The organism is Nonomuraea antri, from assembly GCF_013283785.1.
Classification (GTDB): Bacteria; Actinomycetota; Actinomycetes; order Streptosporangiales; family Streptosporangiaceae; genus Nonomuraea; species Nonomuraea antri.
On the sequence record NZ_JABCPZ010000073.1, the window covers coordinates 1 to 43,744 of the forward strand.

Below are 43,744 nucleotides of genomic sequence, written 5' to 3' on the forward strand. Positions count from 1 at the left end.
GGCCAGCTGACGCCCCCGTCCCGATGTCGACCCGACCTGTTGGGACGTGTGTGGCAGGCCGAGAGGAAGCGCGAGCTGTTGCGGCTTGCTGCCGGTGGTGGCGGCGGGCGGCGTGGATGACGGGGTCGAAGGCATGGGCTTGGCTCCTCTTCTCGCCGCTGGTCCGCCCGTGGGCCGTGGGCCGTGCGGCCCACGCCGCGTACCCGCCCCAGGACCGGGCGGAGGGCCGGAACGGCGCGAACCGCGGGCACTGGGTGACTTGGCCTTGGTCAAGGCGGTTCTGGCCAGGCCGAAGGTCTTGTAGACGATCACCGCTGTGATCAGCCGTTTGAGCAGCTGAGGCTGGGCGTTGTGCCAGATGGAGCGCGCCACCCAACCGGGAATCTTGATCAGGATGAACAGCAGCCCGATCAGCACCAGAGCATCGATGGTGCGGCTCATGGTCGGCTTGACCGATGCGAGCGCCGGCTGGTCCGGGGGAACGGCGAAGGCATCGGTGGCGTCGGTGAAGTGAACCTTGAACGCCATGATCAGTACCAACGCCTGCAGCACCTGCATGAGCAGCAGCCCGGCGAAGGAACGCCACCACAGCCGGGCAATGTGCTCCGTCTGCGGCAACGCGTGACACAACAGGGCCAGCGGCGCCGCGATGATCAGGAACAGCAGCAGAGCCACTCGCAACACCGCGACAAACGCCAGGATCAGCCCCATCAGCACCGCGACGCCGATCATCAAGAGCAAGAAGATCGCCGCATCCACGAGTTCGGACGGATTGTGGAGCTTGTCGGCGAGCAGATCACCGGCTCGCCGCTTGTCCACGCCATCGCCGAGCAGTGCGGCTACCAGGCCGTTGGCCAGCTCGATTGCGTACTGGCAGACGGTCAGTGACAGGTTGAGCGCAAGCGCAGCCACCACCAGCCGGGGCACCACTTCCTTGACAGCGCTCGCGGTGCCGGCACCTCCACCTCCAGCCATCACGATGAGGCCGGCCGCCATCACGAACAGCACCAGCAGCGCGTTGGCCACCATCCGTACATGAGCCGACAGCTCCTGCACGCGGGCGAGCATCGACGGCGGCGGCGAGGACAGCAGCACGGTGCCGACCAGGACGAAGACCGGGGTGACGGCTTCGGTGATGATCGAGCCGAGCCACCGGTTCATTGCCTGGTTGATCTTGCAGCCGACATCCAGCCACTCACACCCCTCGGATTCTGAGGTGGAGGGCGGCGTGATCAAGCTGACCTGAGGAGAAGGTGTGGGAGTCGGCTCTGCAATCGGCACGGGTGTGGGCGAGGGAGTGGCAGCGAGCGTCGAGGCTGAGACAGGAGCCGCATGGGCGGTCGTGGCCAACAGGCAGGCAACCGCCAGCATCACCGCGATGAGCCGGTGCCCCGATCTGCCATCGCGCAGTGGTGGCGACGGGTGGCGGGCCACGGTCAGGTCCCCACGATGCCCTTGAGGATGCTCACCAGCAGCGGGGCCAGCGCCGCTATGCCGTAGCCGAGCCCGGCATAGCGAAGGGTCTTCTTGCCGGCCTCCACCTCGCCCGGGTCCCCGCCGGCCAGGATGTAACGGACCCCGCCGACGGTGAGGAACAAGGTGGCCAGCGCCACCAGCAGACCGACGATGACGTTGCGCAGGTTGTCGATCACCCGGTTGAGCGAGGCGGGCTCCTTCTCCTTTGGTGACGGTTTGGCCGCGCTCCACAACTCATCCGGGCTGATGGCGGCATTGGCGATGTGGGCCAGACCAAATTCGATGAGCGTCCCCATCGCCACGGTGGCCAGGACGAAGGCGGCGATGAGCAGGGCCTTGCGGGTGGTGAAGCGGGAGCGTGGGATCACGGCTGCCTCCAGGTGAACGTCCGAGGCGTGTCGGGCATGTAAGGCGGCGCGGAAGTCCCGAACCCGGCCGGAGCGGGCGGGCGTCCTCCTTCGATGCGGCGGGTGGCGTCCGGTGGTGACAGGAACCGGTGGCCGAGGTGCGCCTTGGCCGGGTCCGGGTGCCTGTCCGCGCTGCCTTACATCTCTTGAAAGACCAGGTCGAAGGGCCGAGTTCAGACATCGAGGCCGATGGATTTTGCTCGTTCCTGAACCAGGGCCTCGAAATGCGATTGCTCCTTGGGCCGCGCTTCTACTGGGGATCGCTGGACAGCTCCCCGGCGATCAGAGCTTGGCGAATACGGGCTTCGGCTCGCTGGCGGCGCTTGAGCTCGGTGCAGTAGAGCAGGCCCCGGCGGCGGCAGTAGGCGCTGAGTGGGATGTTCTCCAGGCGGGTGAACCCGATCAGCTCAGCCGCCTCGGCGCTGATGATGCCCAGCTCGACGGCCTGGGTCAGCAGCAGATCCGCATGACCGCAGGGGTAGGCGAGTGCCCGGCGGTCCAGGTCGCGTTCTGGATCGGAGAGCGGTTCGGGCTGGTCAGAGCAGTGGGCGCGTAGAACGGCGAACTGGGTCAGCCGAGACAGCCGTAGTACCGGATTCGACCAGGACAACTCCACCCGGCACAGCGCCTGCATGAAGCAGGCCAGTACCTCGGCCTCCAGGTCCTCCCGTTCGACGTTGATCGTCTCGGTCAGGGCCTTGAGCAGGCGGCGCAGCATGGGGAGGGCGAGAGCGGCGGCGGCCACCATCCACGCGTCCCGGTGGGTGCGTGCTTGCGCGATGAGGTGCCGCCACACCTCATCGCGGGTCGCTCGATTGCAGGACGGGTGCAGCAGGATGGTCCGCAGCTCGTCCAGCGGGATCGGACGGGCGGGCAATTCGGGCCCGAGAGCGGTGCCATCGACTGACAGCGGTTGCGGTCCCTGCATGAGCAGCGTGAAGGCGAGCTCGGCGGCCTTAAGAGCCGATGCGTCCGCGAGAACGGTTGGTGTCTCGCCGCCGTGGTTGTCTCCGTCGGCAGTGGTGGAGGGAGGGGTGGTGTTGAGCGCGGCGCGGGCTTGAGCGTGGAACATGACGACCCCCGAACGAGGTGAGCGGATTCGGACGCTGCTCATCCCGCCAGAGGCCTCGTACAGGAAGCGGACGAGAACCGGACAGAATCCGGCCCTGATAAAGATCAAACAAAGTCCCGTGGAGCGGTGGAAATCCCCGCCCGAACAAGGCAGCCCCCTCTTCGAGCGCTGTCTGCAACCGGGAGGAACGGCCGGTACGCCTTGTGTCCGCTTCATGGCCAGAAGCGCACTGACCTGCGGATACAGCACGAGTTGAACTTGAAGGGCAAAGAACGCGTCAACTGTGGCAGCGGGCTTCTGCTGCGCCCATCTCAGCGAAGTTGATCAGTCGGCGCAGCCGTGAGGAGACAAGAGAGACAGCCTGAGAAGCGGTCGAGGCCGTTTCCGTGATCTTCTGAGTAGGGGAGCATGGTGCCTCAGGCAAATGCCCGGCCTGTGGTCGTGCTCACGCCAGCGGAGGTGTGGGCACGACAAACGGTGGGCCGTCTCGTCCGCATCCGTGGTCCCGGGGGATGTCAACGTGATCTCGTAGGTGAGCATCCAGGGCAACACCGGCGTATTGCCGGAGACAGATGCCGCCGCGTTGCAGGGTGCCGGTTATCGCCGAGTGCCGGGGTGCTGGAGCTGCGTTTCTCCCGGCTGTATCGCCAGCCGTCGAAGCGAAGTGCGAGGTGCGCCAACGTCTTCGAATAGCCGGGGGCCTGTCCGGAGTTCCGGCACGCCTGCCGGACCGGGATGTCGACTGCTTGTTCCGTGGGTCGCTTCCGTTGTCCGAGCAGTGTCCGGAAACTGTACGGAAGTGCTCTGACCTGCGAGAACGGCTAGCGAGGTGAGTGCGCTGACCGTCGGATGGCGGTGGGCGCGGGCACCCTCGCTCGGGTGGCCCGCGCCCGGGAGCCGGGCCGGCCCCCTCCAAACCGAGCCCGTGCAGGTTGCTCATCATTCAGTAGCCGACCACTCGCAGGACGAATATGCAGATCAGCGGGGCTGCTGAGAGAAGTGGAAGGTGCACGCCTCCCGTGTCGTCACGGTGAGCGCATGCATGGCTGAATCCTTACCTTGCGCCGTGTCCTAACTCGGGCTTGAGCACAGGTATTTAGATAGATGACAGGGACCAGGTGGCCCTGGTGATCGGGCCACACCACCGTGACATCACCCACTCGTTCCCGGTACTTCGACCGCTTCATCGCCGATCCCACAACCACTACTTCCGCCCGGACCGCCCATGATGTCGTTCCAGGGCATCTGCCTTTGAGCGTTTGGCTGGCCGCGGCCGACACCGAGAGCGTGACGGCCTGCCGCAGCGGCTGCTGCATCCCGGTCAGCGCGCCGTTGGCCCGTCACCTGGTGACCGCGTGCACCCGGCTCGGTGGCCTCGTGATCGACCTGGATGCCGCCGACGACCATGTCGCCTCCACAGCCTTGGCGCTCGGCTGCCGTGCTGCCGCCACCATCACCGACCCGGCGCTGGCGGGAGTCATCGGCAAGGCCCTGGCCACCACCCATTCCGACCACGACCTGGAGGCGGCCGACCTGCGCCTGACCCATCCGGACACCAACTTCACGGCCCTGCGCGACCTGGCCAGGCAGGCGGCATTGGTGGTGCTCAAGCAGAACCGCCACCCGAGCGATACGAGGCAGGAGCCGGCGACGAAAACCGGCACGTACGAGCACGCGAGCACGAGCGAGGTGGCGCGAGCAGCGGAGTTGGTGAAGCCGGGCGGTCACCTGGTGGTGGTGACCGGTCTGCACAGGACCGAGCACGGGGTCACCGACCCGACGCCGCGCATCATCGTGCAGGCACGACATGCGGGCCTGGTGTATCTGCAGCACATCGTCGCACTCCGGGTGCGGGTGACGGGCGAGCCGATCGAGGCGCCCGCGGCCTGGTGCCCAGCAATGTCAGGGGAGTCGGCTCGTGCCGGTCTGCCCGCCAGCGTTCGTGTCCATTCCGATCTGCTGATCTTCACTAAGCCGTCAGGCAAGCCTCTCGGCATCCCCGAGGTCGACGGCCCCGTTCTGGGCGATCGAACCTGGCCGGAAGGAGTGCAGTGATGAGCGCAGTGACCACGTCCGTGTGGGCGACGGGTCAGCAGCAATCCCGTAACCAGCGGCGAGGTCGGTATCTGCCCGAATCGATGAGGCATCCGGGCAAGATGCTGCCTGCGATCGCGGCGAAGGTGATCTCCACCTACACCCGGCCCGGCGATCTCGTGATCGACCCGATGTGCGGCATCGGCACGACCCTGGTCGAGGCCGTCCACCTGGATCGTGACGCGGCGGGGGTGGAGTACGAGGAGGACTGGGCCAAGCTCGCGGTCGCCAACCTGGCCCACGCCCGCCGCCAGGGCGCGACTGGTTCCGGCACGGTGATCGCTGGCGATGCGCGGGGCATCGAACGGTTGCTGCCGGATCTGGCCGGGCGGGCTGCGCTGGTACTGACCTCGCCCCCGTACGGGGCGGCCACTCACGGCCACATCCGCTCCAGCCGGGACAGCGGGGAGCCCGGCATTCACAAGCGCAACCAGCGCTACTCGAAGGACCGGGCCAACCTCGCCCACCAAAGCCTGCCGGTGCTGCTGGACGGCTTCGGCCGAATCCTGTCCGGCTGCGCCGAGTTGCTGCGGCCGGGCGGGGTGGTGGCGGTGACCGTACGCCCCTATCGGCAGCGGGGCGAACTGATCGATCTGCCCGGCCAAGTACAGAAGATCGCGACGCGGGCCGGTCTGGTGCTCGCTGATCGGATCGTGTGCCTGCTGTGCGGGCTCGGTAAGGGCCGGTTGCTGAACCGGGCCTCGTTCTTCCAGATGCACGAGGCGCGCAAGGGCTGGGCGCGAGGCCTGCCCATCCACGCCATCGCTCACGAGGACCTGCTGATCTTCTCACTCAGCGACGCGTCGCACGGCTCGACTTCGGCAGTAGGCGGCCGCGAGGGGTGACCGGGGGCCAGGGCGGTTCGGGCGGGCGCAACCAGCGGAGTTCGCTTGACGCGCGCCATGAAGGTGGGCGTCGATACCACCGCCACCGGCCCGGAGCCTTCCGACGGGCGCCCCGCTGGGGGTGTGACACGGCTCGTCGCTGACGCAACGGCCATCACACCCCTGGGGTGCCGGACGGGTCCAGGCCGAGGCGCAGCGCCCGCTACACGTGCCGGGGTGCCGTCGCGCCCCATGCAGCGGCCCCGGGCGGGGGCCTGCCCTGTTACCCGCCCTGCTCTCCGCGCAACCGCAGAGCACATTGCCCCTTCTCCACGGAGGTGATTGATCATGACAGCCACGACACCGACGCCCATCCCATCCGCGCAGCAGCTCGAACGACTGCCACAGAGGGCAGAACGCGACGTGACGCCCGGCTTGGCGGCGGATCTCGGCCAGCCGGTGGTGATGGGCGTGGTCGCGGCCGGGCGGTTGCTGGGCATGGGCCGCACCAAGGCCTACCGGCTGGCCAGAACTGGGCAGTTTCCCTGCCGGGTGCTGCGCATCGGCGGCCGGTATGCGGTCCCGATCCACGAGGTGCGGGCGCTGCTGGGCTACCGCGACGGCGAGCGTCGCGGCCACGAGACGAAGGGATGATTCCTGGTGGCGAACGGATCCACCTACAAGACCTGCTCCTGCAAGGACGCACTCACCGGCAAACGGCTGGGCAAGTCCTGTCCGAAGCTGCGCCGCACCGCAGGAGGCGGCGCAGAGCGCTGGAACAGCAACCACGGCAAATGGGCCTACCAACTGGAGCTGCCCCCGCACGCCGACGGACGGCGGCGCAACCCGCTTCGCCGCAGCGGCTTCACCGGTATGGAGGAGGCCGAGGCCGAGCTGAAGCACGCTCGCGCGCTGCTGGAGCTGGATGAGGACCCGCACGTGCTCAGAAAGATCACCGAGCTGATGCTGTCCACGCTCAAAGACACCAGGGCACTGCCGCCGCTGGAAGAGGTACGGCGCAAAGTGCGCACCCGCCAGGACCTCAACCCCACCGTCACCGTCGGGGAGTGGATGATCGAGTTCCTGCGTCGCAAGCGGAAGATCGACGCCACCACCCGCCGTTCCTACGAGGCGCACATCCGCCTCTACTTCACCCCCTACCTCGGGGACATTCGCCTGGACCGGTTGCGGATCTCCGACATCGCGGGCATGTTCGACGCGATCGAGGAGTTCAACGACGTCATCACCAGCGCCCGTGCCAGTGGGGATGCGGAGCAGCGGGCCAAGGTGAAATACCGGCGCACGGTAGGCCCGGCCACGATGCACCGCATTCGCGCCACCCTCCGGCACGCTCTGAACGTGGCGATCAAACAGGACCGGCTGATCGATTTCAACCCGGCCGCTGTGGTCGAGTTGCCCGACGCCGAACGCCCCAAGGCCCTGGTGTGGACCGACGAACGGGTGGCCGACTGGAACCGGGAGCTGAATCGTCGCCTGGAGGCCGAACGGCGGCGGCGCGACGGCCGCGTCAACGCCATCGGCGTCTACATCTCCACGCCCCGGCCTTCACCGGTGATGGTGTGGACCCCCGCTCACACCTCCGCCTTCCTCACCCAAGCCCAGCAGCACCGGTTGCATGCCCTGTATCGGCTGATCGCCCTGCGCGGGCTCCGACGCGGCGAGGCGGTGGGGCTGCGCTGGAAGGACGTCGACCTGGAGGCCGGCACCGCAGGCGTCCACTGGCAGATCACCCAGCTGAGCTGGCAGCCCATCCAAGGCAGACCCAAGACCGAGGCCAGCGACCGCACCATCGCCCTCGATGCTGAGAGCGTCACCATCCTGCGAGCCCATCGCAAACGCCAAGCCGCCGAGCAACTCGCGGCAGGGCAGGCCTGGGCCGACAGCGGATTCGTCTTCACCGACGAACTCGGACGGCCGCTGCACCCGCAGCACGCCAGCGACCAGTTCTACCTGCTGGCCTATGAGGCAGGTCTACCGCCGGTGCGGCTGCACGACCTGCGCCACGGAGCCGCGTCGCTGATGCTCGCCGCCGGAGTCGACCTCAAGATCGTTCAGGAGACGCTCGGGCACGTCTCCAGCACCTTCACCCGCGACACTTACACCAGCGTCTTCCCGCAGGTGGCGCGGGCCGCCGCCGAATCCACCGCCGCCCTCATCACCACCGGGGCCCAGAGCGCGGGCACGGCCCGCCTGGTCAGTCTGCCGCCCAGAACGGACGCAACCGCCAACTGAAACCGCACACTCGTCGGGCAGGCCCGCTGGTTGCAGCGGGCCTGCCCTGCTTGTTCCCGCCGTATCGGGCCTGATGTTCTCCAGCGGATCAAAAGTACGCTGCCGGAGTCGTCGACCGAGAAGGGCGTCTGAGGGTGTGACCACCTGTCGATGCGGTTTGATCCGTGCTTGAGGCGGTGTTGGGCGTTCCAGAGAATGGCGAGCTCGGCGGCGCTTCTGGCTTGGTGTTCTCGTGTTCCTCTGTGGGGTCTGCGTTGGGATTGGCCGTTTGAACGATCTACCGTTGTGCCCGGTCCGTGCCCGCGAGCAGCCGGCGAGCAACCCATCATGATCAACAAGGCGCCACGAGGCGCTAGGAAACCGAGAAACCCCAGGTCGGATGGGGTGTGGGTGAGTAGGGCGGGTGGGACTTGAACCCACGACCCACGGATTATGAGTCCGGTGCTGCTGGTGCTTTTGTCGTGGTGCCAGAAGGAGCTTCGGCTTCGAGCTGATCAGATGCGCGATGGGATTGTTGCTCGCGCAGGAGTGCCTGTGCCACGGCGGCGGCTGTGACGGCCTCTTCGCGTTGCTGCTGTTCGGCGGTGAGCGCCTGGCGCAGCCGGTCGATCTCCTGGGCGTGCGCCGTGGCGGTGCCGCGGGCCTGGTCGGCTTGCCGGGCCCGGGCTTGTTGTTCCTTCAGCTGACGACGGAGGTCGGTGAGCTCGTGCTGCTGGTGGCTGGCTTGCTGGTCGAGTTCGGTGATGCGGGTGGTCGCGGTGGCCGGGGTTGAGGAACAGCGGTACAGCCGTTAGCGGTGAGAATGATCTTCATCGGCTTCGTCGTGTTCGCGGAGCATCCGCAGGACGGTCGCGGGTGAGGGATGTCGGCCCTTCTTCTTGCCCTTGGTGATGACGAGTTTGGCCGCGATCTCGCGCAGGTGGAGGGCCAGGGAGAGCATGGCGTCGTCGGTGACGGTGGCGCCGCCGATGGTCTGGCCGCGGGTACGGGCTGACTCGTGGCCTTCCAGGGTGCGGTCGCGGATGTGCTCGCGTTCCATGCCGGAAAGCGCGGCGAGCACGGTGAACACGATCCCGGACGGGTCGTGGTTGCCCTGAAGTTCGCCGGTGAGGAATTCCAGGGCGACGCCATAGGACTTGAGCTGCTCGGCGAGCTCAGCCAGGGCCAGGCCGCGTCCGAGGCGCTTGTGCTCGTGGACCACTAGCGTGACACCGAGGCCGGCGGCCCGCAGCTCCCGCGCGAACTCCACCGCACGGTCGAGCTCGGGACGACTGACGGCGCGGGTTGAGATCTTCTCGGAGAAGATCTTCGTCACGCCCGCGGCGGTGAGAGAGTCGAGCTGGGTGTCGAGCGACTGCCGGGCTGTGGACGCGCGAGCGTACCCGATCCGGACGTGCCCGCTCAGCTCGGCGCCGGAGCTTGCGGGGCGGGGCAGTTCGACCCACGGAGTGCCCGGCTTGCGGATCGGCGGGGTGACAACCGTCAGGGCCTTGGCGAGCGAGGGGACGGGCGGCCGTACCTCGTCCTGCGGCGCGAACTCGCGGAGGTACGGTTTGATATGTCCAGCACCGGCGTGCCATCCAGGGCGTCAAGATCGGCCACGTGAAGCACGCGCCCAGGGCCCGATAGTCCTACGACGCACATCAGAGTCTCCGGGGGATGTCCTACCCGGCGGGCAGGATGGGCGCGGGAGGTACAGATGAACGACATCGCGGACGTTCCACCCGCCGTTGTGGGCCGGTTCCGGGTGATCTGCGGGGAGCTGCCCGAGGCGTACGAGGAGCCGGCGTGGATCGGCCTGCGGTGGCGGATTCGCCGGCGGACGTTCCTGCACGTCTACACCACCGACGTGAGGGGGTCGGCGTACATCGATCTGGACGATCCGGCCATCCTGATGACCTTCCGGGCGCCGCCTGGGGAGTTGGCCGCGCTGGCGCAGGCCGGCCCTCCGTTCTTCCGGGCCGACTGGGGGGTGAATGTCGTGGGAATGGTGCTGGACGACGAGACGGACTGGGTCGAGGTTGCCGAGCTGGTGACGGACAGCTATCGCGTGCGGGCGCCCCGCCACCTCGCGTTCCGGCTGAAGGCAGGGGGATGAACCGCCGGCTACCTCCCCACGTTGCCGCATATCCAGGTTCGGTGCTGAGAAACATTCCTATTCACGGTGGGATAGGTCGGGTTGCCGCACTGGCCAGAGATATTTCAGGAGACGATTCCGATGACGACATCACCCAGTGCCGCATGCTCCGGCCGTCTGGCCGGATTTGCGGTGCAGTTCATTCCGGGCGTGATCGGCTTCACGAACTGGTGGATGCCTTCGCAGGTCCACCGCGGCGTGACATCGAGGAAGACCTCGCGTTGTTCGTTGGGGAAGCCCGCATTGCCAGCCTTTCCGTAGCAGGTCGTGACTACCTCGCCGGTCGGCACCGCGCCCTGGCTGGGCAGCGCGGGCGCGATGAGGGGCTCCGACAGCAAGATGGGCTGGTCAAGCGCAGGATCGTGAGATCGCCGTCCGTTGCCGGGACGCGCCTTCACTCGGTTCGGGCACCGGCCTCGAGCACGGTGAGGTCGCGGACCGCATACCGGTGATGCTCGGCCTCTTCCTTGCACACCACCGTGAGGCAGCGGCGCACGACGTACTCCCGGTCCGGATAGGGGTCCGCCGGCTTGCGACCACATACCCGGTCGAGCTCGGCCTCGGTGAGCTCGTCGACGACCCGGCGCATCGTGGCCATGCGGGCGAGCCGCGGCGCGAGTACCTCGTCGAGCGTCGGGGTGGCATCGAGGGTGAGCTTGAGCTTCGCCGATGCTTCGGCCGGCATCCCGCTGTATGGAAGGCCCAACGGGTGGTACGGCGCGTTTTCCTCGAGCACGGCGTTGCCGATCCAGGCATCGCTGGCCATCAGCAGATGCCGCTGCGTCTCGACGAACGACCACTCGCCGTCGACCTGCTCGTGCAGCTTCGCCTCGGGTAGGCGCCTGGCGCGGTCGAGCGTCTCCTCCCATTGCTTCTCGATGGCATCCCAAGCGGCCCGGTATTCGGCGACGGACGTGGCCTCACGGGCCAGCACCCGGTTGGGATGCAGCCGGTCGAGCTCGGCCTCGACGTAGGCGGTCACGTCGACGTCGTTGACAACGACACGCTCGAAGCCGCCACCGAGGGAGAGGCTGCCCCCATAGCAGTCCACGATCTTCAGGCCGGTGACGTCGCAATCGCGAATCTCGAGGCTGGAGAGGTCGCTCAGGTGGATGCGGGCACCATGGAACTGGTCACTTTGGGTGTACTCAGCTGGCATTGGGACAGTTTCCCGTATCCGTCCCGCCCGTGCCAGTGAATGGCACAACATGAGGGTTGCGTGTTGCGTCCGGTCTCAGGGACCTGCCCCTGATGGCCGCTCACCTGGACTTCTGTTGGCCGCGCAGCACGAACCCGATGACCTCACTGCTGTGGGGGCATCCGTACCGTCAGTGTGCCGGTGGAATGGCGTCCGAGGGTCCGCCGGTCTGTTCTCCGGATCGGACCGATCGGCGTTCCCAGGCCAGAGCCACGACCACGCCGATAGCATAGGCGACCAGGTCCCATGGGTCGGGGAACGCGCCGACCAGGACACCGCCGATGCCTGGCGGGTTTATGCCGACTATCTGGTAGAACTCGACGGCGGCGGCGATCACGGCCGTGGCTAGGGCGCGGCGTGCGGCGGTGGTGCGCCACAGCAGCCCCAAGAACGCGTAGACCAGCATGGTGGCGCCGACGTCACTCACGTAACCGCGGATGAACGGTTCTCCCGGGCCCCGGTAGCAGAGGGTGAATGCGCCGACGGTGAGGGCAACGCCACCCAGAAGGACCATGGCGCGGCGCATGAGATTGACATCTTCTCCGAACTCGGCGATCAGGACGAACCTGATCATAGAGCTCGTCCCTGATGGCGGCGTGCTGATTGCGTCAGGTCAGTGTGTCAGTTACATCGGGTAGGAGACCGGGAGAAACTGTGGGAGCGCGGAGAGCTGGTCGAAGACGCGGTTGACGACGGCGGCCTGCTCGGCTGTGCCGGCGCGGAAATACCGAGCCGAGGTGTCGAGGGAGGCGTGGCCGAGGAGGGCCTGAACCTGAGCGAAGTCGGCACCGCCTTCGCGTAGCCGGGTGGCGTAGGTATGGCGGAGCCGGTGGGGGCGCAGGCCGGGGAGCTTGGCGTCGACGCCGACGGCCAGGAGGACCTGGACGATCCCGGAGATCGTCAGGGCTCCGCGCTGGCCGGTCCACAGCAGGCCGGGTTGCCACATGGCTGATCAGCCTCTTAGTCGAGAGAAACTGATCAACAACGAGTGACACGCTGAACCGAGGGCGGTCGGGTCGTACAACTGACCACGGCCGCCCTCCCCTGTACGGGCCTCTCCTGCTCGTCGATTGGTGAAGATTCGCCGCCACTTACCAACAAAAGTCACACGTGATCTCGGAAGTCACACCTGGGAGTGTACTTCCGAGATGGCGTCGATCTCGGAAGTATGGTTGCGCAAGCTGCAGCACTCCCGTGAGCCAGACTTCGAGACCGCTCACGGCTGTTACGCCCGCCATAGGTCTGCTGGATCAATTGTGAAATAGGCTCCAGGCCTGCCGCATCCCGCAGGCGGCGTGATCTGCGCATAGAGGGGTGAGTCGAGGCGAATCCAGGAGCCGCCTCCGGTGAATGTGTCCCCTGCAAGGATCTGCTCCCCAGCAGGGGTGATGATCCCTCGTCTGCCGTCGGCGGTACGTACTGGCCTCGTGCCCTTCGGCCACAAGGGAACGGCGGCTCGCTCTGGGCGGTAGTTGGTTGCGGCGATAATCAAGCAGGATGTGCTGTCGTCCCACTGAAGCCGTGCGGTCAGCGGCATCATGTGACTGTCCTTGCGGTGGTGCACGAGGATGATCGGGTCGGTGCCTAGTGTTTCCTGACATAGGCCAGTCGGGCATGGTGATACGGAGTCGCCTGAAGCTTGCCCGCTGCCAGTGCACGCGGTCAAGCTGACGGCGGCCGCGAAGACGGCGGCGAGCGTCGCGTGCTTCATGGCCGTCATCACCTTCCTTCGAGTACATCAAGTGCCAGGTGGCCGATCACATGATCGCGATCACTTGATCGGCCACCTGGCTTCAGTCAACGGGTCCACACGTAGTAACGGGCCCCGTTGTAGTAACGGTTCACGGGGGTGAAAGCACACCACGGGTTGCCGCTGCTGTCCTCGACGTAGCCGCGGAGCACCCCATATGCTTCCCCGCCGTCCCGGTGGAACGGCCCACCGCTGTCGCCTCGATAGCACGTTGCGAGGCTCTCGGCTGGGATGTTGGTTCTCACGAGGCCTCCGGCTTCTCCGGACGGGCTGGTCTGGTTCAGTGCGGTGACAGTGCCGCAACTACGTCCCGTCCGGAAACCGAACTTGCATACGGAGTCGTTTACCTTGGGGCCCGCAGATCGGGCGATGGATGTATGACGCCGGAAAGCTAACATGATCGCTTGACGAGAGGTAAGCCTTGACTTCGAGGCAGCCGGAAGCGGTCAACGGCGTATCCGGAACACCACCGTCCGCGGCGGTCTCACTGGTTTCGGTTGCGCCGCCCTCCTATACAGTCACACCCTCCGTGATCGGATCGAGCTGAATGTCCATGTCATCCAGCGGCGCGTCCAGGTCGTAGACGAAACCGGTCGCACCAGGTTCTTGTGACTTCCGAGATTACGCAGGAAGCCTTGGCCGAATCCCGGCTTGTGAATCCCGGGCAGCATCACGCCCAGGTCACCGCGCCACCTAATCCGACCGACTTCCCTCATGAAGATCGACTCATGGCCGGTTTTGCTCGTATCTCGGCTGGACCCGAAGTACGGCCGTTACGACGGTCCGCCCTCCCGGGCCGAGATGGAGAAGATCTTCTTTCTCGACAACGAGGACATGGCCCTGATCAAGGGGCATCGCGGCCGGCACATCCGGTGCGACTTCGCTCTCCAGCTCGTGACCGTTCGCTACCGGGGGTGTTTCCTGGCCGACCCGTTGGAGGTGCCGAACGAGGTCCTGGACGTCGTCGCCAGCCAGCTGGGAATCGAGGATCCGTCCTGTGTGAAGCGTTACACCGAGCGGGACAAGACGCGGCTGGAGCACACCTGGGAGATCGCCAAGGCGTTCGGGCTGAAGGACTTCGCCTCGGCCGAGTCCGAGCTGGCGGGCAAGGTGCGGGCGCACGCGTGGAACACCGGCGACGGCCCGACCGCGTGCTTCCAGTACGCGGTGCGCTGGCTGCGGCAGAACGATGTGCTGCTGCCCTGGATCAGCACGCTGACCCGGCTGGTGGCGCGCGAGCGGGAACGGGCCACGCGGGACCTGCACGACACCCTGGCCGCGCTGCCCAGCGGCAGCAGCGGGCGGGGCTGGACCTGCTGCTGGAGGTGCCGCCAGGGAAGAAGGTCTCGGAGCCATGTCGGCTGACCGGGGCTGTCGGTGTCGGTGAGGTCGCGGCCGAGTTGATCGAGTGGCTGGATCTGTGTCGCGTGCACGGTACGGCCGACTGCGTGGAGTGCGCCCCGAAGGAAGCCGAGGACGGATCGTGAGTGAGAGTGATCGCCTTGCGGCGCGGCGGCTGGCTGGGCGGGCGCACGAGGTGGGTCGAGTGTCCGGGCGTGAGCCGTTGCGGGAGGCTGTTGAGTGGCTGACCGGGAGGCGGCTGGGGCGGCGGCGCGGGCGGCCGGCGGTGCCGCAGTTGGACACTCCGTGGCAGGACACCGTGTCGCCCGAGCGCACCGGGTGGCGCCAGCGGGCCGCGAATCTCGATGGTGAAGAGGTCTTCGCGGTCGACTACCGGGTGTGCCTGCGCTGCGGGCTGGGGTGGGTGGAGCAGCCTCATACCGAGCCGGAGTTGCAGCGGTGCGGGCTGGCGGCCGCGGGGCTGGCGGCACTGCGGGCGGAGTATCCGGGGCTGTCGTGGCACACCCTGGGCGGGCATTTCCGTGACTCGATGGCGTTCTGGCGGCGGTCGGCACCGGTGTCCCCGGCGGATACCAGCAGCGTCCTACGTGCCGGCATGCCGATGCGGGGTGACCGCTGTTGTCGGCGGGCGGGGTGTTGATGATGACGCGGGCGGGCCCCGACCGAACTCGGATCGGTCGGGGCCCGTCTGGTGCGCGGCCTGGGGTTACAGGTCGCCGGCCGGTCTGGACCTGGGAGTGTTCACGAGTTGGGCGGACCTGGGACGGACGAGCAGTCAAGATCGCTTCCCAGCGACGAGATGATCGTTTCCCGGCTGGAGCTCCCGAGGCAGGCTGGTGGAACGCGAAATGTCTTCGCGTCCAGATTGGCCTTCTTCTCTATACCGACCGAATGACGCGACCGAATGACGCGGCGGTACGTGAGCTCGACAAGTGGCCAGAACTGACAGCGCGGTGGCAGGCGAACCGGCCGGATCGCCCCCGGTCGCCAAAGGCGTACCCCAGGCCGGTCGAGGTTCAGTTCCGGGGGAAGATCTCGGTCTCAGGGCGTTGCATGTATTCCATCGCCGCGGTGAACTCCGGGTCGCCGAAGCGTCGCTCCATCTCCTCGGGCGTCACGTCCTCGATGCGGGTCTGGATCCACCACACGTTGCCGAATGGGTCGCGCACCCGCCCGACCAGGTCGCCGAAGGCCAGATGGGTGACCTCCGAGATGGAAACGCCGCCCGCCTCGACCGCCTGGCGGTGCACGGCGTGGGCGTCCTCGACGTACAGCCGAAGGAACGCGGGCGTCGCCGGCCAACTCGGGTCGCCGTCGAAGAGCATCACGATCGCGTGGCCGATGCGGACCTCGGCGTGCCCGATCACTCCGCGGGCGTCGATCACCCGGCCCAGTTCCTCGGCTCCGAACGCCTTTCGGAGGTAGTCGATGACCGCGGCCGTGTCGCGGGAGATGATCCACGGCGTGACGGTCGTGTAACCCTCGGGGATCGCCTTGACAGACATCTCGGGCAGCTCCTCTGCATGCGGGAATGCGTGAGCTGATGACACTAACTTTGGTGTAGGTCGGTTTCTGTCCTATACGGAACGGAGTGTCCTGGCGGCCATCTCACGCAGGTAGTCGACCAGTTCGGGCGGCTGGTGCACCTCGAACTCGCAGCCGAGCGCGAGCAGCCGGAATGCCAGCCACTCCAGGGTGTCGCTCTGCCCGGACAGCCGGCAGGTGCCGGCGTCGATCGGCTCCAGTTCGCCCGCGGCGTCGCCGAGGCGGGCCGCCACCCACTCCGCCGGAGCGTGCAGGGTGGCGACGGCGCGGTAGGTGGGAGCCGTCGAGTACAGCCTGGCGGTGACGAAGGCGGCGGCGTCCTCGGTCGGCGGCGTCCTCGGCGGCACCCGTACTCCCGTCGGGCGGGGCTCGCTCACGTGGTCCACGCGAAAGATCCGCCAGTCGTCTCTATCGTTGTCGAAGGCCACCAGGTACCAGCGCCTGCCCACGGTGACCAGTCGGTAGGGCTCGACCAGCCGCCTGGTGGCGGTGCCGTCGCGCGATTCGTAGGCGAAGCGCAGCCGCTCGTGGCCGGCTGCGGCTCCGGCGATCACGGTGAGGATCTCCGGGTCGATGTCCGGCCCGGAGAAGGGAGAGGGGGCCTCGGTCGCGGTGGTCAGTGCACCGACCCGGTGCCGCAGGCGGGACGGCAGCACCTGCTGGAGCTTGGCCATCGCGCGGACGGACGCCTCGGCGATGCCCGCGACGGGATGCCTGGTCACCGTGCGCAGGCCGATGGCGATGGCCACGGCCTCCTCGTCGTCGAGCAGCAGCGGCGGCATGGCGGTGCCCCCCACCAGGCGGTAGCCGCCCTCGCCGCCCATCGTCGCGTGTACCGGATAGCCGAGGTCGCGCAGCCGCTCGACGTCGCGGCGGATCGTGCGCGGGCTGACCTGCAGGCGCTCCGCCAGCTCGCTGCCCGGCCAGTCGCGCGGGGCCTGGAGCAGAGACAGCAGATTCAGCAATCGTGCAGAGGTGCCAGACATGTCACCAAGAATGCCCATGTTGCGGCGCCCATGGGGCCGGTGAGCTCGTCCGGTTGCACGTCGTGGATCCATACGAACCGGCTGCGGCCGTCCCCGTGTGGGACGACTTGCATTGACGCGTTGTCGTGCGACGGCTGCATGGTGCCGTCGATGACCGAGCAAACGAGCCGGCGCGGCTCATCGTCGAGCGCGACGAGCCGCTCCCGAACCATGGTTCCGTCGACGAACGTGACGATCCGGACGTCCGGTTCGTGGAGTCGGCTGTCGGTGACGAAGCCAGGTGCCATCCGGACGAGCTGCATGTCGAGGCGTCGGCCTATCCGGGGGTGGTGGTACGGACATTTGCTGGCCCCACTTTTGGCTGTGGGCCGGCCCCACCCCTTGATCGCCGGAAGTTGGGGGCACGAGATTGGGCCCCACCCGGCTGCTCCCTGTCGTAGCTGCTTGAAGCCTTCGCCGGCCATGGCGGGTGGGGCCAGAACTGACCCGAACTCTGGAACGTCCAAGATCGACATGTGGGGCCAAGAGCCGTCCAAGGTGGGGCCGGAACTCGTGCCCACAATCACTGGGGGTTTCGCGCGGCGGACCGGGCGTTCAACACCGAGAAGACACGGCAGCGGGTCAGCTCACCCCGCCCACGATGGCCTTGCCCTCTCGTGCCGCCGCCGCGTAGAACGGCCCGAGGTCCTCAAACCCCTCATAGGCGCCATCCGCCGCGTCCCGTCGAGCGCCGCCGAATCCCCACCCCTCGCCTATCAGGCCCTGCGCGATCGCCGTCACCTGGCCGGGATCGAGGACGAACGCCGGGCCGTAGCCGAACTCGTAGCCCTCCACGTCGTTCGCACCGGTCTCGCCGGTCGCCGCCGCGAGCCAGGGATAACACTCCCGCCACTGCGCACTCTCATGCTCGGCCTCGGCTCTGCCCTGTGCGATGGCATCGAGGGTTCGGTAGTCCTCTGCGAACACATCGGCTTCATGATGGACGCCGACGGGCGCCCGCCCGTCGTCGAAGAAGATCGCGCCGATCAGGTCGGGGTTCGCCCGAACGGATTCCAGCAGCTCGACATCGATCTTCGCCAGGTTCAACCACATCGACACGATCATGGATGATAGCCGTGCCGGTCGAGGTCGAGATACGCCTGGCGGGGCTGATCCCGGCCAGCACCACACGGAGCTGATGGACCGTGGGCGCGTCTGCGGACACAGTGCGGATTCTTGCCGATCTCGCTGGCCATGGGCTTACATATCGCCAAAGCTGCATCGCCCTCGGAAATTCTCAGCGGATAACAGACATTATCCGCTGGGAGCGCCAGCATCTCAGCGGATAACGCCGTCGCCGTGCCCGTGGAGGCCGGGGCGAAACTCAGCGGATAACAAGGACGGTGGCGAGCGTGGAGACACCCGAGGGCCGGACCGGCCGACCAGAGATCGATCAGTGGCTTGACCACGCCGACGCTCAACAGCGGGCCCTGGCCGAGCTCGAGGTGGTCAGCCGAGCCGAGAACCTCGTTGGCCGCGCCCTGCACACCGACCTGGCCGCCGAGCACAAGGCCCTGCACGAGCGGGTTTCGGCCGCCGACAACGCCCTGCAAGCCGCCAAGCAGAGCCGCGACGAGGCGGCGATCGCCACCGCCCGCACCGCGTACGACGCGGCCTACACCGAGTTCGACCGGCGCGGACGCATCCTGATCGCCGAGTCCATGCGCCTGCTGGACGCCGGGCTGGAGCGCAGCGGCCAGCTCCTGCACCAGATGGGCGATGCCTGGAGCGCCGAAGCTACCGCGCGCGACGCCCTTGCCGGTCGACCGTCGGCACCTGGGCGGGAGGCAGAGACGATCGTGGACGAGCCCGCACGACCCTACCCAGTGGAATGGATCACCAGGGGGCTACCGCCTCTTATGGATGGGGTCGACGACTGGGCCGCCCGCGACGCCTACCTCGCCGACGGGCACGCCGACGTCGACCGTGACGACACCGCTCCCGACGACGAAGGGCACGAGCCGGAGGCGAACGGCCGATGAGCGCCGAGGTCGTCGCGCTGCGCCCCGATGCCGGCGACATCGCTTCCGCCGCCGGCCGGGCGCTGGCCGCCCTGCACCGTCACCTCGACCGGTGCAAGCTGTCGGCCAACACGGTCAAGGCCTACAAGCGGCAGGCCGCCACTTACGTGTCGTGGCTGACCGGTCCCGGTATCGAGCACGACGATGCCTTCGCCGACGTTACCGTCCCCAAACCTGGCGAGCCCGACGCCCTCACCACCACCGAGCAGGGTGCCGTCGAACGCGCCGCCGCCCGCCGCAGTGCCCCGCGGGGCGGCGATCATCGCAGTCCTGCTGTATGCCGGAGCCCGCGAGGAGGAGTGCGCACGGCTGGAGGTCGACGATGTCGCGATCATCGCCCGCACCGGCACTCCGCCTGCACGGCAAGGGCGACCAAGTCCGCACAGTCCCGATCCCACCGACCGCACGGGCCCGCATTACTGCATGGCTCGACATCCGCGGCCGCCAACCCGGCCTGCTGTGGACCGGCCAGCGCGGAGCCCTGACCATCTCCGGGATCGTCCAGGTCGTGCTGGCCGTCGGCGCTGACGCCAAGCTCCCTGGCCTGCGCCCCCACCGGCTCCGCCATACCTACGCCACCCGGCTGCGAAGGCGGTGCCGACGTCGCTCAGGTCCAGGCCCTCCTCGGCCACCCCGCCCTCGCCACCTCGGCTCGGTATTTCCGCGCCGGCACAGCTGAGCAGGCCGCCGTCGTCAACCGCGTCTTCGACCAGCTCTCCGCGCTCCCACAGTTTCTCCCGGTCTCGATGTCGTAGCCGCCGCCCGGCGCGTGTCCGGGGACGTGCCGGGTGCCGCCGGGGCTGCGGTAGGTGATGATCGGGGCCGCCCTGGTCGAACCATCCGGCCGGGTAGGCGCGCACGGCCTGCTCGATCCAGCGGGTCCTGGCCCGTTCGCTGGCGTCGTAGGGCAGGGACTCCAGGGCGGGCAGGGCGCGTCAGCCGGGGAAGACGTGGTCATGCGCGTCTTCCCCGGCGGTGTTCTCGCGGTTGCGTACCGGTACCTCGAAGTCGTCGCAATGCAGGCAAGCCGCCCGGTAGGTATTTATAGCCATATGTCAGACTTCCTCCCGTATGTGGCATGAGTAGGCGGAGCGGGGCTTGTGGAGCAGACGGGGCAGCAGGTGGGCGGTGCCGCGGTCCCAGTACACCCACTCGATGGCGCCGCCCTTGGAACGGACGGGAGCACGCCGGTGCTCCAGGTCGAGGTCGTCGACGTTCAGGGAGAGGATCTCCGCGGCCCGGGCGGCGGTCTCGTAGAGCATCCGCCACAGTGTCTTCTCTCGCAGCGGGATGTCGTGGCGCGACAGCAGCCGGTGGATGGTGGTCCTGACGACCGCTCGGGTCTCATCCGCGCTTTCCTTGCGGCCTTCGGCCTCGGCCGGGACCAACGGGGCGGCCCAGTGCTTCTTGGCCTGGCACCAGGTGAGCCAGGAGGTGATGGCGGCGCGGTTGCGGTTCCAGGTCGCCGGCGCGCATCGGCTTCACAGCTCGGCGAGCGCGGCGCCGATCTCGGCGTCGGTGACCTCGGCGAGCGGCCGGTCGCGGCCGAGCAGTGCGATGGTGCGGTCGACGGCGGAGGCGTAGGCGCGGTGGGTGTTGGGGTTAGCCGTGCGCGGGGTGGCCAGGAAGGCGTCGGTGAGCGTGACGCGCCCGCCGCGAAGGGCGGTGATCTTCGGCGCGGCGCTCATGCCGCCCGCTGTAAGAGGCCTGCGGCGATGTACCGGATAGCGTGCCGGAGTCGCGCACCGTCCCGACGAAAGGTTCCCCTGGTCGCCGCACGGCCATGATCGCTCATGTACGGGATAAGAGGCCGTTATCACCTGCAGCCAACGCTCTCGGCAGCGGGGCGTGTTGTGATGCGCGATCAGGTAGGTGATGCAGCTCGCAGCGATGTGCGTGGCTGGTTCAGCTGATGGTCCGGTTGAGAACCTCGGGGGCACTCACGATGGACGAGCGGCTCCGGGCGCATGCCCGGTTAGCAGCTCGTTCGGTACGCAGGACCAGGCGGCATGTACCGCTTCCATTCCTCCCGAGTAAAGGAACGCCCCACCTGATCACATGGAAATTCCGAGGTATCGACGAGATGACCCAGCTGTCGTGGCGGACGACCGGCCAGTCGATGTCGGTGTCGGCGGTCGTGTCGATGTAGTTGGTGAAGACGTTCAGAGCCACGTTCGCGACGACCTCGGCGATCTCACCGTCGGACAGACCCTCCTCCCGAGCGGCCTTCAGATCGGCATCGCTGACGCCGCCACGGTCACTAACCACCGCGGTGGCGAAGGCCGGTGCCGCCTGCGCCCTGGCGTCCGAGGACCGGCCGGCGCGGGCAGGCCGGCTACACATCATGCGCCACTTGCGACAAGCCGAGAGCCCCGCTCAGCGATTCCTGAGCGGGGCTTGTCGGATATGGGTCGATGGTTCACTTGCGCCCGGACGGCAGGAGCATCAGGACGATCACGACCAGCGATGCCGCCACGGTGAAGGCGCCACGGCCGTCGGTGATGGTCAGCAGCCAGGCCGGATAGGCGCCGTAGGCCGCGTCGATCACCGCCTGCGCGTCGGCGCCTCCGCCCAGCAGCGACTGCAGGTACTGCACCTGCGATGACTGGCTGAAGAGGATGAGGACGTCCATGATCACGAAGAGCGGCTGGAAGATGAAGGTGAGGATACGGCCGGCGCGCTTGCCCGCCAGGTTGAGGCAGGCCAGGAGCACGGCGATCGCGGCGGTCGCGACCGGGATCACCAGGGCGGTGCCGCTTTCGTCGAAACGAATGCCCTTGTCGGCCAGGATCGTGGGCGACAAGCCCTGCCCGGCCAGTTCGGCCTCGGCGGCGGCCTGCACGTCGGCTCCGAAGATCAGGCCGGCGACCGGGACGATCAGGTAGGCCAGGGCGAAGAGGAATTGCAGGGCGACGGCGACGTTGACGGTGCGGGTGCGGGTGCGGATGTCGGCGCGAACTTCAGTGGTGGTCATGCCGTAGACGATGGTGGGATGCGCTGATGCGGTCCTGTCACGACGCAGACAGCCTCCGTCAGCGCTCATCAGTGGGCCGAAATGTGGACTGTAGTGGCCGGAATTGATCCGCATTTGAGAAGCTTTGGACGTGCACATTGTCTTGCTGGGTCCGGTTGAGGCTACTGCCATGGACGGGAAGCCGGTCGAAATCGGTGGCACCCGCCTGCGCATGTTGCTGGCCCGGCTCGCGCTCGCGTCCGGCCGCCCGGTGGCGGTGGAGTCGCTGATCGAGGATCTGTGGGATGACGAGCCGCCCGCGGGAGCGAACGCCGCGTTGCAGGGCCTCGTATCCAGGTTGCGCAAGGCGCTCGGAGAGATGGGTGCCGTCGAATTGACCGCAGGCGGCTACCGGCTGCCGGTGAACCCGCAGGCCGTGGACGCGCATCGATTCGAGGAGCTGGCCGTACGGGGCAGCCGCGAACTGGCCGCGGGCCAGGACAGACAGGCAGCGGCACTGTTGCGGTCGGCGCTGGAGTTGTGGCGCGGCGAGGCGCTCGCGGACGTCCGCGAGGCGGCGTTCGCCCGCAATGCCGCCACCCGGCTGCACGACCTGCGTGCCGCCGTGGCGGAGGATCGGTTCGAGGCCGAGTTACGCCTGGGCAGGCATGCGGAGGTGCTGGCTGATCTCGGCGCCGCCGCCCAGGAGCATCCGCTGCGCGAGCGGCTGGCAGGACTGCGGATGCGTGCTCTGTCGGCGGCCGGGCGCCAGTCGGACGCGCTCGAGGTTTATCAGGACATTCGCGGCAGGCTGGGTGACGACCTCGGCGTCGATCCCTCCTCGGACCTGCAGCAGCTCCATCTGGCGCTGCTGCGCGGCGAACTGGAGCGGCCGGCGGCGCGCGCGGAGGCGACTCCGAGCCGGTTGCCCGCGCGGCTGACCAGCTTCGTCGGCCGGGAGGCCGAGCTGGCCCAGGTGGCCGAGCTGCTGAGCAGCGCGCGCCTGGTCACCATTGTCGGGCCGGGCGGTGCGGGCAAGACGAGGCTCTTGCTCGAGGCGGCTTCCCTGCAGCGCGAGCGCGTGTGGTTCGTGCCGCTGGCCACGGTGAGCGAGCCTGAACGGCTGGCCGAGGCCGTCCTGAGCAGCCTCGGCCCATCGGGCAACATGTTCAACGGCGCGAAGCCGCAGCAGGTCACCCCGGTCGACAAGATCGTCGAACTGCTCGACGTCGGCGATGCCGTCCTGCTGCTGGACAACTGCGAGCACCTGGTGGAGGCCGCGGCCGAGCTTGCCGAGCAATTGCTGGTACGGCTGCCGCAGCTCAAGATCCTGGCTACCAGCAGGGAGCCGCTGGCGATCATCGGGGAGGCGCTGTGCCACCTGGGGCCGCTGGAGCTGCCGCCGTCCGACCTCGACCCGGACCCCGATCTCGCCGAGGTGGCGCGGACCGGCGCGGTGCGGCTGTTCGTGGATCGGGCGGCCAGCGTACGTCCCGGCTTCGCGCTCGACCACGACACCATCGGCGCCGTGATGCGGATTTGCCGCGGGCTGGACGGGATGCCGTTGGCGCTGGAGCTGGCCGCGGCCAAGCTGCGTCAGATGAGCGCCGCGGAGATCGCGCGGCGGCTCGACGACCGGTTCCGGCTGCTCACCTCGGGAAGCAGGACCGCCCTGCCGCGGCAGCGGACGCTGTTGGCGATGGTGGAGTGGAGCTGGGACCTGCTGGAGGAGCCGGAGCGGATACTGGCGCGCAGGTTGTCGGCTTTCCCGGGCGGTGCCGGCCTGGCGGCGCTGGAGGCCGTCTGCACGGACGAATCCCTGCCGGCGGAGGATGCCCTCGGTGTGGCGGGAGCGTTGGTGGAGAAGTCCCTCGTTCAGGAGCACGAGGGGCGATACCGGATGCTGGAGACGGTGCGTGCCTACGCGACGGCCAGGCTCACCGAGTCGGGGGACGACATCGCCGGCCGCTTGTCCGGATATTTCCTGGCGTTCGCCGAGGAGCGTGAGCCGCTGCTGCGTACCCGGGATCAGCTGCGCGCCATCGCGGACTTCGACGCAGAATACGACAACCTGGTCTACGCGCTGCGGACCGCCATCGCCGCCCGGGACGCTCTCACGGCGTCCAGGTTCGTCCGCGCGCTGTTCTGGTACTGGGGTATCAAAGGCTTGAGCAGTCAGTTCGAAACGTTCCTCACCGAGGTGCTGGCCTTCGGCGACGAGCTGCCCGCGGACACGCTGTCCGCCTTCCAGGTGGTGCGGGGCGTGGCCGCCGAGGCACACACTCCTTCACGGCCGGTCGCACTCGGCGAGCGGGCGCTGAGCTTTCATCCGGCTGTGCCGCTGTTCAAGCTGTCGCGGCTGGCCTCCGCCGATCAGAGCCGGGCGGAGCTGGAGCACGCGCTGAACTCCTCCGACCCGTGGACGCGGGCCAGTGCGCTGTGGGCGCAGGACTACATCAGCACCCAGCAGGGCGACATGGCGAACTCCGCACAGAGGCAACGGGTCGCGTTGCGTGCCTTCGAGGAGGTGGGCGACCGGTGGGGCATGGTGATGTGCCTGCTGGCCATCAGCGTCGCAGAGGACATGCGAGGCCGGTACCCGCAGGCGATCGCGGCCGCGGAACGAGCTGTGGTGATCAGCTCCGAGCTCGGCACCGAGGAGCACGTGTACGCGTCCAAGAACCGGCTGGCGTCCGCGCGGGCGCGCAGCGGCGACCTGGCAGGCGGGCTACGCGACGTCGAGGCAGCTCATGATCAGGCACGCCGGCGCGGCCACCGACACGTGGAGGCCCGTCTTCTGAACGCCCGGGCCGCCGTTCTTCGCTGGTCCGGTTCGTACGAGCCGGCCCACCAGGCGCTCGACGAGTTGGAGGGACTCGCGCACCGGCTGCCGATGCCCACGGAGATCGTCCATGATCTGATCGCGGGCGGTCGGGTATCCCTCCTGATCGCCGAGGGTGACAGCGCGCGGGCGCGTGAGCTGTTTCCACAGGCGTTGCGTGGAGTGTTCGCGTTCGAGAGCGCCAGCCATACGGCCACGGCGGCCGAGTGGCTGGGCAGGCTCCTCGCTCTGGAGGGCGACGCGGAAGGCGCGGCCACGGTGCTTGGGTCGAGCCAGGTGATCCGCGGCTTGTTCGACCATGGCGACCCCGCGCTGCGCGCCGTCCTCGCCACGCTGATCGAGCAGCTTGGCGAGGACGGCTTCCACGAGGCGTTCAACAGGGGCGCGGAGATGCCGCGCCAAGACGCGATCGACCGGCTGGCCGGGCAAGCCGGTCGGCCGGTCGCGGGATGAGAGGTCAGGCCGCGTTCTTCCGATAGGCCCGCATGGCCAGCGGGAAGAACACCGCGATCGCCGCCGCCATCCAGATCAGCGCGCCGAGCAGCGGCCCGGTGACCTCACCACCGTTGAGCAGGCCGCGCGTGACGTCGGCCATCAAGCTGACCGGGTTGATCTGCGACCAGGCCTGCAGCCAGCCCGGCATGGTCTGAGTGGGGACGAACACATTGCTGGCGAACGTGAGCGGCAGCACCAGGATGGTCATCAGTCCCTGTACCGAGCCGGGGGTCTTGACCAGCATGCCGAGGTAGACCGACATCCAGGAGAAGCTGAGCGCGAAGGCGATGAGCAGCGCGACGGCGCCCAGCGTGCTCACCGGCGAGGTGTGGATCCGGTAGCCCATGATCAGCGCCAGGGTCAGCAGGACGCCGAGGGTGACCAGATAGCGGACGATATCGGCGAGTACGGCGCCGACCAGTGGCGCGGAGCGGGCGATCGGCATGCTGCGGAACCTGTCGAACACCCCGGTGCCGGCGTCGGCGTTGAGCGAGACGCCGATGCCGATGCTCGCCTGGAAGACGGTCATCACCATGATCCCCGGGACGATCGTCTGGATATATCCGGAAAGGTTGCCGCCGCCGATCGCGCCGCCGAAGAGGTAGACGAACATCAGCAGGAACACGATCGGGGTCAAGATCACATCAACGAGCTGGACCGGGGTCTTGAGAATCTTGATGACGCCCCGGCCGGCCAGCGCGAACCCGTGCCTCGCGCCCTGAATCGGACCGATGCGAGTGGCGACGACGGCGCTCATGCCGCACTCCTTTCCGTGGGGGTGCCGTGTCCGGTCAGCGCCAGGAAGACCTCATCAAGGCTGGGCAGGCGCAGACCCAGCTCGTCGGTCGCGATGCCGGCCGCCTCCAGCCTTCTGACCAGCGCGGACACCAGCATTGGACTGGGGGCGGTCGCGGTGAGCAGCCCGGTGTTCTGATCACGGACAGGCGGCGCGCCGGTCAGCTCGGTCAAGACCCCGGCGACCGCGTCCGCGTCGCCGGCCAGCGTCGGCCGTACATACAGGATCTGGCCGCTGATCTGCCGCTTCAGATCGCCCGGCCGCCCCTCGGCAACCACCCGGCCATGGTCGATCACGGTGATCCGGTCGGCGAGCTGGTCGGCCTCCTCCAGGTACTGGGTCGTGAGCAGCACCGTGGTGCCGTCGTTGACCATCTGCCTGACGACCTGCCACATCTCGTTGCGTGTGTGCGGGTCGAGCCCGGTCGTCGGCTCGTCCAGGTACAGCACCCGCGGCCGGCCGACCAGGCTCGCCGCGAGGTCGAGTCGACGCCGCATACCGCCGGAGAAGGTGGCGATGGAGCGGCCGGCGACGTCGGCGAGCTCGAACCGCTCAAGAAGTTCGGCCGCCCGCGCCTTGGCCTGCCGCCTGGACAGGTTCAGCAGCCTGCCGTACAGCACGAGGTTCTCGGCGGCGGACAGCGTCTCGTCGACCGAGGCGTACTGACCGGTGAGGCCGATCAACGACCTGACCGCCACCGGATCCCGCGCCACGTCGTAGCCACCGATCTCGGCCCGCCCCGCGTCGGGACGTAACAGCGTGGCAAGGATCCGGACCGTCGTGGTCTTGCCCGCTCCATTCGGGCCGAGCACCCCGAGAACTTCTCCGTGCCGTGCCGTCAGGTCGACCCCATTCAGGGCGACCACGTCTCCATAGCGTTTCTCCAGGCCTTCAGCCTTGATCATGTACGGCATCGCGTCTCCTTTCCGAGTTCCGATGAGGATGACGATGCCGCCGACCGCTGATCGGACGCAGACAGGGCGCTAACAGGTCCCGTCAGCGGCCATGGCGCGGGCTGACCGGCTGCGGGATCAGCCGGTCGCGCTCCGGCCAGGACTCGTACCCGATGTGATCCGCGTTCGTGACCGAGTAGTACCAGCCCGCGAAACTCGTCCCGCCCTTGGCCCAGCCGAAGGTCCGCACCGGCGGTACCTGCTCGAACCGGACGCTCCAGCTCGCTCCCAGCGGTTTGCGACTCCGCACGCCATCGTGGTAGAAGTCCAGCTCAAACCCGCCAAGAGCCGGATCTCCGTGCTCAACCGCGAGTTTCTCCACCGTCACTCCTGACGACTGGCCGACGCGTCACTCAGCCTTCGGCGGCACGAAATTAGTGGGCATCAACCTGCGATGACAATGACCAGCCGTCGCTGTCACAGGACGGCTGATCCGAATACCACTGGGGCCCGCTGGAAGGCGATGTCGCTGAGAAGCAGCAGCATCTCGTGGGCATGCGGTGGGAGCATCGGTGTGCAAGCCGGAACAAGGTGGCGCTGGTGCAGCCCAAGTCCAAGGTCAAGTCGTACGTGGCGGCCCACCGCGATATCGCGCGGTGCACCGGCACCTCGCACTCCTGCGTGTGGAGACCAAGAGCAGGGCCGCCTTCGGGACGGGCGTGCCGGCCGCCCCCGCCGTCGGGCCGGCCGGCCGCGCGTGATCGGCCCCGCCGAGCCGGCCACGCTGCGCCGCCTGGTGGACGACGGTGCCTCAGTCACCGAAGCCGCCCGCACCCTCAAAATCGGTCGTTCCACTTCCTACATCGCACTCGCGCGACGCTGATCAGCGGGTGCCCATCCCGCATCCCGCACTGCAGCGGGCCGCTGGGCTCCTGGCCGTGTCGGAACGCCGACCCATCTCGTAGCTCTTGAGGGGGAGGAGACCACGTCCGGGTCCAACGCCGTCCACAGGAGATCATCGTGCGGACGCGGCACGTAGCCGGGTAGGGGGCCACCGCCGATCGCCTGGTGCACGCCCAAGACCACAGGGTTCCACATGCCCACAGGTCGTCCCGCCCCAGCATTTGCCGGCGGCGCAGGGAGCGGGCTTGTGAGCGGACGCTGGTTCTGCGCGTCGTCGTTGGTCCGTTTCCAAGCGCTCAGACTGCCCCGCACAGCGTCTGGGTCCTCTTCCCGCGCTTCCACATACTGCCGCAACGCCTTGAGCAGCGGCTCAACCCGATCGGTCCAACTCGGCAGACGCTTTAGCTCCCCGCTGACCAACCTCTCTACCGTGGTCAAAGGGGTACCGCTGCGCCGTGCCAGCCACGTCGAAGCGGGCTTCCAGACTGCAGCGCGGGCACCGGCTAGATAGCTGATGAACGTCTGATCCCCGCTGCGCCCCTTCTGCTGTGCCACCATGCGTACCGTTCCCTGACCTCTCAGCAGGAATCACGGTTGCTGGTCAGGATGCGCTGCCGCACAGCGTAGACAGCCCGTTCGCCGGCGGGTACAGACAGACGACCTTGCTCGCCATGGATGGCGATCTGTGACGAACCGGGGTAACCCGGTGTTGCCCCAGATTCGGGACGCAGCCGATCATCGGCCAGTGAGATCGGGGGCATGCCTCCAACCACACCACGACGCACCCGACCGGCAGCGCTGGCTATCGTCTGGGTCTTTCACCCCTTGATCAGCGCCCTCCTCGCCGGCGTAGAAAGTAGTCGCTGTCTTGGTGGTGATCGCGACTGCGCTGTTCGGCACTGATCGGCTTAGAGCGCCTAACGCAATGAAGTGAGGCGCCGCCGGCAGATGAGCGCGCAGGCCGGCTTGAGGAAGGCCTCGTGGATGTCGGCGCGGATCTCCCAGCGGATACGCAGGCGGCGGAAGGCGTGCAGCAGGGCGAAGGCCTGCTCCACGACCCACCGTTGTCTGCCCAGGCCGGAGCCGTGCTCGGTGCCGCGGCGGGCGATCAGCGGGCGGATCTGCAGCTCTCGGACCAGGCGACGGTACTTGTCGTGGTCGTAGCCGCGGTCGGCGAGCACCACGTCGGGTCGCTGCCGTGGTCGGCCGCGCTTGCCGCGGATCTTGGGGATGGCTTCCAGTAGCGGGCGTAGCTGGGTGACGTCGCCCGCGGTTGGCGCCGGTCAGGATGGTGGCAAGGGGGATGCCGGTGGCGTCGGTGATCAGATGGTGCTTGCTGCCGGCCCGTCCGCGGTCGACCGGGGACGGACCGGTCTGCGGCCCCCTTTTAGCGCTCTGATCTGCGAGGAGTCCACCGCAGCCCGGGAGAGGCCGAGCAGGTCGGCGGCACGCAGCCGATCGAGCAGGACCTCGTGCAGCCGCTGCCACACGCCGGAGGCGTTCCACTCGGCCAGCCGTCGCCAGCACGTCATGCCCGAGCCGTAGCCGAGTTCCTGCGGCAGGTGCTCCCAGGCGATCCCGGTGTACAGCACGAACAAGATGCCCTGCAGCGCCAGTCGGTCATCCAGCCGCTTGCGCCCTGGATGCCGGAACCGCCGCTGACGCGCTGCGGTAACAAGGGCTCGACCACCGCCCACAGCTCGTCGCTGACCCTCCCACGGCTTCACCGTGGCCATCCGCACTCCCTCGCTTCGCTGCAGCGAGAGATCAAAGCACAACATGATCATTCTGTTAGGTGCTCCAAGGGCTACTGGTCAGTGTTTACCCCGCCATTTCCGACCCTGAGAGGCTGACCGCCTACGACAAGCTGGCCGGTGCGGCTGTCCAGGCCGGGGGCGGGCGCGTCCTGTCCGTGGGCGGCCGAGTCGTCGCCCACGAGGCCGGAAGCACGCATCGCGTCGTTCTGATCGAGTTCGACAGCTTTGAAGAACAGGCCGTCGCGGCTTACGAGAGCGAGGCATACCAGAAGGCGCTGGCGGCGCTCCCCGACGGCTTCGAGCGCGACTTCCGCATCATCGGAGGCGTCTACTGACCGGCGGGCCCAGCCATCGCTGAGCATCCGTCACCTGATTCGCCCACGATGCTGAATACGCACATGATGCTGAGTGCCTAGGCACTGAACGATCGACTCCCGAGACGAGTTCGACGCCCTGCCCCGCGAGGTCCGCGGTCGAACGCGCCGTGGCGGGCGTGCACCGTCGCGAGCAGGCGCACGGACAGGTCGGCGACGGTGGAGGCACAGCTCAGCGCCCGCACGTGAGGCGGCGCTCGGCGGGGATGCGCAGGCGCAGCAGGTAGTCGTCGACCGCCCGCCGGGTGCAGGCCGTACGCTGATAGGCGCCGTGGCCCGCGCCTTCATAGGTCACCAGCGCCGCGCCCCGACCGAGCTGGCGGCGGACGCCGACCGCCCACGCGTGCCCGGTCGCCGGGTCGTGACGCGCGTTGACCAGCAGGATCGGGGGAGTGCCCGCCGGCACCTTCAGCCAGTGCTGGGGGTTGCGCGGCTCGACCGGCCAGAGGGCGCAGGTCAGCGCGAACGCCTGGGTGTCGGGTTGGGTACGCATGTGGGGCGCGACCCGGCGCATCTTGGCGGTGTGGGCGGCGAACCGCCGGTGGTCGGGAATCGTCAGCCGCCAGTCCTGGCAGGCGGCGGGGGCCGGATGCTCGATCTCCCGCACCTCGGGGCCCGGCCGGCCGCGTACGACGCCGCGCGGTCCCGGCCTCCCCGACTCCAGTGAGGCGATCCGCTCGGCCAGCCAGGAGTAATCCGGCCCCATGAGGCCGCCCAGATGCGCCTCTGTGGCCAGGTCGTACGCGCTCAGCACGCGGCCGGCCAGGGCGGGATCGCGCAGCGTGCCCCGGTCGGCCCGGGCCATCAGCCCGTCCCAGATCCGCGGGACGTCCCTGCCGTGCAGCGCGCACGCCCGGTCGCGGGCGCACCAGCGGGCGAACGCCAGGAACGCGTCCTCGGCGTTGGCCGCCTGGCTCACCAGGAAGCGTCCGGTGGGCAGGCTGTGGTCGAGGACGCTGTCCAGCGACATCGCGCGGAGGTTGCGCCCGAACAGCTCGGCGTAGTGCTGCCCGAGTAGCGTTCCCGCGGACACGCCGTGGTAGCTGATCGTGTGCTCGCCGAGCGCGGCCCGTACGGCGTCGAGGTCGCGGGCGACGCTGACCGCGTCGAGGTGATCGGCTACCGGGCCGGTGCGGTGCCGGCAGTCGGCGGCCAGCTCGGCGGCGTACGCCCGGAGCCGATCGAAATCGGCCCGGTCACGCGGTGCGGGCAGGGGCTCGCGCCGGACGATGTCGGCCGAGCACCGCACCGGGGAGCTGCGCCCCACGCCGCGCGGGTCGAAACCCACGACGTCGAATCTCGCCAGGATCTCCTTGCTGAAGTACGTGCTCGCCTCGCCCTGGACGAACTCGGTGCCCGGCCCGCCGCCGACGTTCACCGCCAGGACGCCGATGCGCCGCCCGGGCTCTGCTGCCTTGAGCCGGGCCACCGCCAGACCGAACCTCGCCCCGTCCGGCCGGTCCCAGTCGACCGGGACCTGCAGCTCACCGCATTCGACGGCCCGGTTGGCCGTACACGGCGCCCATGCGATCTGCGGCTCCGCCGCCGCGACACGGCCCGGAAGCACGGTCACGCCCGGGAATGCGAGCACAATGCCCGTGAGCACCGCACCCAGCTTGTGTGCGAATCCCATCATGAAGCTCCTCCTTCGCGACTTCGTCAATCCAAGGCGGTGCGGTGAGCGGGCGCAGGAGTCTCCGCACCCAGTTCCGGGGGTGGGCAGGCCCTACCTCGTACAGTGGCGGCCATGGAAATGGCAGAGGCGCTGCGCAGGGCTCCCCTGCGCTTCGTCGTGTCCACGTGGCCGCTGCGCAGCGCCACCTACGTACTTACCGGTGTGGTCAGCGGCCTGCTGGCCCTGGCGTGGGTTCCGGTGGCGCTGGTGGTGGGCGGGTATGTGCTCATGCCGGTGCTGACGTCCCCGCTCCCGGCGGCCGAGCGGCGGCGCATCGCGCTCCTCGGCCTCCCCGCGTTGCCGGACCCGCACCGCATACCAGCCCGTGCTGGGCTCGTCGCCTGGCTGCGGGCTCGACACACCGACGCGGCCACCTGGCGCGAGCTGGCCTACCTGGTGCTGCACGGCAGCGTGCTGCTGGCCGTGAACGTCGTTACGCTGCTGCTCGGCTCGGCCCCCGCGCTGGTCTACCTGAGCGGCGTCGCCAACCTCACGACCTCGCAGCCCGGCGGACCGGCGTCCGCCACGCCCGCGACGCGGGCCGACGCCGCCGACGGCCAGGTGTTCGCGCTGGTCGGCGGGGCGGTGCTGGCCATGCTCGGCACCGCCGTCCTCCTCTCCTACGCGACGGCCCTTGCCGCGCTGGCTCACGGCGCGCTCGCCCGCCTCCTGCTCTCTCCCGGCGACGAGGCCCGCGTCCGCTCACTGACCAGCTCCCGCGCCCGCCTCATCGACGCCTTCGAATCGGAGCGCCGCCGCATTGAGCGCGACCTGCACGACGGCGCCCAGCAGCGGCTCCTGAGGCTCGGCATGACGCTCGTCACGGCCCAGCTCGAACTCGACCACGATCCCCAGGCCGCCCGACCCCTGCTCGCCCAGGCGGCTGACGAGGCCAGAGCCGCGCTCGCCGAGCTGCGCGAACTGGTCCACGGAATCCACCCCCGGGTGCTCACCGACCTGGGCCTCCGAGCCGCCGTCGCCGACCTCGCGGCCGGCTTGGCCGTGCCGGTGACCGTCGCGATGGACGTACCGAAACGATTACCGGCGCCCGTGGAGTCCACGGCGTACTTCGTCGTCGCCGAGGCCCTGACGAACGCCGCCCGGCACGCCGCCGCCACCGAGATCACGGTGACCGGCGCGGCCACCGCCGACACCCTGACCATCGTCGTAGGCGACAACGGCAAGGGCGGCGCGGACCCGGCGCGCGGCACCGGCCTCACCGGACTGGCCGACCGGGTCGACGCTCTGGCCGGCACCATCACCTTGACCAGCCCGCCCGGCGGGCCCACGGCCCTGCGCCTGGAGTTGCCGTGCTCCGAATAGTGCTCGCCGAGGACGCGTTGCTGCTTCGCGAGGGGCTGGCCGCGCTGCTGGCCCGCTTCGGCCACGAGGTGGTGGCCGCCGCCGGCGATCCGGACGCGATGTCCGCCGCCGTCGCCGAGCAGTCCCCCGACATCGTGGTCACCGACGTACGTATGCCGCCCACCTTCACCGACGAGGGCCTGCGCGCCGTCGTCGCCCTCCGCCACGCTCACCCCGGTCTTCCCGTCCTGATCCTCAGCCAATACGTGGCCACCGCCTACGCCGCCAAGCTCCTGGAATCCACGAACGACGGCGGCATCGGCTACCTGCTGAAGGACCGCATCCTTGAGGTGCGCGAGTTCGTCGACGGGGTCGAACGGGTCGCCGCCGGCGGCTGCGTCATCGACCCCGAGGTCGTCCGCCGCCTCCTCACCCGTCACCACGACCCACTGACCCGCCTGACGCCCCGCGAACGCGAGATCCTCGCTCTCATGGCGGAGGGCCGCTCCAACACGGCGATCACCAACGAGTTGAGGGTGAGCGAGAAGGTGGTCGGCAAACATATCAACGCCATCTTCACCAAGTTGGATCTCCCGCCCACGGTCACCGACGACCACCGCCGCGTCCGCGCCGTCCTGATGTACCTCCGCGCCTGATCCCGCCCCCGACCCTCGTCTCACCGTCGCCGGCAGGGGGTTGCCCGCCGATGACAGCAAAGGTCGGTGAGTGGATCGATCGGAGCCATGACCACCTGTCCGGAGGCCGGACGGCGGGATCTCCGTCCTGCCACCGCGGCTCTGTCGCGATTGCCGGCCCAGATGCCCAAGGCTCAGAACCGGCGGTCGGGGTTCACGCCGCGTCGGCCTCCTCGCCAAGATCGAGGTGGACCTCCATGCCGTCCAGCGGCGCGTTCAGGTGGTAGACGTAGTCCCCGAAACGACGCACGTTGTCTTGTTGGTAGGGGGACATGATGGCCACGTCGGCGTGATGCACTGCCTGCCTCTCGTTGCGCAGTTGGTTGAGCACCAGCGACATGTCCAGCGTGGTCTGGTACCGGGTCGTGGTCGTATCCGGCCGGAAATTCCGCTCAAACATCCGGCGACGCGATCGCGTACGGGCGCGGCGCGGTGAACCGGTCTCGAATTGGATGTACCAGCGGGTAGTGACACAAGGCGCGCGTAGCGTGACGCGTTGTGGCACAGGGGCATTTATCCGCCACACAGGTTGACCGGTATGGCCCGTTCGTGGTGGACCCGACGCCGGAAGAGCCAGAGAGGTTCTTCTTCCTGGACGCTGCCGCGCTGAAGGAAGCGCAGGACAAGCGGCAGCCCAGGTGATCGACGGCCACGGTGAGCGCGTGCCAGGCCGCGTGCGAGACCTGGTACAGGGACTGCTGAATGCCAGACGGGGGCGTCACCAGGCGCAGATCGGCGGTTCGGCCTCGCCGCAGACTCCCCACATCGAAGATCAGCAGATAGCGCAGATCGCGTGGTTGATCGAAGCAAGCCACGGTCGGCCAGGAGGAGAAGGCGCAAATGCCCCACCTCGAGGAGGGGCCGTACGTCAATATCGGTGTCCATGGGTCGCAAACGCCGTCCATGGGACCTGTACAAGCTCATCACCGCGCTGGCATTCTCGGGTTTCACCGTGGCCGCAGCGTTCGCGGTCGGGGTACTGCCTGGCAACGCCGAACTCGGGGACATTGACCCGCTCAGCGCGGTCATTGCCTTGTTGGGCCTGGCTGCCTCGCTGTGGTTGAGCCTGCATCAGCCCTTTGATCTGACTGCTGAGGCCACCAAACTAGCCGCCGAGGTGCTGCACGACGAAACCATCGCACGCCGGCAGTTGCTGGGCGGGGAAGTCCGGCCGATCGACATCACCTTTGCCTTGCGCCGCGCACCCCGCGAAGCCCACGGTCTTCCAGTGACTGGCACGCTGGCCGAGGTTGTCGACTACTTCGGTTGCCACCGTCCGAGTCGCCTGGTGATCACTGGTGCAGCGGGTTCTGGTAAGACGTTCCTCGCCATTGACTTGATTGTGGCACTGCTCGCCGGACGCGCCCCTGATGCGCCGGTTCCCATTCGTCTGACGGCGGCCTCTTGGAACCCCGACCAGCCGGTTGAGGAGTGGCTGCGTAGCCACCTCAGGCGGACCTTCGGGCTTCGTCCCGCGCTGGCCCGGGCACTTGTGAAGGGGCACATGGTGCTGCCGGTCGTCGATGGCATTGATGAGATGGATGCCGTCGCGGCACCAGGCTATGCCTCGCGTGCCGGGCGAGCCCTGCGTGCGATCGACGCCTACCAGCTCGGCCGGGCTCATGCCGAGATCGTGGTGACCTGCCGCACCCACCAGTACGAGACGCTGCAGGAAGCTGAGGCCGGAACTCGGGACGTGGCATGGGTGCAGGTACAGCCAGTTGAGCCTGATCAGGCGCTGACTTTCCTGGAAGGACGCTGCACCAGCATCCAACGCTGGGCCAAGGTGCTGGATGCCATCGACTTTGAGCCCAGTGGACCGCTGGCCCAGGGTCTGGCCACCCCGTGGCGTTTGACCCTGGCTGCGATCGTCTACGAGCAGCGGGAAGCTGACGGGACCTACCGGCACGATCCTGATGCGCTGACCGAGCTGGCTTCGGCCGAGGAAGTCGGCGAGCATCTGCTGGCCCGCGTGATCGATGCCGCCACTCCCTGCGACGCCCGCTACAGCGGGCGCCAAGTTCACCGCGGGCTGGCAGTGCTGGCTCGTTACCTGGACCGCAACAGCGCCGAGCCTCTCCCGGTGCTCGGCCGCCGCCCGCTGCCGAGCACCGATCTGGTGCTGCACGAGTTGTGGCCACTGGCCGGCCACCACGTTCCGCGGATCGTTCACGCGCTGCTCATTGGTGCCGCCTGGCTGCTGGTCCTCCTTGTGATGGGCATCCAGCCTGTGCCTGTCGACAGTGGGAGCGGCCCTGCCCGTGTCGGCAGCGGGAGCGGCTCGCTGCATCCCCTAGATCTAGGGGATGCAGGGCCTCATCAGCTCCTATACGGCCCTGGCCTCGAAAGGGGTGCCCTGTATCTCATAGGCGTTGTCCTGATGGCATCAGCATGGGTGCACTGGCCGAGCCCGACACGCTCGATGTCACGTGCGCTCACGACTCGCGCGGGCCGGCGTTGGCTCGTGGCAGGGCTCATAGCGGGGGCGCTTTTAGTGCCTGCCGTGATCCTGCCCCTGAGTTTGATCATCGCCGGACCATTGGGTTTCATGTCATTGCTCATGGGGTTGTCCATGACCATGCCTGTGCCAGGGTTCCTGTTCCTGCTCGGAGGACTGGTCGTAGCCGGACTCATGATCGCTTTTGCGAGTTCGAGGGCGGTGCTCGGGTTTGCGGTCGGACTTCTGCTTGGGCTTTTGGGCCTGGCCCCGGTAAGTCATGTGCTGTCGTTTGTTTCACTGGTGAGCCTGGCTTCGAGTCGGCCCCGGGACCTTCCGGCAACCCTGTTATGGATCGTGCTATGGAATGTGCTCATTCTCGGGTTGGGGGGTCTAGTGCTGTACAAGCTTGCCATCAGGTTTTCGGGTCCCGGAAAAGCGGGTGCCCATGACCCCTGCTGGGCAGTGCGATCCGATGCCGCAGCAGGGCTCCTGTTCGCCCTCCTCAGCCTCTTCGCAAGTATGTTCCTGGGCGTTGGCCGGACCTTCTCCACTCTCGGGCCCATGATCGCAATTGTGGCGGGATCCATCATTAGTTTCGTAGCAGTGCGCTATCTCGCGTTCTTGTTGTGCACCCGGCGCTGGAGTGGGAACCCACTGCCGTGGCGAATGGGCCGCTTCCTGCGCTGGTGCTCGCAGGCTGGCCTGATACGCGTGGCAGGCACTGCCTATCAGTTCCGCCACCGGGAACTTCAGGACTATCTGGCCCGCCATCCCATGCCCGAGCCTGCGGAGCGCCTCGAGAACGCGGGCAGCGCTTGATCGCGACACCGGACATCCACGAACGGATCATCGAAGCGTTACGACAGCCCAGGTCATCGAGCAAGTCGATGTACGTGATAACAGCCAATTATCACGTACATGGGCGTTATGCGATCATCGTCGAGCTGGTGATTTCGCCCTCTCGACCGGTGTGCGACTCGGAAACGTTGTCCGGTACATCGCTGCCGTGCCAGGCGGTCTGCGGTGAGTGCGGCGGGCGCGACAGTTACCGCGATCCACAGGGCGGCGATGGACCTCGGCGACGCGGCCGACGAGTTCCTCGGCACCCACCGGGTCGCCAACGACAACACCCGCCACGCCTACGCCTCGGCGATTGACCGGACCGTCACCGCGGTCGGCGGCCGCGACCGGCTCCTGTCCGACGTCACCGACGCCGAGGTCGGTGACGCGCTCACCTCGCTGTGAGGCGGGTGCGCGCCGGCGACGTGGAACCGTAACCGGGCCGCGGTGTCCTCCTGGCTCACCTGGTGCACCCACCAAGAAGAGATGGGCGGCGCCGTCGGTCCCGCCGACGCCGAACGGCGCCGCGAGAAAGTCGACCACACCAAGGTCGTCGCCAAGACCAAACTGGAACGGCGGCTGTCGCGCCGCGGCATCCCGCTGCGCGCCAAGACCCTCTACCGGATGCTGTACGAGACCGCCGCCCGCGCGCCGAGATCCTCTCCCTCAACGTCGAAGACCTCGACCTGGAGAACCGGCGCGCGCCGCTGACCTCCAAAGGAGGAGACGCCGAGTGGGTGTACTGGGACGCCGGGACCGCCCGCCTCCTGCCCCGCCTGCTGCGGCTTCCCGACGACTATCCCGACGGGCCCGTCCGTACGCGAGGTCCCCTGTTCCTCGCCGACAGGCGGCCCGTTCCCGCCCGGCGCCCCGGACCCGAGCACATCTGCCCCCACACCGGCCGGCCGCGCCTGGGCTACGACCGGGTGCGCGTCCTCATGGAACGCCACCTCGGTCTCGACCCCACCAGCTGCGCCACTCCGCCGCCACGCACCTCGGCGAGCAGAAGGTCCCGCTGCAGCTCATCATGGCCAAGACCCGGCACAAGAACCCGCGCACCGCCATGCGCTACACACGGCCCGGCGGCGAGGCCGTCGCCGAGATCACGGCCGGGCAGCGGGGCGATTCCCCGCAGTTCGAGCCCGTACTGAAGAAGATCCGCGTGCGTCGCCTGGGGCTGGGCAGAGCGCGCACCACGCCGAACCGAGTACGCGCCGACAAGGCGTACGCCTCCCGCAAGAACCGCTCCTACCTGCGCAGACGCGGCATCCAGTGCACCATTCCGGACAAGGCCGACCAGGCCCGCAACCGAAGGAAACTAGGCTCCCGCGGTGGCCGTCCGCCGAAGTTCGACCCGGAGGACTGCAAGGCTCGGAACGCAGTCGAGTGCGGCATCAATCGCCTCAAGAGACACCGCGCCGTGGCCACGAGGTACGACAAAATCGCGGTCAGATACGAGGCAACCGTCCTGGTAGCGGCCATCAACGAATGGCTGTGACCAGGACATTCGACGCCATGCCCGCTCCGAGGCGGCGAGCAGCTGATAAACAGCTCGCCCAAGCCTGAGCGCTACGGCATCTGACTGGGGATACCTGTCACGCCGACGATGTCAGGAAGACGTCAGGCAGAAGGGGTGGCCAGCCGGATCCAGCAATACCCGCCAGCGTCCGTCGCCGGGCTGATGGTCCGGTTTGGCCGCGCCGAGTTCCAGCGCCAGCTCTTCAATCGCATCGAGGTCGTCAGCGCGGAAATCCAGGTGGAACTGTTGTGGCACGTCCTGACCCGGCCACTGCGGAGCCCGGTATCCGTCAACCCGCTGGAATCCCAGATCACAGCCGGAGCCGTTCGTCAGAGCGACGAACTCGCTCGTACTGAAGAGCTCGCGCATCCCGGTCAGTGCACCGTAGAAGCCCGCCAGCGTCTGCGGGTCGGCACAGTCCAGAGTCACCCCTCGCAGTTCAGCGCCTGGCACTATTCGCTCCTTCGTGTCCGCGCGTCTGTCTCCGTGAGCCGCCGCTGCACGCGATCACCGGCCTACAGCCACACCGTACTCGCCACATCCACCGCTGAAGTAGCGGTTTATCCCTGCCGCTGACCTGGCAACCCGCCTTTCAATTCGCCCCAGACCAACTGGCCGTGCTGCCCGGACGAGATCCCGACGATGTCGACATCGCCGCGGTTCACCAGACGTTCCTCCAGGAGAAGTGGCCCAGCGCCAAGAAGATCGCCATAGCCTGCGGAACCTCGAGCGAGCATGTCCGCTACATCCTCGACGAGCACCCCGTCGACAGGCCAATCATGACCGTCGGCCCGCGGCCTGGTTGGATTCCTGCATGACGGACTGGTCGCAACTCAGCCATGCCTACGGCTCCGCGGAAGACCTACCTGCTTTGCTGGATCAGATCGAAGCAGACCCGAACGCCGAGCGCTGGAACAATCTCTGGTCGGCTCTGTGTCACCAGGGCAGCGTTTACTCAGCCAGTTTTGCGGCGCTGCCCCGGCTGACGACGATCGCCGCTGCCAGTGACGAGAACGAGCGGTTGAGAGCATTACTACTGGCAGGCGCGATCATGGCTGGAGCGGACCAACCGCATGGCGTTGGCGATGTCCGAGAGAAGTACGCAATCGAGATCGCAGCGCTGCTGCGGATGGCGAAGGAGCACCTGCGAACACTCTCCGAGCGCGCCGAGTACATCTATCTACTCGAAGCCATTCTGAGATTCGAGGGCATCCAAGTCTGGCGCGAGGATCTTTCCTGGGGACTCGTGAACGGAGAGTACGAGGTCTCCTGCCCCGGCTGCGAAGCCAGTCTGTTCATCGCCCTCGGCGACTACGGATACTTCTCCACCCGTGGCGACTACGCCCTGGAAGACGACGTTCAGAAGGTCCCCCTGCTCCCTGCAGATCCTGGGGACCTCCACGCCATCGGCCAGCGTCTCCACAGCCTTGCTTCAGCCGATGGACAGAACGATGTCGCCGTCGCGCTGACCTACCTCTTCGGGAACGCGCTCTGCCCAGACTGTGAGACGGAATTCTCCGTGGCCGACCAGATAGGAGACGCCTAATGACGTTGTTGAGGAAAACACCGGCTCGGTGAAACAGATCTGGTGTCACGCGGGTGAGACAGCGTCAGTCCTCCCTGGTCAGCGGTTCGCCGTTGGCCGCGAGCGTTGAGTTCCTACATAGTCGAAACCTCGCTCGTTTGGGGCTGGTGACACTTTCGTTGCTTACCCCTTGAGGATGTTCGTACGCCGAGGGGTTCGATGCCCGCGACGACAAGCGGATTTCGCAGGGGTCCTGGCCCCGCTCGCGCCAACACCTCCGCCAGGAGAAGCACCCGAAGGTAGGGCAGTGTTTGAGGGACGCTGAACAATGGCAGATGAGACGCAGAGCGTTGACAGCAAGCGGCGCAGGTCTTTGACCGTGGGGCGCCTCTCCATCTGTGATTTTCGAAGAAGACCGGAAACCTCTTAGAGCGCCTAACAGAATGATCTTTGTTGTGCTTTGATCTCTCGCTGTAGCCGAGGGAGAGGAGCGTGGGTGGCCAAGCTGAAGCCGTGGGAGGTCAGCGACGAGCTGTGGGCGGTGATCGAGCCGCTTGTGCCGCAGCATCAGCGCCGGTTCCGGCATCCGGGACGCAAACGGCTGGATGACCGGCTGGCACTACAGGGCATCTTGTTCGTGCTGCACACCGGGATCGCCTGGGAGCACCTGCCGCAGGAACTCGGCTACGGCTCGGGCATGACGTGCTGGCGACGGCTGGCCGAGTGGAACAAGGCCGGCGTGTGGCAGCGGCTGCACGAGGTCCTGCTCGATCGGCTGCGTGCCGCCGACGCCCTCGACCTCTCCCGCGCCGCGGTGGACTCCTCGCAGATCAGAGCGCTAAAAGGGGGCCGCAGACCGGCCCGTCCCCAGTCGATCGGGGGCGGGCCGGCAGCAAGCACCATCTGATCACCGACGCCACGGGCATCCCCCTGGCCACCATCTTGACCGGCGCCAACCGCAATGACGTCACCCAGCTACGCCCGCTGCTGGAGGCCATCCCGAAGGTGCGCGGCAAGCGCGGCCGGCCCCGCCAGCGTCCCGACGTGGTGCTCGCCGACCGCGGCTACGACCACGACAAGTACCGTCGCCTGGTCCGAGAGCTGCACATCCGTCCGCTGATCGCCCGCCGCGGCACTGAACACGGCTCCGGCCTGGGCAGACAACGCTGGGTCGTCGAGCAGACCTTCGCCCTGCTGCACGCCTTCCGCCGGCTGCGCATCCGCTGGGAAGTCCGCGCCGACATCCACGAGGCCTTCCTCAAGCTGGCCTGCGCGCTCATCTGCTGGCGGCGCCTCACTTCATTGCGTTAGGCGCTCTTAGCGCACGTCCCTCCCGCCAGAGCTCATGGTGCCCGCCGCTCGCGCAGCACGTTGAAGCTGGCTGGGACAGGTGGCTCGATGGAGGGAGCTTCACCAGAAGCCGCCGGACAAACTGTCTGAAACGTTTCGTGAACCCGTTGGGGACAGCGGAGGAACGTGGTCGCTGTCATAGGTCTGCGCATCCCTGGGCTTGCCCGTCGGCTCCGTAGTTCCAGTTCAAAGCAGGACTGCACCGCCACGGCTGTCAAAGATCTGCGTCGCTCAGTGCCATTGCTCAGCGTTTCCACTGACATCCAGCCTGCGCGTCACACGCCACACGTCACACCCGGGTCGGCCGGCGGCGACCGCATCCGAGACGGCGCTGACGCTCGATCTCAGTCAACTTGCGGGAATCTTTCCTTCTCGCAAGTTGGCGTGGCGGTGTGACTGCGCAACGTCTTCGAATTTTCGATTTTGATTTTCTGGAAAATGAAAAATGCTAGAGTGCCGGTGTGGCGGAAGATGTGGGCGGGGTGACGCCGTGTAAGCACTGCGGGGCGGCGATCGAGCAGCGACGGGGAAGGGGGCGGCCCAAGGCGTACTGTCCGGAGAAGGACTGTCAGGCGGCGGCCAAGCGGGAGCGGGAGCTGCGCCGGGCGACGCCTGGGCTGGAAGGGGCGTTGGCCAGGGCCGAGCAGCTGTACGACCGGATGGAGAGCGGGCTGGCGGCGGCCATCGAGCCGTTGGCGCGGGCGCTGGCCGACGAGTTGAGTCCGGCCGGCGTCGAGGCGAAGCTCAGCGCCGTCCAGGCTGAGGCGCACACGCGGGTGGCGATCGCGCGTACCGAGCGGGAGCAGGCGTTCGAGCAGGTACGGCTGGCGAGGGAGGCGGCCGAGCACGCACGCAGGCAGACCGGCGAGATGCGGGCGCGGCTGGAGGAGGCCGAGGGGGAGCGCGACACGGCGTTGAGCGACGCCGAACGGGCGCGCGAGCAGGCGCTGGCCGCGTTGCGTGAGGCGGCGAGTACCGAGCGGCAGGCGCGTCAGGCGTCCGAGGAGGCCGGGCGGCGCGCTGACCTGGCCGAACAGCGGGCCAAGGAGACCGCGCGCCGGGCTGAGCTGGCTGAGGAGGCCAGGGTGCAGGCCGTACAGGAGCTGGCTGAACGGGTGGAGGCGGCGGAGGGACGTACGGCGGAGGCGGTGACACAGGCTGGGCAGGCCAGGAAGGAGGCCGAGCTGGCCCGGGCGGAGCGGGACAAGGCCCAGGACGAGGCCGCGTCGGCGGCGCGGGAGCGTGAGCAGGCCGAACGGGACGTCGCGGCGGCCAAGGCTCGGGAGGAGGCGGCGGGGCAGGAGCGCGAGCGCGCCGTCGAGCGGGCGGTGCGCGCGGAGCGGGCCGCCGCCGAGGCCGAACGGGATCGGGCCGTGGCGCTCAACGACGCCGCTCTGGCCAAGGGCGAGGCGGACAGGCTGGCCGGTCGGTTGGCGGACGCGGAGAAGGAAGGGGCGGCTGCGCTGTCACGCGAGCGCAAGGCCGCGACGAAGGAGAAGTCCCGGGCCGAGGCGCTGGTGAAGGAGCGCGATCAGTTGCTGGGGGAGTTGCGGCTGGAGCGGGCGCGGCTGGACGATCTGCGGGCCGCGTTGGAGTCCGCCCGTGGGGAGGCCGCTCAGCTGCGGGAACGGGCTGTGGCGGCTGAGTTGCGCACGGGCTGAGCGGGTCTTTCGCTTGCGGAAGTGTCTCTGGTGTGTTCGTGGCGAGAACCCTCTTGGCCCGGTACTCGGCCGGCGTGACAGGCTTGTCCGGTGATCGCTGGTTTGGCTCCTCATTCTCTGAGCTGGGATGAGGTGGATCCCTCTCGTCATCCGTTCGAGCCGTCGCCGGCCGCGCGGGTGGTGGGCTTGCTCGGGCCGGCCCGGTGTGTGCCTCGCCGTCCCGAGGGTTCGGTCGCCGATCCTGTGATGAGCGCCTGGGACGACGGCGAGGGTGAGCTCTGGGCGGACGCCATGTCGCATGCCCTCGCCGAGCGTTACGGCCGTTGGGCGGTGGGCTGGCGCTGGGCCCGCGACGAAGGGGACTTCGACGGAGGCCCGGTTGGCAGCTGGTGCTGCCCGCGGGACTCGATCACCACTCCCGAGGAGACGCTCGGGTTGCGTCCACGGAGGTGGTGTACGAGTTTCACCTGGTCACAGGCGTGCCGCCGGGAAATGAGGACGGTCATCGCGTGATCCTTTGAATGCGACACTTCAAGATCAAAGGAGACACGTGATGACCG

At 68.0% G+C, this 43,744-nt stretch carries 47 protein-coding genes and 2 pseudogenes; 23 read left to right on the forward strand and 26 right to left on the reverse strand.

The annotated features are described in order from the left end of the window. From HII36_RS23780 to HII36_RS23790, 3 genes are all read right to left on the reverse strand, one after another. Positions 1-1,434: type IV secretion system protein (locus HII36_RS23780; protein ID WP_173525450.1), on the reverse strand; the 1,434-nt coding region annotated here is incomplete at its 3' end. Positions 1,435-1,436: 2 nt separating this feature from the next. Then, on the reverse strand, positions 1,437-1,844 hold the full coding sequence (locus HII36_RS23785) for a pilin (protein WP_217369876.1): 408 nt from the start codon (positions 1,842-1,844) through the stop codon (positions 1,437-1,439). 289 nt (positions 1,845-2,133) lie between these two features. Further along, entirely contained in the window at positions 2,134-3,204 is a 1,071-nt protein-coding gene (locus HII36_RS23790; RefSeq protein WP_173525451.1) for a hypothetical protein, read from the reverse strand. Between the two features lie 1,002 nt (positions 3,205-4,206). On the opposite strand from HII36_RS23790, the gene HII36_RS23795 reads away from it, so the two are divergent. The 5 genes from HII36_RS23795 (at position 4,207) to HII36_RS23815 (ending at position 8,898) form a co-directional block, all read left to right on the forward strand. Then, a complete protein-coding gene (locus HII36_RS23795) occupies positions 4,207-5,010 on the forward strand; it encodes a hypothetical protein (RefSeq protein ID WP_173525452.1) in 804 nt (267 codons plus the stop codon). Next, complete coding sequence (locus HII36_RS23800) at positions 5,010-5,894, forward strand: TRM11 family SAM-dependent methyltransferase (protein ID WP_173525453.1); 885 nt, start codon at positions 5,010-5,012, stop codon at positions 5,892-5,894. Before HII36_RS23795 ends, HII36_RS23800 begins: the two co-directional genes overlap by 1 nt. 327 nt (positions 5,895-6,221) lie before the next feature. Continuing rightward, positions 6,222-6,527 (forward strand): helix-turn-helix transcriptional regulator, encoded by a 306-nt coding sequence (locus HII36_RS56840; protein ID WP_236003804.1) that lies wholly within the window; start codon positions 6,222-6,224, stop codon positions 6,525-6,527. Positions 6,528-6,533: 6 nt separating this feature from the next. Further along, on the forward strand, positions 6,534-8,126 hold the full coding sequence (locus tag HII36_RS23810; protein WP_173525454.1) for a site-specific integrase: 1,593 nt from the start codon (positions 6,534-6,536) through the stop codon (positions 8,124-8,126). A 505-nt stretch (positions 8,127-8,631) separates the two neighbouring features. Further along, positions 8,632-8,898, forward strand: coding sequence for a hypothetical protein (locus HII36_RS23815; RefSeq protein ID WP_173525455.1), 267 nt, complete (start codon positions 8,632-8,634; stop codon positions 8,896-8,898). 18 nt (positions 8,899-8,916) lie between these two features. On the opposite strand, the gene HII36_RS23820 is transcribed toward HII36_RS23815, so the two are convergent. Beyond that, entirely contained in the window at positions 8,917-9,684 is a 768-nt protein-coding gene (locus HII36_RS23820; RefSeq protein WP_173525484.1) for a recombinase family protein, read from the reverse strand. Positions 9,685-9,825: 141 nt separating this feature from the next. Here HII36_RS23820 and HII36_RS23825 point away from each other — a divergent pair, with 141 nt between their 5' ends. Then, positions 9,826-10,224 carry an MmcQ/YjbR family DNA-binding protein gene (locus tag HII36_RS23825; protein ID WP_173525456.1) on the forward strand — a complete coding sequence of 133 codons (399 nt, stop codon included), beginning with the start codon at positions 9,826-9,828 and terminating at the stop codon, positions 10,222-10,224. Positions 10,225-10,328: 104 nt separating this feature from the next. Here the strand turns inward: HII36_RS23825 and HII36_RS23830 are convergent, their stop codons facing one another. The 5 genes from HII36_RS23830 to HII36_RS59265 all read right to left on the reverse strand — a co-directional run bounded on the left by HII36_RS23830 (position 10,329) and on the right by HII36_RS59265 (position 13,609). Continuing rightward, entirely contained in the window at positions 10,329-10,601 is a 273-nt protein-coding gene (locus HII36_RS23830) for a hypothetical protein (RefSeq protein ID WP_173525457.1), read from the reverse strand. A 56-nt stretch (positions 10,602-10,657) separates the two neighbouring features. Then, positions 10,658-11,422: a DinB family protein gene (locus HII36_RS23835; RefSeq protein ID WP_173525458.1), complete on the reverse strand. Its 765-nt coding sequence runs from the start codon at positions 11,420-11,422 to the stop codon at positions 10,658-10,660. Positions 11,423-11,591: 169 nt separating this feature from the next. Beyond that, positions 11,592-12,035, reverse strand: a complete 444-nt coding sequence (locus tag HII36_RS23840) for a DUF2809 domain-containing protein (protein ID WP_173525459.1) — start codon at positions 12,033-12,035, stop codon at positions 11,592-11,594. Between the two features lie 51 nt (positions 12,036-12,086). Beyond that, positions 12,087-12,407 (reverse strand): tyrosine-type recombinase/integrase, encoded by a 321-nt coding sequence (locus HII36_RS23845; protein ID WP_173525460.1) that lies wholly within the window; start codon positions 12,405-12,407, stop codon positions 12,087-12,089. Between the two features lie 851 nt (positions 12,408-13,258). Further along, positions 13,259-13,609: a trypsin-like serine protease gene (locus tag HII36_RS59265; protein WP_407940823.1), complete on the reverse strand. Its 351-nt coding sequence runs from the start codon at positions 13,607-13,609 to the stop codon at positions 13,259-13,261. Positions 13,610-13,925: 316 nt separating this feature from the next. Here HII36_RS59265 and HII36_RS23850 point away from each other — a divergent pair, with 316 nt between their 5' ends. Both HII36_RS23850 and HII36_RS55835 read left to right on the forward strand, forming a co-directional pair. Next, positions 13,926-14,576, forward strand: a complete 651-nt coding sequence (locus tag HII36_RS23850; RefSeq protein WP_173525461.1) for a DUF4158 domain-containing protein — start codon at positions 13,926-13,928, stop codon at positions 14,574-14,576. Positions 14,577-14,757: 181 nt separating this feature from the next. Next, positions 14,758-15,213 carry a hypothetical protein gene (locus tag HII36_RS55835; RefSeq protein WP_217369878.1) on the forward strand — a complete coding sequence of 152 codons (456 nt, stop codon included), beginning with the start codon at positions 14,758-14,760 and terminating at the stop codon, positions 15,211-15,213. A gap of 376 nt (positions 15,214-15,589) precedes the next feature. On the opposite strand, the gene HII36_RS23860 is transcribed toward HII36_RS55835, so the two are convergent. The 4 genes from HII36_RS23860 to HII36_RS23875 form a co-directional block, all read right to left on the reverse strand. Beyond that, positions 15,590-16,078 carry a VOC family protein gene (locus tag HII36_RS23860; RefSeq protein ID WP_173525462.1) on the reverse strand — a complete coding sequence of 163 codons (489 nt, stop codon included), beginning with the start codon at positions 16,076-16,078 and terminating at the stop codon, positions 15,590-15,592. Positions 16,079-16,150: 72 nt separating this feature from the next. Beyond that, the gene (locus HII36_RS23865; RefSeq protein ID WP_173525463.1) at positions 16,151-17,104 is read right to left on the reverse strand and encodes a helix-turn-helix transcriptional regulator; all 954 of its coding nucleotides are present in this window, start codon (positions 17,102-17,104) and stop codon (positions 16,151-16,153) included. Further along, positions 17,077-17,406 carry an SRPBCC family protein gene (locus HII36_RS23870; RefSeq protein WP_173525464.1) on the reverse strand — a complete coding sequence of 110 codons (330 nt, stop codon included), beginning with the start codon at positions 17,404-17,406 and terminating at the stop codon, positions 17,077-17,079. The genes HII36_RS23865 and HII36_RS23870 overlap by 28 nt, the downstream gene beginning before the upstream one ends. 319 nt (positions 17,407-17,725) lie before the next feature. Beyond that, positions 17,726-18,202: a hypothetical protein gene (locus HII36_RS23875; protein WP_173525465.1), complete on the reverse strand. Its 477-nt coding sequence runs from the start codon at positions 18,200-18,202 to the stop codon at positions 17,726-17,728. A gap of 293 nt (positions 18,203-18,495) precedes the next feature. Here HII36_RS23875 and HII36_RS23880 point away from each other — a divergent pair, with 293 nt between their 5' ends. Together HII36_RS23880 and HII36_RS23885 are read left to right on the forward strand one after the other, a co-directional pair. Continuing rightward, positions 18,496-19,125, forward strand: a complete 630-nt coding sequence (locus HII36_RS23880; RefSeq protein ID WP_173525466.1) for a hypothetical protein — start codon at positions 18,496-18,498, stop codon at positions 19,123-19,125. Then, positions 19,122-19,649 carry a hypothetical protein gene (locus tag HII36_RS23885; RefSeq protein WP_173525467.1) on the forward strand — a complete coding sequence of 176 codons (528 nt, stop codon included), beginning with the start codon at positions 19,122-19,124 and terminating at the stop codon, positions 19,647-19,649. The genes HII36_RS23880 and HII36_RS23885 overlap by 4 nt, the downstream gene beginning before the upstream one ends. Before the next feature lie 122 nt (positions 19,650-19,771). Here the strand turns inward: HII36_RS23885 and HII36_RS59270 are convergent, their stop codons facing one another. From HII36_RS59270 to HII36_RS23900, 6 genes are all read right to left on the reverse strand, one after another. Beyond that, positions 19,772-20,122, reverse strand: a complete 351-nt coding sequence (locus HII36_RS59270) for a DUF6349 family protein (protein WP_407940824.1) — start codon at positions 20,120-20,122, stop codon at positions 19,772-19,774. Continuing rightward, positions 20,100-20,216, reverse strand: a complete 117-nt coding sequence (locus HII36_RS59275; RefSeq protein WP_407940825.1) for a DUF6349 family protein — start codon at positions 20,214-20,216, stop codon at positions 20,100-20,102. Before HII36_RS59275 ends, HII36_RS59270 begins: the two co-directional genes overlap by 23 nt. 3 nt (positions 20,217-20,219) lie before the next feature. Then, positions 20,220-20,552: a tyrosine-type recombinase/integrase gene (locus HII36_RS56845; RefSeq protein WP_236003805.1), complete on the reverse strand. Its 333-nt coding sequence runs from the start codon at positions 20,550-20,552 to the stop codon at positions 20,220-20,222. Positions 20,553-20,645: 93 nt separating this feature from the next. Beyond that, complete coding sequence (locus tag HII36_RS56850; RefSeq protein WP_236003806.1) at positions 20,646-20,852, reverse strand: hypothetical protein; 207 nt, start codon at positions 20,850-20,852, stop codon at positions 20,646-20,648. A gap of 217 nt (positions 20,853-21,069) precedes the next feature. Next, positions 21,070-21,432: a carboxymuconolactone decarboxylase family protein gene (locus HII36_RS23895; protein ID WP_173525468.1), complete on the reverse strand. Its 363-nt coding sequence runs from the start codon at positions 21,430-21,432 to the stop codon at positions 21,070-21,072. Between the two features lie 151 nt (positions 21,433-21,583). Beyond that, positions 21,584-22,252: a hypothetical protein gene (locus HII36_RS23900; RefSeq protein ID WP_173525469.1), complete on the reverse strand. Its 669-nt coding sequence runs from the start codon at positions 22,250-22,252 to the stop codon at positions 21,584-21,586. Positions 22,253-22,307: 55 nt separating this feature from the next. Here HII36_RS23900 and HII36_RS23905 point away from each other — a divergent pair, with 55 nt between their 5' ends. After that, complete coding sequence (locus HII36_RS23905) at positions 22,308-25,412, forward strand: BTAD domain-containing putative transcriptional regulator (protein WP_217369879.1); 3,105 nt, start codon at positions 22,308-22,310, stop codon at positions 25,410-25,412. A gap of 4 nt (positions 25,413-25,416) precedes the next feature. On the opposite strand, the gene HII36_RS23910 is transcribed toward HII36_RS23905, so the two are convergent. The 4 genes and pseudogenes from HII36_RS23910 to HII36_RS23925 form a co-directional block, all read right to left on the reverse strand. Continuing rightward, on the reverse strand, positions 25,417-26,211 hold the full coding sequence (locus HII36_RS23910) for an ABC transporter permease (protein WP_173525471.1): 795 nt from the start codon (positions 26,209-26,211) through the stop codon (positions 25,417-25,419). Next, the gene (locus HII36_RS23915; RefSeq protein ID WP_173525472.1) at positions 26,208-27,164 is read right to left on the reverse strand and encodes an ATP-binding cassette domain-containing protein; all 957 of its coding nucleotides are present in this window, start codon (positions 27,162-27,164) and stop codon (positions 26,208-26,210) included. The genes HII36_RS23910 and HII36_RS23915 overlap by 4 nt, the downstream gene beginning before the upstream one ends. An 82-nt stretch (positions 27,165-27,246) precedes the next feature. Continuing rightward, positions 27,247-27,525 (reverse strand): hypothetical protein, encoded by a 279-nt coding sequence (locus HII36_RS23920; protein WP_173525473.1) that lies wholly within the window; start codon positions 27,523-27,525, stop codon positions 27,247-27,249. A gap of 1,438 nt (positions 27,526-28,963) precedes the next feature. Then, positions 28,964-29,745 (reverse strand): annotated as a pseudogene (locus HII36_RS23925) (IS5 family transposase). Positions 29,746-29,841: 96 nt separating this feature from the next. Here HII36_RS23925 and HII36_RS23930 point away from each other — a divergent pair. Then, positions 29,842-30,138, forward strand: coding sequence for a DUF1330 domain-containing protein (locus HII36_RS23930; RefSeq protein ID WP_173525474.1), 297 nt, complete (start codon positions 29,842-29,844; stop codon positions 30,136-30,138). A gap of 211 nt (positions 30,139-30,349) precedes the next feature. Here the strand turns inward: HII36_RS23930 and HII36_RS23935 are convergent, their stop codons facing one another. Continuing rightward, the gene (locus HII36_RS23935; protein WP_173525475.1) at positions 30,350-31,813 is read right to left on the reverse strand and encodes an alpha/beta hydrolase; all 1,464 of its coding nucleotides are present in this window, start codon (positions 31,811-31,813) and stop codon (positions 30,350-30,352) included. 111 nt (positions 31,814-31,924) lie between these two features. On the opposite strand from HII36_RS23935, the gene HII36_RS23940 reads away from it, so the two are divergent. Both HII36_RS23940 and HII36_RS23945 read left to right on the forward strand, forming a co-directional pair. Continuing rightward, positions 31,925-33,175, forward strand: coding sequence for a sensor histidine kinase (locus HII36_RS23940; RefSeq protein ID WP_173525476.1), 1,251 nt, complete (start codon positions 31,925-31,927; stop codon positions 33,173-33,175). Next, entirely contained in the window at positions 33,163-33,810 is a 648-nt protein-coding gene (locus tag HII36_RS23945) for a response regulator transcription factor (RefSeq protein ID WP_328807850.1), read from the forward strand. The genes HII36_RS23940 and HII36_RS23945 overlap by 13 nt, the downstream gene beginning before the upstream one ends. A 193-nt stretch (positions 33,811-34,003) precedes the next feature. Here the strand turns inward: HII36_RS23945 and HII36_RS23950 are convergent, their stop codons facing one another. Beyond that, a complete protein-coding gene (locus HII36_RS23950) occupies positions 34,004-34,189 on the reverse strand; it encodes a hypothetical protein (RefSeq protein WP_173525477.1) in 186 nt (61 codons plus the stop codon). A gap of 543 nt (positions 34,190-34,732) precedes the next feature. On the opposite strand from HII36_RS23950, the gene HII36_RS23955 reads away from it, so the two are divergent. From HII36_RS23955 to HII36_RS56860, 5 genes and pseudogenes are all read left to right on the forward strand, one after another. Next, complete coding sequence (locus HII36_RS23955; protein ID WP_173525478.1) at positions 34,733-37,108, forward strand: NACHT domain-containing protein; 2,376 nt, start codon at positions 34,733-34,735, stop codon at positions 37,106-37,108. Between the two features lie 249 nt (positions 37,109-37,357). After that, on the forward strand, positions 37,358-37,534 hold the full coding sequence (locus HII36_RS55840) for a hypothetical protein (protein ID WP_217369880.1): 177 nt from the start codon (positions 37,358-37,360) through the stop codon (positions 37,532-37,534). Between the two features lie 42 nt (positions 37,535-37,576). Then, positions 37,577-37,840 carry a hypothetical protein gene (locus tag HII36_RS55845; protein WP_217369881.1) on the forward strand — a complete coding sequence of 88 codons (264 nt, stop codon included), beginning with the start codon at positions 37,577-37,579 and terminating at the stop codon, positions 37,838-37,840. Positions 37,841-37,862: 22 nt separating this feature from the next. Continuing rightward, a pseudogene (locus HII36_RS58750) lies at positions 37,863-38,147 on the forward strand (hypothetical protein); the annotation flags it as partial. Between the two features lie 9 nt (positions 38,148-38,156). Further along, positions 38,157-38,627, forward strand: coding sequence for a transposase (locus HII36_RS56860; protein ID WP_407940826.1), 471 nt, complete (start codon positions 38,157-38,159; stop codon positions 38,625-38,627). Positions 38,628-38,738: 111 nt separating this feature from the next. Here the strand turns inward: HII36_RS56860 and HII36_RS23970 are convergent, their stop codons facing one another. Next, positions 38,739-39,101, reverse strand: coding sequence for a VOC family protein (locus tag HII36_RS23970; protein WP_328807851.1), 363 nt, complete (start codon positions 39,099-39,101; stop codon positions 38,739-38,741). A gap of 164 nt (positions 39,102-39,265) precedes the next feature. On the opposite strand from HII36_RS23970, the gene HII36_RS23975 reads away from it, so the two are divergent. The 4 genes from HII36_RS23975 to HII36_RS23990 all read left to right on the forward strand — a co-directional run bounded on the left by HII36_RS23975 (position 39,266) and on the right by HII36_RS23990 (position 43,184). Then, positions 39,266-39,466, forward strand: a complete 201-nt coding sequence (locus HII36_RS23975; RefSeq protein WP_173525479.1) for a hypothetical protein — start codon at positions 39,266-39,268, stop codon at positions 39,464-39,466. Further along, positions 39,463-40,194 (forward strand): hypothetical protein, encoded by a 732-nt coding sequence (locus tag HII36_RS23980; protein WP_173525480.1) that lies wholly within the window; start codon positions 39,463-39,465, stop codon positions 40,192-40,194. Before HII36_RS23975 ends, HII36_RS23980 begins: the two co-directional genes overlap by 4 nt. Positions 40,195-40,678: 484 nt before the next feature. Beyond that, a protein-coding gene (locus tag HII36_RS23985) for an IS5 family transposase (protein WP_407940827.1) occupies positions 40,679-41,484 on the forward strand; the annotation gives its coding sequence in 2 pieces (ribosomal slippage) (positions 40,679-41,027 and positions 41,027-41,484; 807 coding nt in all). A gap of 500 nt (positions 41,485-41,984) precedes the next feature. Beyond that, positions 41,985-43,184 (forward strand): coiled-coil domain-containing protein, encoded by a 1,200-nt coding sequence (locus tag HII36_RS23990; RefSeq protein ID WP_173525481.1) that lies wholly within the window; start codon positions 41,985-41,987, stop codon positions 43,182-43,184. Positions 43,185-43,744 lie beyond the last annotated feature (560 nt).

Coding starts and splice junctions, on each gene's coding strand:
- HII36_RS23800 (WP_173525453.1), top strand. CDS start 5,010: ATGAGCGCAGTGACCACGTCCGTGTGGGCGACGGGTCAGCAGCAATCC.
- HII36_RS56840 (WP_236003804.1), top strand. CDS start 6,222: ATGACAGCCACGACACCGACGCCCATCCCATCCGCGCAGCAGCTCGAA.
- HII36_RS23815 (WP_173525455.1), top strand. CDS start 8,632: ATGGGATTGTTGCTCGCGCAGGAGTGCCTGTGCCACGGCGGCGGCTGT.
- HII36_RS23825 (WP_173525456.1), top strand. CDS start 9,826: ATGAACGACATCGCGGACGTTCCACCCGCCGTTGTGGGCCGGTTCCGG.
- HII36_RS23835 (WP_173525458.1), bottom strand. CDS start 11,422: ATGCCAGCTGAGTACACCCAAAGTGACCAGTTCCATGGTGCCCGCATC.
- HII36_RS23840 (WP_173525459.1), bottom strand. CDS start 12,035: ATGATCAGGTTCGTCCTGATCGCCGAGTTCGGAGAAGATGTCAATCTC.
- HII36_RS23845 (WP_173525460.1), bottom strand. CDS start 12,407: ATGTGGCAACCCGGCCTGCTGTGGACCGGCCAGCGCGGAGCCCTGACG.
- HII36_RS59265 (WP_407940823.1), bottom strand. CDS start 13,609: ATGTTAGCTTTCCGGCGTCATACATCCATCGCCCGATCTGCGGGCCCC.
- HII36_RS23850 (WP_173525461.1), top strand. CDS start 13,926: ATGAAGATCGACTCATGGCCGGTTTTGCTCGTATCTCGGCTGGACCCG.
- HII36_RS23860 (WP_173525462.1), bottom strand. CDS start 16,078: ATGTCTGTCAAGGCGATCCCCGAGGGTTACACGACCGTCACGCCGTGG.
- HII36_RS23865 (WP_173525463.1), bottom strand. CDS start 17,104: ATGTCTGGCACCTCTGCACGATTGCTGAATCTGCTGTCTCTGCTCCAG.
- HII36_RS23870 (WP_173525464.1), bottom strand. CDS start 17,406: ATGCAGCTCGTCCGGATGGCACCTGGCTTCGTCACCGACAGCCGACTC.
- HII36_RS23885 (WP_173525467.1), top strand. CDS start 19,122: ATGAGCGCCGAGGTCGTCGCGCTGCGCCCCGATGCCGGCGACATCGCT.
- HII36_RS59270 (WP_407940824.1), bottom strand. CDS start 20,122: ATGACCACGTCTTCCCCGGCTGACGCGCCCTGCCCGCCCTGGAGTCCC.
- HII36_RS59275 (WP_407940825.1), bottom strand. CDS start 20,216: ATGGCTATAAATACCTACCGGGCGGCTTGCCTGCATTGCGACGACTTC.
- HII36_RS56850 (WP_236003806.1), bottom strand. CDS start 20,852: ATGAGCGCCGCGCCGAAGATCACCGCCCTTCGCGGCGGGCGCGTCACG.
- HII36_RS23900 (WP_173525469.1), bottom strand. CDS start 22,252: ATGCGGATCAATTCCGGCCACTACAGTCCACATTTCGGCCCACTGATG.
- HII36_RS23905 (WP_217369879.1), top strand. CDS start 22,308: ATGGACGGGAAGCCGGTCGAAATCGGTGGCACCCGCCTGCGCATGTTG.
- HII36_RS23910 (WP_173525471.1), bottom strand. CDS start 26,211: ATGAGCGCCGTCGTCGCCACTCGCATCGGTCCGATTCAGGGCGCGAGG.
- HII36_RS23915 (WP_173525472.1), bottom strand. CDS start 27,164: ATGCCGTACATGATCAAGGCTGAAGGCCTGGAGAAACGCTATGGAGAC.
- HII36_RS23935 (WP_173525475.1), bottom strand. CDS start 31,813: ATGATGGGATTCGCACACAAGCTGGGTGCGGTGCTCACGGGCATTGTG.
- HII36_RS23940 (WP_173525476.1), top strand. CDS start 31,925: ATGGAAATGGCAGAGGCGCTGCGCAGGGCTCCCCTGCGCTTCGTCGTG.
- HII36_RS23950 (WP_173525477.1), bottom strand. CDS start 34,189: ATGTCGCTGGTGCTCAACCAACTGCGCAACGAGAGGCAGGCAGTGCAT.
- HII36_RS23955 (WP_173525478.1), top strand. CDS start 34,733: ATGGGTCGCAAACGCCGTCCATGGGACCTGTACAAGCTCATCACCGCG.
- HII36_RS55840 (WP_217369880.1), top strand. CDS start 37,358: ATGGACCTCGGCGACGCGGCCGACGAGTTCCTCGGCACCCACCGGGTC.
- HII36_RS56860 (WP_407940826.1), top strand. CDS start 38,157: ATGGCCAAGACCCGGCACAAGAACCCGCGCACCGCCATGCGCTACACA.
- HII36_RS23980 (WP_173525480.1), top strand. CDS start 39,463: ATGACGGACTGGTCGCAACTCAGCCATGCCTACGGCTCCGCGGAAGAC.